Here is a 56,842-nt window from a genome sequence, read left to right as displayed (position 1 = left end):
CGTCGGACAAGTCGAGCTCCTCGTCGTCCAGCTCATCGGACAAGTCGACCTCGTCGGACAAGTCGAGCTCGTCGAGCAGCTCCCCCGCACCGGCAGCCGCAGCGTCCAACTGACGTTATCCACAGCCGACCAGCCGCAGGCTGACGGAAGCGTTCCAGCTGTCCTAGCGTTGGCCGCATGGGGGATTCGCTCAACCCGACGCCGCTGAATCGGCTCCGACAGGCCGTACGCCCCGACTGGTTGCATACCGCGGCCGCCCGCCGGTCGCTCGCCGGCCTGCTGGTTGTTCTCGCCGCGGTCGCAGCCTGGCGCGACGATCCGCGCGCCGATCACACCGATGTCGTCGTCACCACCCGCGACCTGTCGCCGGGCATCGAACTCACCGCAGACGATGTTGCGCTCGAAACCCGCACGGCATCAACCATTCCCGATGGTTCGCGCATCGACATCGATTCGGTGGTCGGCACCACCTTGGCCGGGCCGGCACGGCGCGGCGAGGTCATCACCGACGTACGACTGCTGGGTCCACGACTGGCCGAGTCCGCCGCCGGGCCCGACGCACGAATCGTGCCACTTCCCCTGGCCGACCCCGCACTGGTGGATCTTGTCAGACCCGGAGACGTCGTCGATATCGTCGCCGCGCCCGTATCCACCGATGCGGCAACCGAAGCCCGGCTGATCGCCACCGACGCGGTCGTGGTGGTGGTATCCGCGAAAGACAACGGGGTCACCGCTGGCGGCGGCCGAGTCGTCCTCGTAGCACTACCCGCTGCAGCCGCCAAGACAGTCGCGGGCGCTGCACTGGTGCAGACGGTCACGCTCACGCTGCATTAGAAAGTACCGCAACACAATTCCGCCCCCGGCTGGTCGCCGGGGGCGGAATTGTGACGATGTGTTGCGGTCAGAAGCCGCTTGCGCTGCCCGGGCCGCACTGCGGACCGGTGCTGGTATTCCGCGGGTCGAAGGCGCCACCCCACGGGTCGGAGGGCGAGATGCCCACTGCCTGCCAGCCGCGGGATCCGACCCACTCCGGCCCGGACTCTTCAGCCTTCTGCGTGGGAGTCCCGATGTCGCTGGTGATGGTCGATGCCGTGCTGAGCGTTCCGGGGCTCGCCGTGCAGTAGTCCCCACCCGCGATGGCAGCCGACTGCCGCGAGTTGACGACTCCGTCTCCGCCGACCTCGACCATCGAAGGGTCATTGGGGTCCGCACCGGCGGTTCCCGCACCGAAGGTCAGAGCACCCACGCTGACGGCAAGTGCACCGAAGCCGACAACAGCCAGCTTCTTGGAATTCTGGAGGAGAGCGGCCATCGGCCTGCCCCTTTCTGTGGCGAGATCGCGAGCGTTACGAGGGTCGAAAATGTGAAGTCCAAGCAGAAGACTATCAGGCCGAACCCCACCGCGCATCGCATCGCCGAGCAAAGCGAATTCCTTCAGGATCCGCTTAGATTCAGGGGCTCGGCGCGCCGAATCCCGTCCCTCCTGGTTTGCCGCGAAAGAGCAGGGGACAACGGGTGATCCGGCGTGATCGGAAGGTCGTTCGCAGAGCCCGTTCACCGGTGGCCCCCCGGCCAGTTCGGCAAAGACACCGGCAACACATTCGCCATAGATGGCGGCACGCCGGAAACCGCATCGGTCGACCCGGGCGCGACCTGCGGGGTTACGGTTCACTCGACCTGGTATCAGCCATACGAAAGGACTCGGGCAATGCTGAAGGGGTTCAAGGACTTCATATCTCGAGGCAACGTGATCGACCTGGCCGTCGCAGTCGTGATCGGGGCGGCGTTCACCGGCCTCGTCACGGCCTTCACACAAAGTGTCATTCAACCCCTCATCGATCGCATCGGTGCCGGGCCCGACGCCGAGTACGGCATCCTGCGGATTCCGCTGGGGGGCGACCAGTTCGTCGATCTCAACGCGGTGCTGTCGGCCGGCATCAACTTCCTCATCGTGGCCGCGGTCATCTACTTCGTGATCGTCGTGCCGTTCAAGAAGCTCAAGGAGCGCGACGCCAAGGTGGAATCAGAAGAGACCGAGCTCACGCTGTTGACCGAGATCCGCGATCTCTTGCGTGCTGAGGCCAGCGGTGGTTCCGCCGGCAGGCACGGCAGTCCGGCCGGCGATCACACGGAGTGACTGACGCCCACGCATAGTCGTTGCGCGACAGACGAAATCGGCCCCCGGCAATGCCGAGGGCCGATACTCGTTCAGAGCCAGATCAGTTCATGTTCCACGGTTCGCCGTAGGTGGTGACGCTGTCACCGGTCGACGAGACCAACCGGGCGAACGGACGCAGCAGCACACCGCCGGCCGCGCCGGTCACCGTGCCGTGCGCATTGGACACCGCCACCGAACCACCGGGGCCGGCCACGTCCACACTGAAGGTCGCCACTTCCTGGATACCCGGACCGTTGCCCAGGTCAGCCGAGATCGACACACCCGGGAACAGCGGCGGAGTCACGATGCCACCAAAGCCGCCGAAGGGGCCCAGTTCGTTAAAGCCCTCCAGACCGTCGAACGCGATGTTGGGCGTGGTGTAGCTGAAGTTGATCCCCACACCCAGCGACCACGGGAAGCCCACCTGGTAGCCGAGCTCCAACGTGCCCTCGAACTCGTCCGCACCCTCACCGGCCACGATGTAGGAGGCCTTGCCCGAGTGGAACCACTCACGGGTCAGCCGGTTGCGGTCCAACGGAAAAACACCGTTGAGGAATGTGTCCCACTGCTGGATCGTCAGAGTCCGACCCTGGCCATCGACCAAGCTCAGCTCATTGTCCAGACCTGCGTGAGAGGTGCCAGTGCTCACGAACAAAGCCGCGATGGACGCCACCATCGCGATCAGCACCCGACTGATTGCCTTCATGTTCTCCCTTAGATATGTAGTCGGAACCCCGGGCGGGAGTACCGAATTGTCCGTGCCTGGCTGAACACTTCGCGAGAGCTTCATGTGAAGTGCCTGAGAGGATTCCACATGTCGTTCTAACGATTCGCTCATTGTTGACATGAGGAACATAACGGGGAGACTGCGAACCGGCAACACAGACGGCGCGGTCCGCGTCAGAACTTTTGTCGCATCCATGGCATTCGGGTTTGCGATCGGATCCCGTTCACCTGATGTTCACGAAGATCGAGGTGGCCCAACGCAAAGCGTTCGGTTCGTCGACGTCCGGTACGTGGTTGCGGGACAGACGAAATCGGCCCCCGGCAATGCCGGGGGCCGATACTCGTTCAGAGCCAGATCAGTTCATGTTCCACGGTTCGCCGTAGGTGGTGACGCTGTCACCGGTCGACGAGACCAACCGGGCGAACGGACGCAGCAGCACACCGCCGGCCGCGCCGGTCACCGTGCCGTGCGCATTGGACACCGCCACCGAACCACCGGGGCCGGCCACGTCCACACTGAAGGTCGCCACTTCCTGGATACCCGGACCGTTGCCCAGGTCAGCCGAGATCGACACACCCGGGAACAGCGGCGGAGTCACGATGCCACCAAAGCCGCCGAGCGGGCCCAGTTCGTTAAAGCCCTCCAGACCGTCGAACGCGATGTTGGGCGTGGTGTAGCTGAAGTTGATCCCCACACCCAGCGACCACGGGAAGCCCACCTGGTAGCCGAGCTCCAACGTGCCCTCGAACTCGTCCGCACCCTCACCGGCCACGATGTAGGAGGCCTTGCCCGAGTGGAACCACTCACGGGTCAGCCGGTTGCGGTCCAACGGAAAAACACCGTTCAGGAATGTGTCCCACTGCTGGATCGTCAGAGTCCGACCCTGGCCATCGACCAAGCTCAGCTCATTGTCCAGACCTGCGTGAGAGGTGCCAGTGCTCACGAACAAAGCCGCGATGGACGCCACCATCGCGATCAGCACCCGACTGATTGCCTTCATGTTCTCCCTTAGATATGTAGTCGGAACCCCGGGCGGGAGTACCGAATTGTCCGTGCCTGGCCTAACCGCTACACCACACACCTCGCAAGAGCTTCATGTGACTGGAATTAGAAAGCCCACATGTTCTTCTTACGATTAGCTCATCGTTGACAGGAGGAACATAACGGGGGGACTACGGACCGGCAATGCGGACTCGCGGCGTCGACGATGTCGACGCAGAGGTGCGCGTAGTTTGCTGGACCATCCCCGTCGCCCTCGACCCCCTGCCCGCGACGACGGGGTGCCTCACATGGAACACGTCGCAGTATCTGGCCCCGCATCAGGATCTTCGCTGCGGAGGTCCTTACTGTTACCTGTGCGTTCCCTGAGGTAATTGCGCCATCAAATTTCACTCATGATGAGGGGGAACGTTGTCCCGCAGCCAACGCTCACGGTCGGCGTCGTCATCGGGCGACGACTCCTCGGAGTCGTTCACGGACATCTCCGACAGATCGTCACCGAAGACGTTGTTAACTGCGTCCCGCGAACGGCGCGAGTGGGGGGTCACCGCGCGGCCTCCAAGTGACCAAGATCACACTTCGGACGGCGTCGATGTTCACCTGGTCGTAACGCAGCACTCCGCGGGGCGGACCGGCCGACACCGGCACTACAGCCCGGCGATGCCGACAGGCCGCTGTGCAGACAACCGGCCGGTGCGACCAATTCGTCAGATCTCCAGGCTGGATAGCTGGGCGATGATCTGCGCAGCCAGCGGTCCGAGCGTGGCCATGCCGTCCCGTACCGCCGCTCGCGATCCGGCGAGGTTCACGACCAGCGTGCTGCCGGAGATACCGGCCAACCCGCGCGACAGTCCCGCGTCGGGGATGCCGGCTTGCAGCCCGGACGCCCGTAGGGCTTCGGCGATGCCCAGCAGCTCCCGGTCGAGAAGGTCGAGAGTCGATTCGGGGGTGACGTCGCGCGGGGTGACACCGGTTCCGCCGACGGACACCACGAGGTCGACACCGCCGATGACCGCGGTGTTCAGCGCGTTGCGGATCTCGACCTCGTCGGAGGACACCACGACCACACCGTCGACGACAAATCCCGCCTCCCCGAGGAGCTCGGTGACCAGTGGACCGCTGTGATCCTCTTCGTCACCGTGGGCGGTGCGATCATCGACGACTACGACGAGCGCCCGGCCGACCAACGCAAGAGGCTGTTCCATGCGCTCAACCGTATATCTCGGCACGGACGTCAGCGCAGCCACACGCAGGTCTGGGCCGACCTGGCCGGCGATCAGCTTCACTGGTCCGCCTTACCGAGCGTGACCTCCACTGTCTGCGCGTTGCCCGACCCGTCCTGATAGGTCAGCGTCACCTTGTCCCCCGGCGCCTTCGACCGCACCGCCGCGACCAGGGCATCGGCGCTGCCGATCATCCGGTCGTCGAGCTTGGTGACGAGGGCACCGCTCGGTAACCCTGCCGCAGCTGCGGCACCGCCGGCGGTGACCTCGACGATCTTCGCGCCATCAGCCCCGGCATCGTTACCGACCTGCACACCGAGAGACGCCCGGGACGCGGTCCCGGTCGCGATCAACTCATCGGCGATCCGCTTGGCCTGATCCACCGGGATCGCGAAACCCAACCCGATGGAGCCGCCCTGCGCTGCACCCGAGTCGGCGCCCATGGTGGCGATCGCGGAGTTGATGCCGACGAGCTCACCGTTCATGTTCACCAGCGCGCCACCGGAGTTACCGGGGTTGATCGCCGCGTCGGTCTGGATGGCGTCGAGCACGGTGTTCTGGTTCTGCGCATCTCCGCCAGCAGCCACCGGGCGATTCAGGGAGCTGATGATGCCCGTCGTCACCGTGCCCTCGAGACCGAGGGGCGATCCGATGGCCACCACGTCCTGACCGACCACCAGGTCGGCGGACGAACCGATCGCAATCGGTGTCAGGCCGGAGACGTTCTCGGCGCGAACCACCGCAATGTCGCTCCCGGGGTCGGTGCCGACCACCCGGAACGTCGTCGTGTTGCCATTGGCGAACACCACCTTCGTCTCGGCGCCCGGACCGTCTGCTGCCCCGGCCACCACGTGGTTGTTGGTGAGGATCAACCCGTCCGCGGACAGGATCACACCGGAACCCTCTTCAGAACTACGCCCCTGGTTCACCTCCAGCTTCACCACGCTGGGGACGACCTTGGCGGCGACCTGCTCGACGGAGCCGGCCGGCACGCTGGCGGCGGGCCTGCTCGGAGCGGCACCCGTGGCACTGATGCCGGGCAGGCCGTGATCGGGGTGCGCCAGCACCGCGACGCCGCCACCGATACCCGCGGAGACAATGGCTATGGCGGCCGCACCGGCCGTCAAAGCCCCTGCGCGGGAACGCTTCCGAGGCTGCGGCTGCGACGGACCGGGCATCCCGGGGCGCGGGTACTGCCCCGGGGCGGCGGGCATCGGGGCGCCGCGATAGGGGTCATACTGAGCCCGAAACGCCTGTCGCTGTTGCTCAGTCGCGTAGCGCCAGTCGTAAGGCTGCTGCTGCTCGTAGGCGCCAGGCTGCTGCGGTCCGGTATGGCCTTGCGGCGCCTGCCCATGAAGACCGGGCTGACGACCCGGGGGCGGGGTCGGCGAGTACCTCGGGTGGTTGGTCATGTCGCTGCGATGCTCTTCCTGGAGTAGGTTCCGTCGCCTGGAACAACGAAGGGTGCTCCCTCAGGGTGCCCAAATGTGCTGAGAATCCCCTTAGAGATCCATTGACCAGCGATAACGATTTGGGGCGCCCTCAGGTGTCCGCCCACCATCTTCGCTTGTCTTTGTGCTCACCGCTGCGAGCACTCACTGCGTGTCGCGGCTTGTCACACCGTCTCGGCGTCGACCGTCTGACTGGCAGACAGGCGCCCGGGTAGCACCACGTGCATCGACGTACCCGGGGGCTGACCACCCGGGTTGGTTTCGCGGACGAGCAACGTGCCGCCGTGCTTGAGCACCACCTGCTTGACGATCGCCAGGCCGAGACCTGAACCCGGCATGGCCCTGGCAGCAGTCGAGCGGAAGAACCGTTCGAACACGAGAGTTCGTTCCTGTGGCGGGATTCCGGGACCCTCGTCGGACACCACCAGCTCCGCGTGCAGGGCATCGACCTGAGTGAGCCTGACGCCGACCCGGCCATCGGGTGGGCTCCACTTCGCCGCGTTGTCCAACAGGTTGAGCACGGCGCGCGCCAGCCCCGCCCCGTCGCCGTACACCTGCCACGGCGTGACCGATATGTCGAACTCGATGTCGTTGCGGCGCCTGCGAACCCGTTCCAGCGACCGTTCGATCACGTCGGCCAGCTCGACGGTCTCGTGGATCGCGCCGCCAGCCTCTTCCCGCGTCAGATCCACCAGATCGCCGACGAGCGTGGACAATTCCTCGATCTGAGCTATGACATCGGTGCGCAGCCCGGTCATCTCCTCCTCAGGGAGGCGTGGAGCCCCTGGCGCCATGGAGGCCATCAGAAGCTCCACATTGGTGCGCAGTGAGGTCAACGGGGTGCGCAATTCGTGGCCGGCATCGGTCACGAGCCGTGCCTGGCGCTCGCGCGATTCGGCCAACGCGCGCAACATCATGTTGAAGGCTTCGGTGAGGCGCGCGAGTTCGTCACTGCCGTAGACCGGTATCGGACGCAGGTCGTCGGTGCGGGCGACCCGTTCGGCTGCTTCAGTGAGCCGGGCCACGGGGCGCAGCCCGGCACGCGCCACCATTCCACCCGCGATGGCCGCCACGGCCACCCCTATCCCGCCCACGATGAGCAGGACCGAGCCGAGGCGTTTGAGGACCTGCCCCGTCGGCGCCAAGCTCTTGGAAATCAACAGCGCGCTCCCGTTGTCCAGATACAGGGCCAGGACCCGCTGGTGGCTGACCGTCCGCAGGGACATCAGCAGCTTGCCCTGGATGACGTCCTTCTCCGGGCCACCGAGCGGGAGCGTCTGCCCCTTCTGGTTGGCCGTGTAGATCGCCCGGGGGGTGAACAGCATGGCGTTCACGTCGGAATAGGCCGTGCCCTCGATCGCCTTGGCGGGATCGGCCTGCAGCGACCCACTCTCGACCAACAACTGGGCCCGGCTGCGCAGTTGGGTGTCGATGTCGTCGTAGAGCGCACGGGACACGACCGCGTACACCGCGACGCCCATCAGGACCACGACCATCGCCACCATCGACATCGCCAGCAGCATGACGCGCCACCGAAGCGACACCGAGCTCGCTGTCGGCGGGGCCGGCGCGACATTCGTCGACCACGGTTCGGGCGGCTGCGCGGCCATCGGTGCCCTCTCGCCTTCTCGCGTGGCCATCAGGACGTTCCCTTCTTCGCGCAAGCGCTCATCAGGGCGGAGTCTCGCGCAGCACATACCCCACCCCGCGCACCGTATGGATCAGCCGCGGTTCCCCTTCGGCCTCGGTCTTGCGCCGCAGGTAGCCGACGTAGACCTCGAGCGCGTTTCCCGATGTCGGAAAGTCGAACCCCCACACCTCCTCGAGAATGCGACTGCGGGTCAGCACCCGGCGAGGATTGGCGATCAGCATCTCCAGCAGCGAGAACTCGGTTCTGGTGAGGCTGATCGGGCGATCGCCGCGGGTGACCTCACGGGTGATCGGGTCCAGCGACAGGTCCGAGAACGTCATCGCCGCCGATTCGCTGCCGTCTTCGGGATTCGTGCGTCGCAGAAGTGCGCGCATCCGCGCCAGTAGCTCCTCCAGCGCGAACGGCTTGGGAAGATAGTCGTCGGCCCCGGCGTCCAGGCCTGCGACCCGCTCCGACACGGAATCGCGCGCGGTGAGCACCAGGATGGGGAGGTCGTCGCCGGTGCTTCGCAGCAGCCGGCACACCTCGAGACCGTCCAGCCTCGGCATCATGACGTCCAGCACCAGGGCGTCGGGCCGGTGGCTGGCAATCAGTTCGAGGGCTTCCCGACCGTCCTGGGCCAACTCGACCGAGTAGCCGTTGAAGGAAAGGGATCGTCGCAGGGATTCGCGCACCGCGCGATCGTCATCAACGACAAGTATGCGCACTGGCACAGTGTCGACCCCGTGTCTGAGATAGACCTGAGAGGCGCGCCGCCGAAGCGGCGTGTCGGTCGGCTAGCGGCGGTCGAGGTCGATCAGACCGAGCCGGGCGGCCTTGAGCAGGCGACGCGGGACCTTGTGCTGCTGACCTGCGACAGTCACGCCGACGAGGCCGGTCGCGGTGGCCTTCCACTGCGCGCGCCGGCTACGGGTGTTCGCGCGCGACATCCTGCGCTTGGGCACAGCCATGATCGAGCTCTCCATCTATCGGGTGGTGTCTGGGTGACGCTGCCGACGTGCTGGAACCAGCCGACGTCGGTTAGTGGTAGCCAGGATAACCGCTGGGCAGCGCGCGCTCCAAACTCCGGCCCGGCCTCGACGCTGAGACTGCAGCCTTGGAGAAGATGGTCGAGAGGCCGTCGCCGCCACCGCAGTCTCGAGATCTCCCGTAGGGCTGATGACGTCGAAGTCCGAAGGGGTTGACGCGGTACCGACGGTACCCAGTAACCTACCGGTTGGTTGGTCGCGTGTTCGACGGCAGGAGTGCGGGTGATATCTGCGGAGGGTCGCGGCAAAGGCGTCGCCCCGGTCCGTATCGGGAACTGCTCGGGTTTCTACGGCGACCGACTCGCCGCGATGCGGGAGATGCTCACCGGCGGCGAGCTCGACTATCTGACCGGCGATTACCTTGCCGAGCTGACCATGCTGATCCTCGGCCGCGACCGGATCAAGAATCCCGACAGGGGCTACGTCAAGACCTTCCTGCGCCAGCTCGAGGAGTGCCTGGGCATCGCCAGGGACCGCGGCGTCCGCATCGTCACCAACGCCGGCGGCCTGAACCCCGCGGGCCTGGCTGAGGCGATCCGCGCACTGGCGGACCGACTCGGCCTCGCGGTCTCGGTGGCCCACGTCGAAGGTGATGACCTGCTCCCCCGTGCCGAACGGCTGGGCCTCGGCAGTCCGCTGACCGCCAACGCCTACCTCGGTGCCTGGGGCATCGTCGACTGCCTCGATTCGGGTGCCGACGTCGTCGTGACCGGACGGGTGACCGACGCCTCGGTCATCGTGGGTCCTGCCGCCGCACATTTCGGCTGGCGACGGACCGACCACGACCAGATCGCAGGCGCGGTCGCAGCCGGACACGTGATCGAGTGCGGCACCCAGGCCACCGGTGGCAATTTCTCGTTCTTCGCTCGCGATTTTCCCGATCTGAGCTCCCTGATACATCCGGGCTTCCCGATCGCCGAGATTTACGAAGACGGCTCCTCGGTGATCACCAAGCATCCGGGAACCGATGGCGCGGTGACAGTCGACACCGTGACCGCCCAACTGCTCTACGAGATCACCGGCCCGCGCTACGCCAATCCTGATGCAACCCTGCGGATCGACTCGATCGAGCTGACCGCCGACGGCCCCGACCGGGTCCGGGTCAGCGGGGTCGTCGGCGAGCCGCCGCCACCCACGCTGAAGGTGTCGCTCAACAGCATCGGTGGTTTCCGCAACGAGATGACGTTGATCCTCACCGGCCTCGACATCGAGGCCAAGGCCGAACTGGTGCGCCGGCAACTCGAGACGAGCCTGGCCGTGAAGCCCGCTGAGCTGGAATGGACGCTGGCGCGCACCGATCATCCGGACGCCGACACCGAGCAGACGGCGAGCGCGCTGTTGCGCTGCGTGGTGCGCGACGCCGATCCCGCCACTGTCGGCCGGCAGTTCTCCTCGGCCGCAGTCGAACTCGCGCTGGCCAGCTATCCGGGGTTCACCAGCACCACCCCGCCCGGCGACGGTCAGGTGTACGGCGTGTTCACCGCGGCCTACGTGCCCGCCGACGAGGTCGACCACGTCGCGGTGCATTCCGACGGCTCCCGGGTCGACATCGCGCCTGCCTCCGAGACGCTGGATCTCGATACGGCGCCGCCGAGTCCGCTGCCCACGCCGCTGCCGGCCGGGCCGACAAGGCGGGTCCCGCTGGGCTCTGTCGCCGGAGCGCGCAGCGGGGACAAGGGCGGCAGCGCGAACATCGGCGTCTGGGTCCAGACACACGATCAATGGCGTTGGCTTGCACACACTCTGACGGTAGAGAAGTTGCGTGAGCTGTTACCGGAGACGGCCGACCTCCCCGTCACCCGACACGTGCTCGGCAATCTGCGGGCCGTCAACTTCGTGATCGACGACATCCTCGGCAAGGGTGTCGCCTACCAGGCGAGGTTCGATCCGCAAGCCAAGGGGCTGGGCGAATGGCTGCGCAGCCGCAGTATCGACATACCGGAGGAGTTCCTGACGTGAGCATCTGGACCACACCCGAGCGCGACGACCTACGAAAGACCGTGCGCGCCTTCGCCGAGCGCGAAGTGCTGCCGCATGTCGACGAGTGGGAGCGTATCGGCGAGCTGCCGCGCGACCTGCACACCAAGGCGGCCGCGGCCGGACTGCTCGGCGCCGGATTCCCCGAGGCGGTCGGCGGCGACGGCGGGGACGGCGCGGACGCGGTCGTCATCTGCGAGGAGATGCACCAGTCCGGGGCGCCCGGCGGCGTGTTCGCCTCATTGTTCACCTGCGGCATCGCGGTGCCGCACATGATCGCCTCCGGCGACGGACGTCTCATCGACACCTACGTGCGACCCACCCTGAGTGGCGAGAAGATCGGCTCGCTGGCGATCACCGAGCCCGGCGGGGGCTCCGACGTCGGGCACCTGACAACCCGCGCCGTCCGGGATGGAGACGACTACATCCTCAATGGCGCCAAGACCTACATCACCTCGGGGGTACGGGCCGACTACGTCGTCACCGCGGCCCGCACCGGAGGCGCGGGTGCCGCAGGGGTTTCGCTCATCGTCGTCGACAAGGGCACGCCGGGATTCGAGGTCAGCCGCAAGCTGGACAAGATGGGCTGGCGTTCGTCGGACACCGCGGAGTTGTCCTACACAGACGTGCGGGTACCCGTCGCCAACCTCATCGGCGTCGAGAACACCGGCTTCCTGCAGATCGCCGGCGCATTCGTCTCCGAACGTGTCGGCCTTGCCGCACAGGCGTATTCGAGCGCGCAGCGGTGCCTGGACCTGACCGTCGACTGGTGCCGCAACCGCGAGACCTTCGGCAAGCCGCTGATCGCGCGGCAGTCGGTCCAGAACACGCTCGCCGAGATGGCGCGGCGCATCGACGTGGCCAGGGTCTACACCCGGCACCTCGTCGAACGGCAACTCGATGGTGAGGCGAACCTGATCACCGAGGTCTGCTTTGCCAAGAACACCGCCGTCGAAGCCGGCGAGTGGGTGGCCAACCAGGCGGTGCAGTTGTTCGGCGGCATGGGCTACATGGCCGAGTCGGAGATCGAGCGTCAGTACCGCGACATGCGCATCCTCGGCATCGGCGGCGGCACCACCGAGATCCTGACCTCACTGGCCGCCAAATCACTCGGCTTTCAGGCATGACACTCAAGTCCGTCCTCGACACCCGCTCCCCCGGCTACGCCGAGGCCGCCGAAGCGATGTCGGCCAAGCTCGCCGAGTTGGAGGCGGAGCACTCCAAGGCGCTGGCCGGTGGTGGGGAGAAGTACGTGGCACGCCACCACGCCCGCGGCAAGATGACTGCCCGCGAACGTGTGGAGGCACTGCTCGACCCCGACTCACCCTTTCTGGAGTTGAGCCCGCTTGCCGCCTGGGGCACGAACTTCACCGTCGGCGCCAGCGTCGTGATCGGTATCGGTGCGGTCAGCGGAGTGGAATGCCTGATCGTTTCCAACGACCCCACCGTCAAAGGCGGCACCAGCAACCCGTGGACACTGCGGAAGATCCTGCGGGCCAACCAGATCGCGCGGCAGAATCGGCTGCCGGTGATCTCCCTGGTGGAATCCGGCGGTGCCGACCTACCCACACAGAAAGAGATCTTCATCCCCGGCGGCCAGATGTTCCGCGACCTGACCCGGCTGTCGGCCGCCGGCATCCCGACCATCGCGTTGGTGTTCGGCAACTCGACCGCCGGTGGCGCCTACATCCCCGGCATGTCCGATCACGTGGTGATGATCAAGGAACGCTCGAAGGTCTTCCTGGCCGGGCCGCCGCTGGTGAAGATGGCCACCGGCGAGGAATCCGACGACGAATCGCTCGGCGGCGCCGAGATGCACGCCCGCACGTCGGGTCTGGCGGACTACTTCGCCGTCGACGAACTCGACGCGATCCGGATCGGACGCCGAATCGTGTCGCGGCTGAACTGGCGCAAGCAGGGTCCGCAGCCGGCACCGGTGCGGGCGGCGCTGTTCGACGAGAACGAGCTGATCGGCATCGTTCCGCCGGACCTGCGCATTCCGTTCGACCCGCGGGAGGTGATCGCCCGCGTCGTCGACGGTTCGGAGTTCGACGAGTTCAAGCCGCTCTACGGTGGCTCACTGGTGACCGGTTGGGCCACGCTGCACGGCTACCCGCTGGGCATCCTGGCCAACGCACGAGGTGTGCTGTTCAGCGAGGAGTCCCAGAAGGCCACCCAGTTCATCCAGCTGGCCAACCGGTCGAACACCCCACTGTTGTTCCTGCACAACACCACCGGCTACATGGTGGGCAAGGACTACGAGGAAGGCGGGATGATCAAGCACGGGTCGATGATGATCAACGCGGTGTCGAACTCGACGGTGCCGCACATCTCGCTGCTGATCGGCTCCTCCTACGGCGCCGGGCACTACGGCATGTGCGGGCGCGCCTACGACCCGCGGTTCCTGTTCGCCTGGCCCAGCGCCAAGTCCGCCGTGATGGGCGGGGCGCAACTGGCAGGCGTGCTGTCCATCGTGAACCGCGCCGCCACCGAGGCCCGCGGTCAGGTGGTCGACGAGGAGGCCGATGCCGCGATGCGCGCGGCCGTGGAGGGGCAGATCGAGGCCGAGTCACTGCCGATGGTGCTCTCCGGCATGCTCTACGACGACGGCGTCATCGATCCACGGGACACCCGGACCGTGTTGGGAATGTGCCTGTCCGCCATCGCCAACGGCCCGATCGAGGGGACGTCGAACTTCGGCGTCTTCCGGATGTGAGTCCGATGAGCGCTTGCGCGAAGAGCGAAGGACGCAGCCGTGATTCGTAATGTTCTTGTTGCCAACCGCGGCGAGATCGCCCGCCGGGTGTTCGCCACCTGCCGCCGCCTGGGTATCGGCACGGTTGCCGTGTACACCGATCCCGACGCCGCCGCACCCCATGTGCGTGAGGCCGACGCCCGGGTGCGCCTAGAGGGCACCCGGGGTTACCTCGATCCGGCTCAGCTGATCGCCGCAGCCCTGGCCACCGACGCCGACGCGATCCACCCGGGCTACGGATTCCTCTCGGAGAACGCAGAATTCGCGGCAGCGGTGCAGGATGCGGGTCTGACCTGGATCGGGCCACCGGTGGCCGCCGTCGCGGCGATGGGGTCGAAGATCGAGGCGAAGAAGATGATGGCCGCCGCGGGCGTGCCGGTGCTCGAGGAACTCGACCCGGACACCGTCACCGCTGACATGCTGCCGGTGCTGATCAAGGCGTCCGCGGGCGGTGGCGGTCGTGGCATGCGGGTGGTCCGCGACCTCGCCGAACTACCGGAGCAGGTGCGGGCCGCCGGCCGAGAGGCCCAGTCGGCGTTCGGCGATCCGACGGTCTTCTGCGAGCGTTACCTGGAGGCAGGCCATCACGTCGAGGTCCAGGTGATGGCCGACGCACACGGCGCGGTCTGGGCGGTCGGCGAACGCGAGTGCTCCATCCAGCGCCGCCACCAGAAGATCATCGAAGAGGCGCCCTCACCACTGGTCGAGCGCATTGCGGGGATGCGCGACAAGCTCTTCGAAGCCGCGCGGCTGGCCGCGACGGCCATCGGCTACACCGGCGCGGGCACCGTCGAGTTCATGGCCTCAGGCAGTGACGAAACGGCCGGCGAGTTCTTCTTCCTCGAGATGAACACCCGCCTACAGGTCGAGCACCCGGTCACCGAGCTCACCTCGGGCCTGGACCTCGTCGAACTGCAACTGTCGGTCGCCGAGGGCACACCGCTGGGTGCCGCACCCCCGCCGTCACAGGGTTCCTCGATCGAAGCGAGGCTCTACGCCGAGAATCCGGCGGAGAACTGGCAACCGCAGGCCGGAACCGTGCATCGATTCGCCGTACCCACTGCGACAACAGAGTTCGGCCCCCTCGACGGCTCTGGGGTCCGTCTCGACTCGGGAATCGTCGACGGGTCGGTGATCTCGGTGTTCTACGACCCGATGATCGCGAAGGTCATCTCCTACGCCCCGACACGCGGGCGGGCTGCAGCGCTACTCGCCGACGCCCTCGGCAGGACCCGGATCCACGGCGTTCGCACCAACCGCGACCTGCTCGTCAACGTGCTGCGCCACCCGGCGTTCCTCGACGGGGCCACCGACACCGCCTTCTTCGACACCCACGGCCTCGCCGCGCTCGCCGCGCCCACTGTCGACAGCCAGCTCACCGCGATGTCCGCGGTCGCGGCAGCCCTGTCCGATGCCGCTCACAACCGTTCCAGTGCAACGGTTTTTGCTGCCGCACCCAGTGGGTGGCGCAACCTCGCGTCCGGTCACCAGACGAAGGTCTACGAGGACGCCGACGGGGTCACCCACGACGTCCGGTACCGCTTCACCCGCAGCGGTCTGCACCTCGCCGACCACGATGACGTCGTGCTGGTCTCGGCGACCGCCGACCACGTCGTGCTCACCGTCGACGGGGTGGATCGGCCGTTCGACGTCACCCGCTACGGGGACGACGTCCACGTCGATTCACCCGGCGGGTCGGTGCATCTGGTCGCACTGCCCCGCTTCCCCGACCCCGACGACGCCCTGGCCCACGGTTCGCTGCTGGCCCCGATGCCGGGATCCGTGCTGCGCGTGGGAGCCGCGATCGGTGACCCGGTGACCGCAGGGCAGGCGCTGATCTGGCTGGAGGCGATGAAGATGGAGCACACCATCACCGCACCCGCAGACGGCGTGCTCGTCGAACTCAACGTCGAACCCGGCCAGCAGGTCGAGGTCGGTGCCGTCCTCGCCCGGGTGGACAACCCGGCGCCCGCAGACAACCCAGGAGGAACCCCATGACCAACGGCTTCGTCGAAACCGAGGAACAGCAGGCACTGCGCAAGGCGGTGGCCGCGATGGCCGCCAACTACGGGCAGGACTACTACCTGGAGAAGGCCCGGGCGGGTCAGCACACCGACGAGTTGTGGAGCGAGGCAGGCAAACTCGGATTCATCGGGGTGAACCTTCCGGAGCAGTACGGCGGCGGCGGCGCCGGCATGTACGAGTTGGCCCTGGTGATGGAGGAGATGGCCGCAGCGGGCGCGGCGCTGTTGATGATGGTGGTCTCGCCCGCGATCAACGGCACCATCATCTCCAAGTTCGGCACCGACGAGCAGAAGAAGCGCTGGATCCCCGGGATCGCCGACGGGTCGATCACGATGGCGTTCGCCATCACCGAACCCGACGCCGGGTCCAACTCCCACAAGATCACGACGACCGCGCGACGCGACGGCAGCGACTGGATCCTGTCCGGCCAGAAGGTCTACATCTCCGGCGTGGACCAGGCCCAGGCGGTGCTGGTGGTCGGCCGGACAGAAGAAGCCAAGACGGGGAACCTGAAACCGGCGCTGTTCGTGGTGCCCACCGACACCCCGGGGTTCACGTTCACCAAGATCCCGATGGAGATCGTCAGCCCTGAGTTCCAGTTCCAGGTGTTCCTCGACGAGGTGCGACTGCCGGCCGATGCGCTCGTCGGGTCGGAGGATGCGGCGATCGCGCAACTGTTCGCCGGGCTGAACCCCGAGCGCATCATGGGCGCCGCCAGCGCCGTCGGCATGGGCCGCTTCGCGATCGACAAGGCGGTCGACTACGTCAAGACCCGCCAGGTGTGGAAGACCCCGATCGGCGCTCACCAGGGGCTGTCCCATCCGCTGGCCCAGAACCACATCGAGATCGAGCTGGCGAAGCTGATGATGCAGAAGGCCGCAGCCCTCTACGACAGTGGCGACGACGTGGGCGCAGCCGAAGCGGCCAACATGGCCAAGTACGCCGCCGGTGAGGCATCGGTGCGTGCTGTCGACCAGGCGGTGCAGTCGCTGGGCGGTAACGGCCTGACGAAGGAGTACGGCATCGCCTCGGTGCTGACCGCTTCGAGGTTGGCCCGCATCGCGCCGGTCAGTCGCGAGATGATCCTCAACTTCGTGGCGCAGACGTCGCTCGGCCTGCCCCGGTCCTACTGATGGACGCACCACTGGTCCGGTACGACGCCGACGGTCCGGTCGCGCGGCTGACGCTGGATTCCCCGCACAACCGCAATGCGCTGTCCACGGCGTTGGTCGAGCAACTCCACGACGGGTTGACGCGGGCATCGGCCGAGAAGGGTGTGCGGGCGGTGGTGCTCGGACACACCGGACGGACCTTCTGCGCCGGCGCCGATCTGAGCGAGACATCGGCAGCGGGAGCCGACCCCGGCGAGGTCGCGGTCGGGCGGGCCCACGAGCTCACCCGGTTGTTGCGCAGGATCCTGGAGTCCCCGCTGCCCGTCATCGCGGCGATCGACGGACACGTGCGGGCTGGCGGGCTCGGCCTGGTCGGTGCGTGCGACATCGTGGTCGCGGGCCGCGCGAGCACATTTGCACTCACCGAGGCGCGCATCGGGGTTGCCCCGTCGATCATCTCGCTGACGCTGCTGCCCAGGATGACGGCACGGGCCGCCGGACGCTACTTCGTGACCGGCGAGAAGTTCGATGCCGATGCCGCCGCAGACATGGGCCTGGTCACCGTCGCCACCGACGACGTGGCGGCGACGGTCGCCGAGTTGGCGTCGGCGATAGCGCTGGGTTCGCCACAAGGCCTGGCCGCATCGAAGGCGTTGACCACCGCATCGGTCATCGAAGACTTCGATCGTCGCGCAGAGAAATTGACCCGGCAGTCAGCAGAATTGTTCGTTTCCGACCAGGCGCGGGAGGGAATGTTGGCCTTCCTCCAGAAGCGGTCACCCGATTGGGTCGGCTGAGCTGCTTACAGTTTCGTCAAGGCTCTTGCATGTACCCACGTTCGTCGTAGGCTCGTGGGCGATGTGCGCACGCGCGAAGTACAGCGAGTCCCGATGAGCCCGTCTCCGGCGCGGAACGGGTCGATGCGTGCTGCCGACACCGACCGGATCCAGGTGGCTCAGCTGCTGACCGATGCCGCGGCGTCGGGCACGCTCGGCGTCACCGAGTACGAAGACCGCTTGACCAAGGCTTACGCTGCGCAGACCTACGCCGAACTCGACCGGTTGTCCGCCGATCTCCCGGGCGCCGTCACTCGGGGTCGCGGCGGTCCGTGCCACCCCGCGCCGTCGACCCTGCTGCTGGCCATCCTCACCGGCTTCGAACGCCGCGGACGGTGGAACGTCCCGAAGCGGATGACCACCTTCGCGCTGTGGGGTGGCGGGGTCGTCGACCTGCGCTACGCCGACTTCACCTCTCACGACGTCGACATCCGGTCCTACTCGATCATGGGCGGGCAGACGATCCTGGTGCCACCCGAGATCAACGTCGACCTGCGTGGTGTGGCGGTGATGGGCAGCTTCGAACAGAAGGTCAGCGGCGAGGGATCTCCAGGTGCGCCGTGCGTCCGCATCCGCGGCTTCTCGCTGTGGGGCAGCGTCGGCGTCAAGCGCAAGAACCGCAAGGACGCCAGCTGACACAGACTGACCCCGCCTACCGCCGCCGTTTCGCCCCGAGATAGTCGCCGACCACCGCGGCACCCAGGCCGTCGAGGTCGGGCACCACCACCCGGCCGCCCACCCGACGCGCGACCTGATCGATGAACCTGGCCAGACCCGGATCGCTGCCGAGCCGGAAGATCGTCACCTGCGCGCCCATCTTGGCGACCTCGTCGAATCCCCTCACCGTGTGAGCGATCGTCCGCGGGTGCGGCGGGTAATCGAAAAAGACGGAAGAACTTCCGTTGCCGTCGAAGTCCTCGAGATGCGCTGTCGGCTCACCATCGGTGACGATCAGCACGACCGGCTGCGCATTCGGATGCCGGCGCAGGTGCCGGGTGGCCAACGCGAGCGCGTGGTGCAGGTTGGTGCCCTGCTCGTAGACACCCTCGAGCCCGGTCAACTCGGCGGCCGTCACGGTGCGGGCGTACCGGCCGAACGAGACGATCTGCAGTGCGTCCGAACGGAACCGGGTGCTGACGAGGTGGTTGAGCGCCAACGCCGTCTGCTTCATCGGCAGCCACCGGTTCTCCATCACCATCGAGAACGACGTGTCGACCAGCAACGCCACCGCGGCCTGCGTGCGGGTCTCGGTCTCGGAGATCTCGACGTCCTCGACCGTCAATCTGATCGGACCCGCCTGATCGCCGGTTCCCGCTTCACGCAGCACCGCGTTGGTGAGGGTGCGGGTGACGTTCCACGGCTCGGTGTCCCCGAACTGCCACGGCCTGGTGGCACCCGTCAACTCGCCCGCAGCGCCGGCGCGGCGGGTGTCACGCTCGCCGTGCCGACCCGAGAGTTGCTGCGCCACATCACGTAACGCCGCCTGCCCGAGCTGACGCATCGCCTTCGGCGACAGTCGCCACTGCCCGTCGGCGCCACGGTCCAGGAAGCCCTGGTTCACCAGCGCGCGTTCCAGCTCGGCCAAAGTGCGCGCGTTCACGGCGGCCTCGTCACCGAGTTGGCGCGCCAGCATGTCGAGGTCGACGTCGTCCATGGTCGCCCCGGCGTAACTCTGCGAGAGCTGCTCGGCGAGCTGTTCGAGTTCGGCGATGTCGGCCAGCGCCTGCGCGCCCTCCCCCATGCCCAGCGGGTCGCCGCCGGAGAACCGCTGCGAGCCGTCCCAGTCCTCGCCCGGTCGAGCGGCCTGCAGATGCCCGTCGAGGCGGTTGAGTGCGTTCATCAGCGATGGTGACCCGAATGCCTGCTGCGACAACGCATCGAGCTCGGCCCGTTGCTGTTCGGAGAGGCTGTTGCGGAACCGCTGAGCGGCGGCCGCCCGGTTGGCGAGCGAGTCCAGCAGCTCGTCCATGTTCTTCGGATTCTCGGGGAAGAACTCCCCGTGCTTGGCCATGAAGTCCTCGAAATCCTGTTGCGAGTCTTCACCTTTGGCGTGCTTGTCAAGCAGATCGTTGAGATCGTCGAGCATGTCGTTGACACGCTGACGGTCCTCGTCGGTCGCGTTCTCCAGCGCCTGCTTCATCCCGGCGAACCGCTGGTCGAGCATCTCGCGGCCGAGCAGATCCCGGATCTGTTCGTACTTCTCGCGGGCCTCCTGCGAACGCCAGTCGTAGTCGGCGAGCTCCTGGACGGCTTTGGCCGGAGACGGCGACAGCGACTCCATCTGCAATTCCCCGAACCGGGCATCGTCGTCGAGCGCACGCGCCAGTTCCTTGCGCTCCGCGAGCACCGCCTCATCGAGCAGCTTCTTGATGTCGGCCAACGTGCCGTCGAGGTTGTTGCGCTGCAATAGTTCCCGCCTACGACGGTTGGCCTCGGCGGCCAGCTTGTCGGCACCCGGCATGTTCGCCGACCCGCGCCGGAGCAGTTCCGACAGCGCCCGTCGCGGGGAGGTGCCCTCCATGACGTCCTGCCCGATCGCCTCGAGTGCCTCACGAAGGTCGACCGGCGGAGCCAGCGGATCGGGGCCGCCGGTATAGGTGGAGTACCGGGTCGTACGCCGGGACGCTTTAGCCATATACGGTTTCGCCTTCGTCGGAGACCTTGTCGATTCGCTTCGCGAGGTAGAGCGCCTCGAGCGCCAACTCGATCGCCGCTGCCCGCTGGCCGTCGGTCTGGGCCTCGAGCCGCTGCTGGATCTCGGCGACGGCGGACACCTCGGGAAGCGCGGCGAGCACCTCTCGGGCCGACACCCGTGCCCCGGTGGTGACCGGCGAGCCGTGCTCGATGGCGGTGACGATCGGGCCGACGTCGATCCCCCCGAGCAGCCGCTGCGCGGTGTCGGCGGTGGCCCGGCGCAGCAGGTGCTCGAGGACGGCCTGCTCGCGTCCCTCCTCGCCGGACTCGAACTCCAGCTTGCCGCGCAGCACGTCGATCACCGTGCCGAGGTCCACCACCCGTGCCACGGGCTCCTGTTCGCCGAGCACCGCTGCCCGGTGCCGCGCGGATGCTGCCACGGTCTCGGCGGCCGCGATCGCAAACCGTGCGGACACCCCGGATCGCTGGTCGATCGAGTTCGATTCGCGCAGGCTTCGGGCGAACCTCGCCAGGATCTGCAACAGGTACTCGGGCACCTCGGCGGCCAGGTGGGCCTCCTGGTTGATGACGCCGATCTCGGCCTCCAACTCCAGCGGGTAGTGCGTGCGGATCTCGGCGCCGAACCGGTCCTTGAGCGGGGTGATGATGCGGCCGCGGTTGGTGTAGTCCTCGGGGTTGGCGCTGGCCACGACGAGCACATCGAGGGGTAGCCGCAGCGTGTAGCCGCGCACCTGGATGTCGCGCTCCTCCATCACGTTGAGCATCGCCACCTGGATGCGCTCGGCGAGGTCGGGCAGCTCGTTGACCGCGACGATGCCGCGATGCGCGCGGGGGATCAGGCCGTAGGCGATGGTCTCCGGGTCACCGAGGCTGCGGCCCTCGGCGACCTTGATCGGGTCGATGTCGCCGACCAGGTCCGCCACGCTGGTGTCCGGGGTGGCGAGCTTCTCGGTGTAGCGCTCGCTGCGGTGTCGCCAGGCGATCGGCAGATCCTCACCGGAGTCCGCCGCCCGGCGGATCGACTCCGGGGTGATCGGGCTGTACGGATGCTCGGCCAGTTCCGCTCCGGCGATGACGGGGGTCCACTCGTCCATCAGACCGGTCAGCGCGCGCAGCAGCCGGGTCTTGCCCTGACCGCGTTCGCCGAGCAGCACGACGTCGTGCCCGGCGATCAGCGCGCGTTCCAGCTGAGGGATGACGGTGTCCTCGAAACCGAGGATGCCCGTCCAGACGTCACGCCCTTCCGCGAGCGCGACCAGCAGATTCTCCCGCATCTCGGCCTTGACGCCGCGTTCCTGATGTCCGGATGCGCGCAGCTCGCCGACGGTGCGTGGGAGGTCGTTAGGTGAAGTCACCACTCCACGCTACGACTGCTGTCGAGTTGCGGCACGGCTGGCCATCCCGGCAGGGCTCGTCAGACGGCCTTGGTGACGCCGTAGTAGGCGACGATGTCGTCGGTGTCCGTGGTCGAACTGGTCAAAATGGCGTACGAACGCAGGAACGACTGGCCGGCGCATCCGTCGATCATGATGTGGACGTCTTTGACGGTGACTCGTGTCGACGTGCCGCTGAACTCCTTCTCCAGCACCCTGACCTGCTCCACCCGGCCGGGCAGGAGGACGACCTCGACCGACCCGCCGATGCCGATACCGATGTCGTCGTCCAACGCCAACGACAGCGAGTCCACACCGATATCCCCACTCAGCGAGACCTTGTCGAGGTTGATGCCGCAGCCGATCTGATAACCGACCTCCAGAGTTCCGCCGCCCAGTTCGGTGCTGCCCGAACCCTCGATGACACCCGAGAAGGTGCCCGCCGTCAGATACTCCCGCGACGAGAGCGCGGTGGTCAGCGGCGGCACCGCCACCTGGGATTCGTTCGTCGCGGCCAGCGTCAGCGTCCAGCCGTCGGGGGTCGTGACGACCTGCGGCGGAGCGGACTGGACGAGACCGGGGTCCGGGGGCGGGGCCGGGGCCGGATTGGCGACCGGCTCCGCAGGCGGAGCCGGTGGCGGGGTGGGTGGTTGCGCCGACGCGAGTGGTGCCGTCCCGGCGGGGAGCAGCACACACACCACCGTCAGCGCGATGAGTCGAAGAACCATGGTTGCCTGGAGCCCTTTCGCCATGACGATCAGACGACCTTCGTCACGCCGAGATAGGTGACGACGTCTTCGGTGTCCTCGGTCGAGACGGCCAACGTCGCGTACGAGCGGATGAACGACTGACCGGCACACCGATCGAAGTTGACGCGCAAACCGGTTACGGTGACTCGTGTTTCGGTGCCCTCGAATCTCTTCGCGGCGACTTCGACGATATTCACTTCCCCCGGGAGGAGATCTATCCCGCCGCCGAGTTCGATGTCGGCGTCGAGGACGTCGAAGGGGACGTTCACATCAAAGCCGCCCCCGGCCTCGATTCCGATTTCGTCCGCCAGGATCCCGCAGCCGATCTGATACCCGGCCTCCAGGGTTCCCCCGGTGAGCTCCGTGGAGCCCTCCCCCGTGACGTTCCCGATGAAGGTGCCGCTGACCAGGTACTCACGCGACGAGACCGCGGTTGTCAGCGGCGCCACAGGTACCTGGGATTCACCGACCCCCTGCACCTCGACGTGCCAGCCGTCGGGAGTGTCCAAGATCCCCGGGGCTCCGGAAAGTACGGCACCGGAAGGCGGAGCCGATAGAGGATCGGCGACCGGCTCGGCAGGTGGCACCGGAGGCGGCGGGACCGGCTGCCCTGCAGCGAGTGGCGCGAACCCGGCCGCGATCAGCAGGCAGGCCGCAGTCAGGGTGACCGATCGAAGCAACATCATGGTGTCGCGCCGTCCCGTCATCGCGGCCTCCCCTCGTCGCGCAGTCGCGGGAATCGCACGGTGAGAATCATCAGGCGCCCGGTGACACCAACTATAAACGGAGCGTCCGCACCGTCCGCCGACTCTTGCATCGTCCGTTGCTCGGTATTTGCGGGCGCGTTGCGGAATCCGGGCCATGACCCGAATGCGCTTGCAATACGGTGATAGTCGTGAGATCGGGGTCGTCACACGTGGTTCGGCAAGCGCGGGCCGCTGCGCTCGTGGTGCTCGGTCTCTCGCTGAGCGGAGCTGCCATCGCCTCTGCGGAACCCGGTCAGCCGCCCGCCCCCGCGTCGGCGGTCGCGTGTGAACGATTCGCCGGGGCATGGCGTGTCTCGTCGGCCTACTACAACGCGTTCGCCTACTCGATCGCCGGTACCGGTGCGTACGTGGACTATCAGGACCCGACAGTCAGGGGCAACAACGTGGACGGTCGAACCGCGCTGCGCAAAGCCGCCGCCGAGGCGCTGAGCGCATCGGGGACGCCCGGTCTGGCACCGGAGATCGCGGCTCCGATGCGGTCGTGGTCACTGCGCGCGACGAAGCTGCTGCTCGCCATGGGACTCCACGGGAACGGCGACACTCTCAACGCTGCGGCCACCGAACTCAACATGGACGCCACCGATACCAAGATGGCCTGCGCCCAAGCCGGAGCGCGCACCTGAGGCCACCTCGCTGACGGGTCTACGGAACGGTCGTGCCGCCGGCGCCGGGCGCGAGGCCGGGTGTGTCGGTGACGTCCTGCTCGAACCACTGTTGGCCGAGGTCGCCGGGGGAAGGACTCGGCGTGAACAACGCCGCGCAGGCGTTGGTGATGGGATCCAACTGTTCGCCGTGCGGGCATTGCGCCATCGGGGTGCCTGTTGCCCGGTTCGAACCGTCGAGGACGACGATCGTCGGCGCGACGGCGAACGCGGCAGCAACTCCGGCCACCGCAACCAACCGACGCGGAGAAATCGCCGCCATAGCATGCTCCCCTGTCTCTGACACTGCCGGGAGTCTATCGAAATGGGCCCTCAATACTGCGGATTCGGACGGATCGTCCCTGCCTGCAGGGTTGGTCAGTGCGCGAAGTGACGCGCTCCGGTGAGGTAGAGCGTGACGCCTGCTGCCTCGGCGGCGGCGGTCACCTCGTCGTCGCGTACCGAACCTCCGGGATGTACGACGGCCTTCACCCCGGCCCGCATCAGGGTCTCGAGGCCATCGGGGAACGGGAAGAATGCATCGGAGGACGCCACCGCCCCCCGGGTTCGGTCGCCGGCCCGCTCGACCGCGAGTCGGGCCGCGTCCACCCGGTTGACCTGACCCATGCCGACACCGACGGTGGCGCCGTCCCTGGCGACGACGATCGCGTTGGACTTGACCGCCCGGCATGTCCGCCAGGCGAACACCAGATCCGCAAGCGTCTGCGGATCAGCCGGAGAGCCGGTCGCCAACGTCCAGTTGGCGGGATCATCGCCGTCGGCGTCCACCGCATCCCGCTGCTGGAGCAGAAGGCCGCCGCTGATCTGCCGGAACTCGGCGCCTCCCGACTGCGGCTCTGAGGCGACGAGCACGCGGATGTTCTTCTTGCGGGCAAGCACTTCCACCGCGCCGGGCTCGTAGGCGGGCGCGATGATCACCTCGGTGAAGATGCCCGCGACGGTTTCGGCCATCTCGACGGTGACCTCGGTGTTGGCCGCGATCACCCCGCCGAATGCCGACAGCGGGTCACATTCGTGCGCCTTGTGATGGGCATCGGCCACCGAAACCGAGGACACTGCGATGCCACACGGGTTGGCGTGCTTGATGATCGCCACGCAGATGTCCTCGTGGTCGAACGCCGCACGCCACGCCGCATCGGCGTCGGTGTAGTTGTTGTAGGACATCTCTTTACCGTGAAGCTGCTCGGCCTGCGCCAGTCCCGGCCACGCACCGTCGTCGCCGTAGAGCGCGGCCTGCTGGTGCGGATTCTCGCCGTAGCGCAACACCGCGGTGCGCCGGTACGTCGCGCCCAGCCATGGGGGTAGCGACGCCGGCGCCTCCCCGCCTTCGGGAGCCAGTACCGACTCCATCCAGGACGCCACCGCCACGTCATAGTCCGCGGTGTGCCGGAATGCCAACGACGCCAGCTTCTTTCGCTCATCGAGGGTGAATCCGCCGGCCCGCACCGCGGCCAGGACCCCGTCGTAACCGAGCGGATCGACAACCACCGCGACGCTCGGATGATTCTTCGCGGCCGCGCGCACCATCGAGGGACCGCCGATGTCGATCTGTTCCACACACTCGTCGACGCCCGCCCCTGAGTTGACGGTCTCAGTGAACGGGTACAGGTTCACCACCACGAGTTCGAATGCGGCCACACCGAGCTCGGCGAGCGCCGCGACGTGCTCGGACTTGCGCTGATCGGCGAGCAGTCCGGCGTGCACATGGGGATGCAGGGTCTTGACCCGGCCGTCGAGCACCTCGGGGAAACCGGTGACATCCTCGACCGGGGTCACCGGAATCCCGGAATCGGCAATGGTTTTTGCGGTCGAACCGGTGGACACGATGTCCACGCCCGCCGCGTGCAGACCCTCCGCGAGCGCGACGAGACCCGTCTTGTCGTAGACGCTGATCAGTGCACGGCGGATCCGCCGCCGGCCCTCGTTCTCGCTCATCCTATGGTCGCCTTTCGTCCCGTCCACGTCACGCCGCCAAATGCCAACGCCGCCAGTACATCCACCAGCAGGTCTCTCTCGATCACCTTGATCCGTTCGTGCAGAGTCGCCTCGTCGTCGCCGTCGAGCACAGGGACAGCCTGCTGGGCGAGGATCGGCCCGGTATCGGTGCCCGCGTCGACCAGGTGCACCGTGCAGCCGGTGACCCTGACCCCGTAGGCCAGCGCGTCACGGACCGCGTGCGCGCCGGGGAATGCGGGCAGCAGCGCAGGGTGGGTATTGACCACCCGCGCGGGAAATCTCGAAAGAAAGCTGGGCCCAAGGATTTTCATGAATCCGGCTGACACCACCAGGTCAGGCTGGTGCGCAGCCGTCGCCTCGGTCATGGCAGCGTCCCAGGCGGCCCGGTCCGGATGGTCGCCGAGCGGCACCGTGAACGTCGGCACCGACGCGGCGGCGGCGATGTCCAGAGCGGCGCACGTGCGATCGGTTCCGAGCGCCACCACCCGCGCGGGATAGTCGCCGACGGCGGATCGCAGCAGTGACGCGAGCAGCGAACCGGCGCCGGATGCGAGCACCACCACCCGCGCCGGCGCACTCGGGGGCACTCGGACCGCTGGCTGCACGCCTGAGAGCCTAATGGGTGGCTAACCGGCGGTTCCTCCGCGGTGGCCGCCTTCGGAAGAGTCCGCGTCGTCTACGACGAAGTGCTCCTCGGGGTCCAGCTCATCCAGCGGTGGCACGTCATCGAGCACCGGCGGCGGCACGGGCTCGGCGTCGACCACCGGCGCGCGTTCGGACTCGTCGTCGACGACCATCTCGACGGTCACCGGGTCGATGTCGGCCGGGTCGATCTCGGAGGTGCCCGGGTCGGACTCGTCGAACTCGTTCTCGGAGCCGTCCGCCGGTGCATCGACGTCGGCGGCGACCTTCGGACGGCGCACCCGCGGCCGGAATCCCCCCGACATCGCCACCGTCAGCGCGCCGATGCCGGCGAACCATACGAAGACCCCGGGTGCGAACGTCGTCTGATCGACGCCCACGTCGCCGAAGTTCCCCAGCTCTCCCCCGCCGGCCACTGCCAGCAGCGCCATCGCCGCGGCCGCAACGGCCGCCGCGACGACCACCTTCGCCAGCGCGGACAGCACGGGCAGCGGATGTCGGGCGCACTGCTGCCCGACGGCGACTCCGGACACCGCAGCGACGATCAGCAGACCGACCCACGCCGGCCCGAGCGGCGGGGTCGGCACGGCGGCCAGCACCGGCAGCGCCGGGATGTCGCCGCCGAAGACAGTGAACGAGCTGAACGTCGCAAGCCCCACATGAGCGCTGGAGCCGACCGCCACCGCTGCCGCGCCGACCATCACGTTGGGCAGATAGAGCACCGACAGCACGGTCAGGCTGAACTGGCCGAACATGGAGTCGGTGATCGAGTACAGCTCGTGCATGGTCGACCAGTGGACGATCAGCGATCCCGCGACGATCGCGCCGGAAAGCCCCATCAGCGTGATCACGCCCACCGCAGCTGCCCGGAAGGCGTCGGGCACCCAGCGCGGGAGCGGGGACGCGAGCAGAAGCGGCCGGCCCACCCGGGAGCCCACGCCTAGCAGCGCCCCGATCACGTGCACGGTCAACACACTTCCGAATGCGACCAGCGCGTCCGGAGTCTGCAGTTCGGTCAGCACCGATGCGGCGTCGTGGATCACCGCCAGGCAGATCGCGGCGATCAGCATCGGCCCGCCCACCGCGGAGGCCACCACCCAGCGGGTGACGAACCACGAGGTGCTGGTGGTGGCGGCCGCCGTGGTGCGTGCGGTGCCGTAGACCATGAGCAGCACCGGGAACAGCGGCATCACGCCCAGCGCACTGCCGCCGATCGAGATCGGCACCTGGTGCACCCCCAGCCACATGCTGGCGATGGCGCCGAGCGCGCCGGTCATGTCGCTGTTGGCGATCAGCAGCTGCAGCAGCACCACCGCGGCGATGACGACCAGTGCGACCACGGACGGCCCGAACGCCACCCTGAGCAGGTCACGCGCCTGGCGTGTCCCGACTGGTTGGTTCTGCACGGGCTGGGCCGCTCCTCGCACACGCTCAGGCGCGCGACGTTCGCGCACGCGCGGCTCAGACTACGACGAGGACTGATCCGACTGGGAGGAAGAAGGCGCCTGGTGTTGCGTGGGCACCTGCGTCGTCGGGGTGTTGCTCGCCGGCGGCTGGCCGTACGTGGGGAACCCGGTCGGCGGGGTCGGCGGTCCGGACTGTCCGCCCTGTCCGCCCTGGGACACGGCGGGGAACCCACCCGTCGAGGGGCCGGTACCGGGGTAGCCGCTGCCGCCGTACTGCGAGGGGTAGCCCGGACGCTGCTGCGGAGGCCCCTGCTGGTGCGGGGGTCCACCGTGCTGAGGCTGTCCCTGCGGCTGACCGTAGTAGCCGGGGTACTGGCCGTACTGCTGGTGCTGGTCGTACTTGGGCCGTGACACCGGCGCGGTGATGACTCCGGCGTCGAGCAGCAGTGCACCGACGCCGACGATCGCCTGGATCGCGGTGAAGGCGATGAGCAGATACATGCCCCAGTCGATGGTGACGCCGCTCGGAGCGGTCAGCACGATCGAGATGACCAGCAGGAAGCCCAACAGCGACAGCACCCCGACGACCGCAGGGCGCGCCTTCTGCTTCGGCATCAGGCCGACACCGGCGATGAGTGCAGCCAGGATTGCGGCGGTCACCGCGATGTCGATACGGAACGGCGTGATGAAGAACTCGGTGCCCGCGCTGAACTGGGGGCCGAGACCTCCGACAAAAACGAAGAGGCCCAGCACCGCGACGGCCGCGGCGAGGTACATGGGCAGCTTGGTCGGGTCCGTGCCGGCCGAGTCGGACTCAGGGACCTTGCTGAACTGCTGCGTGGGTGCGGAGAACTGGGCGTTCGGCTGCTGCGCGGGCGGGTAACCCGAGCCTCCGGGCGCGCCTTGTGGGTACGACATGACCTCTCCCTGTGCTGTGCGGGCATCGGATGGACGGTGACGACGTGGTCTGACTTCCAGCCACGGACCGCCTGAGCGATTCGATGATCCACGCTAGCGCACCCGTGGGCACCGCCGTCACGCCTCGGCACCTCGGCGCGGCACTCACAGGCACCCCTCAGGGAACCGATGCGGACACGAGCGCCGGTGAGTCGGTCGCCTCCCTGTCCGAATGCTCGATTTCGCGAACGAGCGGCAGCACCCGCGAGCCGAAGTACTCGATCTCCTCCTGGAAATGCAGGAAGCCGCCGAGAATCAGGTCGACTCCGCGCCTGCGGTAGGCCGCGATGCGTTCTGCGATCTGTTCGGGGGTGCCGATCAGCTGAGTCCGGAAACCGTCGTTGTACTGCACCAGATCCTCGAATGACGAGTCGGCCCACATGCCCTTCCTGTCCCCGGTGGAGTTGCCGGCCTGCTGAACAGCGGAACGGAATCCGTCCACGGCGGGCCGGTTGGCCTTCTCGATGATCTCCCGCAACGTGTCCTTGGCTTCCTGCTCTGTGTCCCGGGCGATGATGAAGCCGTTGAGCCCGAACTTCACCTCGCGGCCCGCGGTGCGGGCGTGATCGCGGACATCGACCAACTGCTCGGTGACGCCGTCGAAATCCTTGCCATTGGAGAAGTACCAGTCCGAGTGGAGCCCGCCGTTACGGCGGGCCGCGGTGGAATTGCCGCCCTGGAAGATCTCCGGGTTCGGTCGTTCGGGCGTGTTGAGAGGCTTCGGCTTCAGGGTGAAGTCGTGGATCCGGTAGAAGTCACCGCGGTAGTCGACGTCGTCCTCGGTCCAGATCTTGCGAAGAACCTGGAGGAATTCGGCGCTGCGACGGTAGCGCTCGTCGTGCTCCAGCCACGGCTCGCCCAGGTGGGTGAACTCGTCCTTGAACCACCCCGACACCACGTTGACCGCGAAGCGGCCACCCGACAGGTGGTCGGCGGTGGCGCCGAGCTTTGCCAGCACCGCGGGCTGCCACAGACCCGGGTGGACGGCGGCGATGACCTTGAGTCGTCGGGTGGCGAGCAGCAGCGCCAGGCTGAAGCTCGTCGATTCGTGCTGGTACTCGGCCCCGTAGCTGGCCTCGTAGCGGACCTGCGACAGCGCGTACTCGAAGCCGTTGTTCTCCGCTGTCTGCGCCAACTTGGCGTTGTACTCGTAGTTCCAGTCGGTCCGCTGCTCGATGTCGCTGGTCACCAGGCCGCCGCTGACGTTGGGCACCCAGTAGGCGAACTTGATCTGGTCGGAGATGCGTTCGGTCGTCATGGTGGCCATCGAATCAACGGTGAGAGCTGCCGTCGCGGGTATCACTCGCGCTGACGAAAACCGCCCAACGACAACGGAATCGTCTTCCGGCAGGAACCCGCCTTGCGCCGGCGGATTGGAACACGTTCTAATTCTGGGTATGGACTTTGGTTTGGTGTTGTTCACCTCTGATCGTGGGATCACCCCGGCCGCGGCGGCCACACTGGCCGACGAGCACGGCTTCACCACGTTCTACGTCCCCGAACACACCCACATCCCCATCAAACGCGACGCCGCCCACCCCACCACCGGCGACGAGACCCTGCCCGATGACCGCTACATGCGCACCCTGGACCCCTGGGTCTCCCTGGGCACCGCCGCCGCGGTCACCACCCGCGTGCGACTGTCCACCGCGGTGGCCCTGCCCGTCGAACACGACCCCATCACCCTGGCCAAATCCATCGCCACCCTCGACCACCTCTCCGGCGGACGGGTCTCACTGGGCGTGGGCTACGGCTGGAACACCGACGAACTCGCCGACCACAACGTGCCCCCCGCCCGGCGGCGCACCATGCTGCGCGAATACCTCGAAGCCATGCGCGCCCTGTGGACCCACGAAGAAGCCGAATACCACGGCGAGTTCGTCGACTTCGGCCCCTCCTGGGCCTGGCCCAAACCCATCCAGACCCACATCCCGGTCCTCGTCGGCGCCGCCGGCACCGAAAAGAACTTCAAGTGGATCGCCAAATCCGCCGACGGCTGGATCACCACCCCCCGCGACATCACCATCGACGAACCCGTCAAACTCCTGCAGGACACCTGGGCCGCCGCCGACCGCGACGGCACCCCCACCATCGTCGCGCTCGACTTCAAACCCGACCCCGACAAACTGCTCAGCTGGAAAGACCTCGGCGTCACCGAAGTCCTCTTCGGCCTACCCGACCGCAACCCCGACGACGTCGCCCGCTACGTCGAACGACTCGCAGGAAAACTCGACGGCCTGGGGTGAGCTAGCGCAGGACCGCGCGGTTGCCGTTATCTGTGCTGTTGACAACAACTTTCGCGCCCAAGGGGTCACCGTCGGACATCAACGACACCAACTCGGGGTTCTCGGTGGTCGCCATGAAACGGGATCCGTCGGCGTCCAGGCGGCCGACGATGATGCCTGTCCGCACCGGCCAGTCGTAGCGCACCGAGTAGGTCTCGATGGTTCCTGGGCCGTCCACGGTCTTCGTCACCGGCACCGTCGGAAGGGCGGCGATCTGCCCGGTCAGTTCGGCACTGCGGGAGGTGCGCCATTCGACCGGTTCGGTCGAGTACACACCGACCGAATACTTGCTCATGATCCCGCCGTTGGCACCGACGAAACCGAATCGCCCCGGGTGGTCGCGCATCTGCTCGACGGTCTCGGCGATGCCGTGCAGTGCATAGCTGTTGCCGGGGCCGCCGAAGTACGGGAGACCACCGGTGAGGGTCAGCCCGCGAGGGTCGTTCGCGGCCAACCCGAGTGCCTCACAGATCACGAACACCGGGAAGGGAAAACAACTGTAGAGATCGAAGGTGGCGATGTCGTCGACACCGACCCCTGCGACCCGCAGCGCCTCATGGGCGGCCGCTACCGAAGCCGGACCCGCTCCGAGGTCGGCCCGCGACAGCAGGCCCTGTTCGATCAGGTCCGAATGCCCGTGCAGGTACACCCACTTCTCCTCGGGCACACCGAGTCTGCGCGCAGCCGCCACGGACATCAGCACCGCGGCAGCACCCTGGTTCACGGTGTCGCGGGCGACCAGTAGCCGGGGATAGGGGTCACAGATCATCCGGTTCTCGTCTGTGACCGTCTCGATCTCCTCGACCGAGCGCTCCACCGGGGACGACGAGAACGGGTTCTTGGCAGCAACTCTCGACATCGGCGCGAACAGTTCGGCCATCTGGTGTCGGTATTCGCTGACACTCAGCCCCAGACGGGACCGTCGGGCGTTGTCGAGAAGACCGTACTGCACCGGCGCACCGGTGAGCCCGTGCTGGACGGTGTACTCGTCGATGTAGCTGAATATCTGGTGACCACGATCCTCGAGCTGGCCGGCGACATCTTCGGTGAAGTCGGGCTTGTCGGCTCTGCCGGCGAAATACTTTGCGGTAGAGCCAGGCTCGGAGCCCATGATCATGACGACGTCCGCGTCCCCCGCGACGATCGTGTTGCCGGCCTCGGTGACGAGCTTCTGCGGACTCTGTCCGCCCACTGGTTCCAGGACGACACGGGCCGGATCACCGCCGAGGCGGTTCATCACCGATCGCGGGTAGTTGTTCGACTTGCCCAAGGTCGCCGGCATGGGTCCGGAGATCTCGAACTGCCGCAGGCCGAAGACGGTGTCGACAGCCTCGGCGACCAGCGCCTCGTCGGCGCCGGTGTCCGCCAGCGCCGCCCGAGCCGCCGCCGTGGCGAGGTCCACCGCAGACATCCCGCGGTAGGCAGGGTCGTCGATCCGCTCGGTGAACTGCCCGACACCGACGATGACCGGGGTGCGTGGATCAACCGCCATGCTGTGTGTCCTCTCGACTGTCCGCTCTTCGCCCGAGCGGCTCATCGCAGTTACTTCGAAAGGCTAATAGAACACGTTATCGTTTGGCGAACTCACAGATACACGACATCGACGACGTACAACTGAGTAGATGTACGTCCGAATTGACGTATTCTTGTCCGATGAACTGGCAACCGCGCCCGATGTCCCTTGTCGTCGGTGGTGTCGTCCCCACCGAAGACGTGGTCGGTCGCGTCCGCGAGTCGAACGACGTCCTCGCGGCCCTGGTGCATTCGGGGGCGGTCCTGGTCGGAGACCGGCGGCATGGCAAGACCTCGTTGTCGCGCCTGGTGCAGCGGATGGCCGCCGAGCAGGGCGCCGTCGTCGTGGCCGTCAGCGCCGAACGGGAGAGTTACACCGAGTTCGTGTCGGCGCTGATCTCCGAGTTGGCCCGACTCGACCCGTCCTGGTCGAAGGAACTCGCCAAGATCCGACTCACCCTCACCGCAGGGCCGGTCCGCCTGGAACGCGACGCCCGCGCCGCCGCGACACTGGACGAGTTGCTCGACAATGCGATCCGCCGGGCCCGCGGCCACACGCTGGCGCTGTTCATCGACGAGGTGAGCGTGCTGGCCCGCAACCTGGAGCGTGCGGACCCCGGGTCCGGCGACACCTTCCTGCACCTGCTCCGCCGGGTCCGCCAGGAGAATCCGGGAAAGGTCGCGACGGTGCTGTCCGGATCGATCGGATTCCATCATGTGTCCGACGACGCCCCCGCCACCGTCAACGACATCCCGAAGATCGCCGTGGGCCCCATCCGCTCCGACCACGCGACCTACCTCGCCGAATGCCTACTCCTGGGCAGTGCCACACCGACCACCGACCAGCACGCCGTCGCGGCCGCGATCGCCTCGGCCGCCGAGAACGTGCCGTATTACATCCAGCACCTGGTGGCCGCCGCCAGGAAGTCGTCGTACGACACCCAGGTCGCGGCCTACCCCGAACTCGTCGACCTGCTGGTGCTGGACGCGATCGAGAGTCCCTACGACCCTTGGGATCTGCGGCACTACCGAGATCGGCTCCCCCACTACTACGGTGCGGACGCACCCGCCATCGGCCGCCTGCTCGACATCTACGCACACACGAACCGACCACTGGACGTCGACACCGTACTGATGCGACTCCGCAGCGAAGGCAACCCGATCACCGACAGGGCGCAACTGGTGTCGTTCATCGAACGGCTGACGCTCGACCATTATCTGGTGCGCGCCGGGGATGCCGACCAGTTCTCCTCACCGCTGCTGCAGCGTGCGTGGAAAGCCATGCGCCGGTGACCATCCCCGCACTGTTCACACCGTCGGCGATGTCGTTGACCGAACTCGAGGCGTTGACGGTGGGCCGCTCCGACCTCCTGCAGGCCCTGACACAGCGCATCATCTCCTCGGCACGCGACGGTTCACGACCCCACACCCTGCTGGTCGGGCCGCGCGGGTCGGGAAAGACACACACCCTGCACGTCACTCTCGGTCGGGCGCTGTCCGACACCTCGACGGCGAAACATGTTCTGCCCGTGCTCATTGCCGAGGACTCACTGGCCATCGGCTCGTATGCCGACCTGCTCGTCGAGATAGCCCGCGCCATCAGTTCAGAACTGGGCGAGGAGGCCAGGACGCTGCGACGCGGGAGGGACCCGGTCGGAATCGAGGGCGCCGTGATGCAGGCGGCGGCAGGTAGGACGATCCTGCTGGCCATCGAGAACCTCGACCGGGTGTTCGACGGCATCGGGGAAGCGGGCCAGGGCAGCCTGCGCGCCTGGGTCGAGACAACCACGGCTGTCCTGGTATTCGCCACCGCGCCAACACTGTTCACCGGTGTCTCGTCGCGCGAATACCCCTGGTACGGATCATTCATGATCGAGCGGATCGCCGGGTTGAGTGTCGACGACGCCGTCGTCCTGCTGGACCGGGCGGCGCAGCGGCGCGGGGACACCGACCTCGTCGCGTTCCTGCAGTCGGCCCGAGGCCGCGACCGCGTCGCGGCAATCCGCGACATCGTCGGAGGGACGCCACGGACGTGGCATCTGCTGGCCCAGTGCGCCGACGCCGGCAGCCTCGACGCGCTCACCCCGGCCGTCGAGGCGCTACTGGACCGACTGGCCCCGCACTACCAGCAGCAACTGTGGCAACTCCCCGCGGGCGAGCAGCGCCTTGTCGTCGAACTGGCCCGCGGCCCCGGCGCACGGACCGTCTCCGATCTAGCTGCCGCCGTGGGCGTGTCGAATCAGTCGGCGTCCGCCGCGCTCGGACGCCTTGCCGCCGACCAGTGGGTCACCTCGTCGAAGGCCGACGAGGACCGCCGCACCTCGTGGTACGACCTCACCGACCCGCTGCTGCGCAACTACCTGCACTACCGCGGTAGCTGACCCGCGCGACGAGCGCGCGCATTTGTACGCCTGCGACGGTGTGTCGCCGCACAAACGCGCGCGCTCGCGGTGCAAGACGCAAGGTGCACCTAGCTCAGGTTTTCGAAGATCTCCCGGGCGAGCTTCGCGGTCTCCGACGGCGTCTTGCCGACCTTGACGCCTGCGGCCTCCAGGGCCTCCTGCTTGGCGGCGGCGGTGCCCGACGAACCGGACACGATGGCGCCGGCGTGGCCCATCGTCTTGCCTTCCGGCGCGGTGAAGCCCGCGACGTAGCCGACGACCGGCTTGGAGACGTTGGCCTTGATGTAGTCGGCCGCCCGCTCCTCGGCGTCGCCGCCGATCTCACCGATCATCACGATGACCTTGGTCTCGGGATCCTTCTCGAACGCCTCGATGGCGTCGATGTGGGTGGTGCCGATGACCGGGTCGCCGCCGATGCCGATGGCGGTCGAGAAGCCGAGATCGCGCAATTCGTACATCATCTGGTAGGTCAGGGTGCCCGACTTCGACACCAGCCCGATCGGGCCCTTGCCGGTGATGTTGTTCGGCGTGATGCCGACGAGCGACTCACCGGGGGTGATGATGCCCGGGCAGTTCGGGCCGATGATCCGGGTCTTCTGACCCTTCTCCACGTTGTAGGCCCACGCATAGGCGCTGTCCTGCACCGGGATTCCCTCGGTGATGACGACCAGCAGCGGGATCTCGGCGTCGATGGCCTCGATGATCGCGTCCTTGGAGAAGGCAGGTGGGACGAACGCGATCGACACGTCGGCGCCCGTCTCCTTCATCGCTTCGGCGACGCTCGCGAACACCGGAAGCTCGACGTCCTTGCCGTCCTTGTCCTGGTGCGTGACGGTCGTGCCCGCCTTGCGCGCGTTCACGCCGCCCACGATCTGCGTGCCGGCCTTGAGCATCAGCTTGGTGTGCTTGGTGCCCTCCCCGCCTGTGATGCCCTGGACGATGACCTTGGAGTCCTTGTTCAGAAAAATAGACATGGCAAGTGCCCCTTACTTGTTGGCCAGCTCGGCGGCCTTGTCGGCGCCGGCGTCCATGGTCTCGGCCTGGATCACCAGGGGATGGTTGGCCTCGGCGAGAATCCGCCGGCCCTCCTCGACGTTGTTGCCGTCGAGCCGCACGACGAGTGGCTTGTTGGCCTCGTCGCCGAGGATCTTCAGTGCGCTGACGATGCCGTTGGCCACCGCGTCACAGGCGGTGATGCCGCCGAACACGTTGACGAACACGCTCTTGACCTGATCGTCGCCCAGGATGACGTCCAGGCCCGCGGCCATCACCTCGGCCGAGGCGCCACCGCCGATGTCGAGGAAGTTGGCGGGCTTCACGCCGCCGTGCTTCTCGCCGGCGTACGCGACGACGTCGAGGGTCGACATGACCAGGCCCGCGCCGTTGCCGATGATGCCGACCGCGCCGTCGAGCTTGACGTAGTTGAGGTCGTTCTCCTTCGCCTTGAGCTCCAGCGGGTCGGTGGCGTCCTTGTCCTCGAACTCCTCGTGACCGGGCTGCCGGAAGTCGGCGTTGGCGTCGAGAGTGACCTTGCCGTCCAGCGCCAGGATCTGATCGTCCGGCGTCCGCACCAACGGGTTCACCTCCACCAGCGTGGCGTCCTCGCCGACGAAGACGTCCCAGAGCTTGGCGATGGTCACGGCCGCGGCGTCGAGCACCTCGGCGGGCAGGTGGCCCTGCTCGGCGATCGACCGGGCGAAGGCCTCGTCGACACCCTTGACGGCGTCGACGGACACCCTGGCGAGCCGCTCAGGCTTGGTGGCGGCGACCTCTTCGATCTCCACGCCGCCCTCGACCGAGCACATGGCCAGGTAGGTCCGGTTGGAGCGATCGAGCAGGAAGGAGATGTAGTACTCCTCGGCGATGTCGCTGGCCTCGGCGACCAGCAGCTTCTTCACCACGTGGCCCTTGATGTCCAGACCCAGGATGTTCTGGGCGTGGGTGAACGCGTCATCCGGCGTCGCGGCGTACTTGACGCCGCCGGCCTTCCCGCGGCCGCCGACCTTGACCTGCGCCTTCACCATGACCGGCTTGCCGATCTCCTCGGCGATGGCCTTCGCGTCCTCGGCGGAGTCGGTGACCCGGCCGGGCGTCGTCGGGACGTTGTGTTTGGCGAACAGTTCCTTCGCCTGGTACTCGAAGAGATCCATGGACCCACTGTCTGTCTGTTGTTGTTATCCGCAGTCGCTGCGACTCTCCCGCCCGCCGGAATTCACCTAGGTGTTTGGTCCCGCCGGGCTCGGGGAAACTTTATCGACACGAACGCAGACCCTTGTCACCGCCCACCGCTCATGTGGTGGATCTCACCGCCGGCCCATTCGTGATTCAAGTCACAATCTCCGGCGCAATAAGCGCTCGGGTTGCCACTTTGATTGGAATTTGGTTAACGTCCTCTGGTCTAAGTAACGGTGTGATCACGACGACAAGGACTTTTCAGGTTGCCTCAGCATCGTTCGCCTCGGCCCTATGAGGGATTGTCAGCGAACGCCCGCTCCGTAAGGGTCGCTACCCGATTCACCGTCGCAGCTCCAGAGGCCGCCGAAGTCACCGACATCATCCCCTTCAACGAGTTCGGCGATCTGGCCGAACTCGACTTCCTGCCGCACGCCGCGTTCGACCGCGAAGCGCAGGTCATCCACGCTCCCGAACTCGACGACCTGCACGACACCGACGACCTCGTGCCGTTGCGTCTGGCCGTGCCCTCGGAGTTCCGCACCCAACCGCGTGCCGACCGTCGCGGGACCACCCGGGCGTACCGCGAGAGCCACACCGACGTCAGCGACGGGGCCGCGGCCACCGACGTGATCGACATGCGCGCGGGCAAGGGCAAGGGACAGCACCGCAAGACCGAGGTGCCCGTCCGGGGTCGCCTGATGGTGGCGGCGATGGCCGTCGGAGCCACCGCGGCCGGCGCCTACACCGTGACCAACGGTGCACCGAAGGCTCCCGCGGAGACCGTGCTTGCCGCCGATCAGACCGCGATGGGCGGCGGCGCCGTCATCACCGGGTCGGTGGACGGCATGCAGGTCGTGACTGTCACCCCGGCGGCGAACTCGGCCGTCCACGCCGAGGAGATCACCAAGGCCGCCGCGTTCGCCCAGGAGCGCGCCGAGCGGGAAGCCCGCCTGGTGCGGCCCCAGTTCGCGATGCCCACCCGCGGCGTGTGGACGTCGGGGTTCGGCTACCGCTGGGGTGTTCTGCACGGCGGCATCGACATCGCGAACTCGATCGGCACACCGATCCTGGCTGCCGCCGACGGCGTGGTCATCGAAGTCGGCCCGACCGCCGGATACGGCGCATACGTCAAGCTCAAGCACTCCGACGGCACCGTGACCCTCTACGGCCACATCAACACGTGGCTGGTCAGCGTCGGCGAGCGGGTCATGGCCGGCGATCAGATCGCCACGATGGGCAACCGGGGCAACTCGACCGGGCCGCACCTGCACTTCGAGGTCATGGTCAACGGCTCCGACCGGATCGATCCCGTCGGGTGGCTGTCCAAGCGGGGGCTGACCCCCGGCGGCTACGTTGGCTGAGTGGCCAGCGACGACAATCAGGCTTCAGACACACACTCTTTGCGCGAGCGCTCATCGGAACCAGAAACCCGGATCCTCCGTCGCGCTCCGCTGAGCGCGCCTTCTCAGCCGATCCCTTCTTCCCCGGAACACCCGACGGGCATCATCCGGCGGCACCCGACCGGTGAAATCCCCGCGCCGGTCGTCGACCCCCCGACGAGTGTCGTGCCCGAACTCCCGACATCCCTCATTCCCGCGGCCGATGGGCGCGACGACGTCCCCCGCGCCAAGCCCGTCGTCGTGGGACGGTCCCGAACCCCTTCGGCAGACCCGAAACCGGCCATCGCCACGGCGGTCGTGAGCATCCTGTCCGGGTGGGCGACCGCGGTGATCGCCACGGACCTCATCACCGGGTGGTGGGGAACGGACCTGTTGTTCTGCATAGCGATCGGCTTCCTGTCGGCGGTCTCCGCTGCGGGCACCATCGGCGGGGTGATCGCGTTGTTGCTGCGGCGACGGATCGGCCGACTGCTGATCGTGGTCGGATCGGTGGTCGCGATCCTGATCTTCGCCAGCCTGTTCGTCGCCGGCGCCAAGCTACCGGCGGTGGTTTATGCGATGCCGCTGCTGCCGTTGGCGTCCATCGGGCTGGCGATGCTGCCCGAGACCGCCCTCTGGGGCCGCACGGGCTCCTAGAGCTTGGCCACCGGGGCGTGGTTGTGCATCAGCTTCACCCGACCGGCACTGCCGAAGTCGATCAGCGACATGGCGGATTCGCCGACGCCGGACACCTCTTCGACCCTGCCGAGCCCGTACTTGTCGTGAGTGACCCGGTCGCCGGGTTCCAGCACCAGCAGCGGACGCTTGCCGGCCGACGACCGCGCCGGCGAGGGCCGGGGGGTGCCGAACCGACCCGCACCGCTGACCGGCGCGGAGAACGACGACGACTGCTCCGTGCGGCGCCAGTCGATCAGCTCCTGCGGGATCTCCCGCAGGAAACGTGATTCCGGGTTCAGCATCGGCTGACCCCACGACGAGCGGATCTTGGCGCGACTGAGGTAGAGCCGCTGCCGTGCGCGGGTGATGCCGACGTAGGCCAGCCGACGTTCCTCCGACAGCTCGAGTGGATCGCCCAGCGCCCGCATGTGGGGGAACATGCCGTCCTCCCACCCGGTGACGAAGACGACAGGGAACTCCAGCCCCTTGGCGGTGTGCAGCGTCATCATCGTCACCACGCCCGAGCCGTGCTCGGGGATGTCGTCGGCGTCGGCGACCAGCGACACCCGCTCGAGGAAAGCCGCCAGCACACCCGTGTCGGGGATGTCCTCGTCCTCGGGCTCGGTTTCCGCCAGCGCTTTGGCATTGGCCAGGTCGATGCTGAATTCGTGTGCGACGCTGACCAATTCGTTGAGGTTGTCGAGCCGGGCGAGGTCCTGCGGATCACTCGACGATTCCAGTTCGACCCGGTAGCCGGTGCGGTCGAGCACGGCCTCCACCAGCTCACCGAGGCCCTCGTCGAGTTTGCCCCGAAGCTCGTCGAGCAGTCCGACGAATCCGGCGATCGCCTTCTCAGCACGGGTGTTGAGCATCGGCACCCTGCCTTCGGCGGCCGCCACCAGGGCGTCGTTGAAGGTGGCGCCGGTGCTCTCGGCGTACACCGCCACACAGGCTTCGGCACGGTCACCGATGCCGCGGCGCGGAGTGTTGAGGATGCGCCGCATGCTGACCGCATCCCCCGGGTTGTCCAGCACACGTAGGTAAGCGACGATGTCGCGGATCTCCCGGCGCTCGTAGAAACGCACTCCCCCAACGACTTTGTACGGTATGCCGGCCCGGATGAAGACCTCTTCGATGGCCCGGGACGAATTGTTGGTGCGGTAGAAGACCGCGACGTCGTTGTAGGAGAAGTCGGTCACCGAGTCGGAGAGCGCGTCGATCTCCTGCGCGACGAACCTGGCCTCGTCGTGCTCGTTGTCGGCGACATAACCGACGATCAGGTCGCCGTCACCGGCGTCGGTCCACAGCCGCTTCTCGCGCCGCCCGGCGTTGCGGGCGATCACCGAGTTGGCGGCGTTCAGGATCGTCTGGGTCGACCGGTAGTTCTGCTCCAGCAGAATCGTTGTGGCGTTGGGGAAGTCGCGTTCAAAATCCTCGATGTTGCGGATCGTCGCGCCGCGGAACGCATAGATCGACTGATCGGCGTCACCCACCACGCACAACTCGGCCAGCGGCACCGTGTCGGTATCGGCGGCCCCCACGCCGACGAGTTCGCGCACCAACATGTACTGCGCGTGGTTGGTGTCCTGGTACTCGTCGACGAGGATGTGCCGGAACCGGCGTCGGTAGTACTGGGCGATCTGCGGAAAGGCCTGCAGCACAGCGACTGTCTCGCCGATCAGGTCGTCGAAGTCCAGAGCGTTGGCGGCACGCAGCCGCCGCTGGTACTCCCCGTACACGTCGGCGGTGATGCGCGCCAGATCGTCTGCGGCCTCCGACGCCTCAGCCGCCGCCTGCTCGGGCCCGATCAGTTCGTTCTTCAGGTTCGAGATGCCGTTGGACAGCACCCGCGGTGAATGCCGTTTGGTGTCCAGACCCATGTCCTTGCCGATCATCAGCAGCAGGCGTCGCGAGTCGTCGGCGTCGTAGATGGAGAAGTTGGAGTTGAGCCCAGGCAGCAGCGAGGCCTGGTTGCGCAGGATCCGCACGCACGTCGAGTGGAACGTCGACACCCACATGCTGCGCGCCCGGGGGCCGATCAGCGCGACGATGCGTTCACGCATCTCCGCGGCGGCCTTGTTGGTGAACGTGATGGCCAGCACCTGGCCCACACCCACGTCACGGGCGGCCAGCAGATAGGCGATGCGGCGGGTCAGAACCGCGGTCTTTCCCGACCCGGCGCCTGCCACGATCAGCAGCGGCGCACCCTCGTGCAGCACGGCCAGGCGCTGCTGCGGGTTGAGCCCTTCCAGGAGCTGCTGCTGATCGGTGTCGCTCGTGACAGGAGAAGCGGTCATATCCGCTCAAACCTACCGCCGCGCGGCGACACTCTTTGCGCTGGCACGGCCGGTAGTGGCACACTCATTGGGTGCTTACTGCGCAGCAGCGATTTTTTTACGGGTACCGGCCTGCGGTGCCCGTGGTGTAGCTGCTTCCCAGAGCCCCGCGGTCCGCTTCCGGATCCGGGGCTCGTTTCTTGTGGGAGGCCCGAAATCGGATGAGGCCAGGCTCTTCAGACAACGAGAGTTCGGAGACCCACGACATGACGACGACGGAAACTTCTCAGGCGCCCGCCGGCCCCGACATCGATGACCTGCGCCAGGAGATCGATCGCCTCGACGCGACGATCCTGGAGGCGGTTCAGCGCCGCACCGAGGTGTCGCAGCTGATCGGCAAGGCACGGATGGCCTCCGGCGGCACCCGTCTGGTGCACAGCCGGGAGATGAAGGTCATCGAGCGCTACAGCGTGCTGGGCGCCGAGGGGAAGAACCTGGCGATGCTGCTGCTGCGCATGGGCCGCGGCCGCCTCGGCCACTGACCGGACCCCGTCGCGGTTCCCGCGAAATAGCACTCCCGGTTGTGATTGTGGGCTGATGTACAGCCCGGAACGCTATTTCGCGGCAACCTGCGACCCGGGCCGCAGCGCCTCGGTGAGCCACGGAGTCAGCCATTCGACGGCCTCGGGTGTCGGGTGCACACCGTCGCTGCGCATCCGGATGCCGTCGACCTTCACCTGGTAGTAGCCGTTGGGGCTCAGCTTCCGGTTCAGGTCGAGCACCGTGGCGTTGTCCCGCTCGGAGACCACGCTGCGCAACAACGTGTTCCAGCGTTCGACGCGCTTCGGTTGGTCCTCCGGGTAGAGGCTGCCGTCCGGCTTCTCCGCCCTGCGGTTGTAGGGCTCGGTGGTCACGACGACCCGCGCTCCGGTCGAGCCCAGGATGTCCAGTGCGCGGTTGAGTTCACTGCGCAGGTAAGCGTCATATCCGGACTCACCGATATGCGTCCAGCGGCCTTCGTTCATCCGGTCGACGACCTCCCAGCGCCCGACGATCAGCAGCACCACGTCCGGGCGCTCGTGGGTGATCCGCTGGGCCCATCGACCGGGCCAGGCGTCGCACTCGGGCTTCTGGTCGAGTTGCTGACCGACGTACTCGTAGGGTCCGCCGCGTGCGATGCCGCACCCGATCGTGGTGTAGTCGGCGAAATTCAGCCCCGGCGTCTGCGGCAGGTAACGCATCAGGGTCCACGCGATGGAGTCGCCGAACACCGCGACCGTGGTTTCTCCGGGCACCCGCGGCCGTGCCGGTACCGACACTCCCACGGGGATCTCGGGCGCGATCAGCGCGGCGGTGTCGACCTCGGGCCCGGGCGCCGGCTTGCCGGTCGGCACACCCACCGGCATGACGGTCATCGTCAGCACCGCCGCGGTCGCAGCCGTTGCAGCGGCCAGCGGCAGCATCGGCACGGACACGGGTCGCCATCGAAGGATGGGCTGTTCGATGGCCCACCACACCACGGTGGCCACCGCGATGGTCGCCGCGCACCGCAGCGCGAACAGTTCCCATCCCGTCGTGCCGGTGCGCTCGCCGTTGATCACCAGGAAGATCGGCCAGTGCCACAGGTAGACCCCGTAGGAGATGGCGCCGAGGCCCACCAGCGGTGGCAGCGCCAGCAGGCGGGCGACGGGCCCGTCCTGTTCGAGCGCCACCGACGCGACGACGAGGACCGCCGCGACGGCGACGACGATCAGCAGGCCGTGCCGGAACTCCGCGGCGCTGCCCGTGGCGAGGTGGGCTGCCAGTCCCAGCACTGCCAGACCGACGACCGGTACGACGCGCGCCAGCCATCGGGCCCACCGCGAGCGCAGGATCACCATGCCGGCGGCCAGTCCGCGCCAGTCGCGCACCAGCAGGGCCGCCGCGGCCGCTCCCACGAGCAGCGCCTGCATCCGGGTGTCGGTGCCGAAGTAGACGCGGTTGAGGTTCTCCTCGGAGGTCACGAGCATGGTCGCACCCGCGGACGCGATCACCCCCGCCGACGCGATGACAAAGACCGCGATGCGAATCGCGCGCACGGTCAGTGGCACACCGCGGCGATAGGCCACCGCGGCCAGACCCGCGACGACGGCGGCCAGCAGCAATGGCCAGAGCAGGTAGTACTGCTCCTCGACGCCCAGCGACCACGTGTGCTGCAGCGGGGACGGCGGCGCGCCCGCAGCGAAGTAGTCGGTCCGCTCGGCGACGAACATCCAGTTGGACATCCAGAAGAAGGTCGCGACGGCGTGGTCGCGAAGGTTGGTGGTGGATTCCTCGGCGAACAGGTCGCGCGCCGCCACGACCGCGAGCACCATCACGATCAGCGCGGGCAACAGTCTGCGGGCGCGGCGAATCCAGAAGTCCTTCAAGCCGATCTGGCCGCTGCGGCCGATCTCGTCGATGAGCAGCGACGTGATGAGGAAACCGCTGAGGACGAAGAAGACGTCGACGCCGAGGAACCCGCCCGACAGCCCGGGAACACCGCCATGATCGGCCAGCACCAGCGCGACGGCGACCGCCCTGACACCGTCGAGTGCGGCGATTCCCCGGCCCGCGCTCACATATCGGCGTGGGCCCAGACGGATCGGCGCCGCACTCACGGCAGTCACGGTCCCGGGCCCTCCTGATCATTCGCAGCCACGTGCGAATCAGGAATTTTATGGGCTCCGCGACGCCGGATCGGGAAGGCGCGCGGCCGTGCTGTGCGCTAGTTGGTCAGCGCGATGTATTTGGTGTCGAGGTACTCCTCGATGCCTTCGGATCCGCCCTCACGGCCGAAGCCGGATTCCTTGATCCCGCCGAATGGTGCGGCGGCATCGGAGATCACGCCGCGGTTGACGCCGACCATGCCGGACTCGATTCCTTCGGCCACCTTCAGCGCGCGGTCCAGGGACTGCGTGTAGATGTAGGCGGCCAACCCGTACTCGGTGTTGTTGGCGGCCGCGATGCCCTCCTCCACAGTGTCGAAGCCGGTGATGGGGGCGACGGGTCCGAACACCTCCTCCTTGAGGATCCGGGCGTCGGCGGGCACGTCGGCCAGCACCGTGGCCGGGTAGAAGTTGCCGGGCCCGCCGGGAGCGACGCCGCCGATCGCCACGGAGGCACCACGCGACACCGCGTCGGAGACGAGATCGGCGACGGTGTTGACCTGCTTGGAGTTGATCAGCGGGCCCAGCGTCGACGCCGGGTCCAGGCCCTTGCCGAGGGTGAACTCGCTCATCCGCTTGACCATCTTCTCGGTGAACTCGTCCCGCACCGAGTTGGCGACGTGGAACCGGTTGGCCGCGGTGCACGCCTCGCCGCCGTTGCGCATCTTGGCCAGGATCGCGCCGTCGACGGCAGCGTCGATGTCTGCGTCGTCGAACACGATGAACGGTGCGTTGCCGCCGAGCTCCATCGACGTGCGCAACAGCTTGTCCGCCGACTGCTTCACCAGGGCCTTGCCCACCCCGGTGGACCCGGTGAACGTCAGCTTGCGCAGCCGGCCGTCGTTGATCAGCGCCTCGGTCACCGGCCCCGGGCTGCTGGTCGGCAGCACCGACAGCACCCCCTTGGGCAGGCCGGCCTCGTCCATCAACTTGGCCAGCAGCAGCATCGTCAGCGGCGTCTCCTGGGCGGGCTTGACGATCATCGTGCACCCTGCGGCGAAGGCCGGCCCCATCTTGCGGGTGCCCATCGCCAGCGGGAAGTTCCACGGCGTGATCGCGTAGCAGGGCCCGACGGCCTGCTTGGTGACGATGATGCGTCCGTTACCCGCGGGGCTGGGCGTGTAGCGGCCACCGATGCGGACCGCTTCTTCGGCGAACCAGCGGAAGAACTCGGCGCCGTAGGTCACCTCACCCTTGCTCTCGGCGACCACCTTGCCCATCTCCAGGGTCATCAGCGCGGCGATCTCATCGGCCCGCTCGGTGATGGCCTCGAAGACCGCGCGCAGAATCTCGCCCCGCTTACGCGGCGCGGTCCCGGCCCAATCCGCCTGAACCGCGCAGGCCGCGTCGAGCGCGGCGCGCGCATCGTCGGGCGTCGCGTCGGCGACCGTGGTCAGCACCTGGTCGTCGCTGGGGTCCAGCACATTGAAAGTCGACTTGCCCTCGCGTTCTTCACCACCGATCCAGAGTCCGGTGGGTACCGAGTTCAGAAGCGCGGAAGTATCCATACCCCCATCATTTACTCCCTCGGCCGCCTGGCCGCACTAGGGTTCTTCACATGGGTGCCGAGACCTCTGCCAACACCTCCACGATCCCCGACATCACCGCAACGCCCGCCTGGCGGGCGCTGTCCGAGCATCACGGCGAGATCGGCGGCCAGCAGCTTCGTGAGCTGTTCGCCCAGGATCCCACCCGAGGCACCGAACTGGCGCTGACGGTGGGCGACCTCTACATCGACTACAGCAAGCACCGTGTCACCCGGCAGACCCTGACGCTGCTGCTCGATCTTGCGCGGGCGGCCAAGCTCACCGAGCGTCGCGACGCGATGTTCTCCGGCGTCCACATCAACACCTCAGAGGACCGGGCAGTACTGCACACCGCGCTGCGTCTGCCCCGCGGAGTCGACATGACGGTGGACGGCCAGGACATCGCCGCCGACGTGCACGACGTGCTCGACCGGATGGGCGAGTTCACCGACCGGTTGCGCAGCGGCGAGTGGCGCGGCGCGACCGGCGAGCGCATCACCACGGTGGTCAACATCGGCATCGGCGGGTCTGATCTGGGGCCGGTGATGGTGTACGACGCGCTGCGCCACTATGCCGACGCGGGCATCTCGGCACGGTTCGTCTCCAACGTCGACCCGGCCGACCTCGTCGCCAAACTCGACGGATTGGACCCTGCCGCAACACTTTTTGTCATCGCCTCGAAGACGTTCACCACCCTGGAGACTCTGACCAACGCAACGGCGGCGCGCCGTTGGCTGACCGACACGCTCGGCGACGAGGCGGTGTCGAAGCATTTTGTCGCCGTGTCGACCAACAGCAAGCTGGTCGGTGAGTTCGGTATCAACACCGACAACATGTTCGGCTTCTGGGACTGGGTCGGCGGGCGCTACTCGGTGGATTCGGCGATCGGCCTGTCGGTGATGGCGGCGATCGGCCGGGAGCGGTTCGCGGAGTTCCTCGCCGGGTTCCACCTCGTCGACGAGCACTTCCGGACAGCCCCACTGGAGGCCAACGCCCCGGTCCTGCTCGGCATGATCGGGCTCTGGTACAACAACTTTTTCGGCGCGGGAACCCGTGCGGTGCTGCCGTATTCGAACGACCTGTCCCGGTTCGCGGCGTACCTGCAGCAGCTGACGATGGAGTCCAACGGCAAGTCGGTGCGCTCCGATGGCAGCCCCGTCACCTCCGACACCGGCGAGATCTTCTGGGGCGAACCGGGCACCAACGGCCAGCACGCTTTTTACCAGCTGCTGCATCAGGGCACCCGCATGGTGCCCGCCGACTTCATCGGTTTCAGCGAGCCCACCGACGATCTGCCCACCGCCGACGGCACCGGCAGCATGCACGACCTGCTGATGAGCAACTTCTTCGCCCAGACCCAGGTGCTGGCGTTCGGTAAGACCGCCGAGGAGATTGCCGCAGAAGGCACCGCCGCTGACGTCGTGCCGCACAAGGTGATGCCCGGGAGCCGGCCGACCACCTCGATCCTGGGGACCAAGCTGACCCCGTCGGCGGTCGGTCAGTTGATCGCGCTCTACGAACACCAGGTTTTCGTCGAAGGCGTGATCTGGGGTATCGACTCGTTCGACCAGTGGGGAGTGGAGCTGGGCAAGACCCAGGCCAAGGCCCTGCTGCCGGTGATCACCGCCGACGAGGCGCCTGCCGAGCAGTCGGATTCCTCCACCGACACCCTGGTGCGTCGCTACCGATCCGAGCGCGGCCGCACCGCCTGATCTCAGGCCTCGGGGTCGGGGCGGGTCCAGCCGAGGATCATCGCCGGGGTGCAGCCACCGACCAGCAGCACGGTCAACGCCATCAGCCCGCCGGCGTAGGCCATGTCCGTGTCGGCACCCCGGGTGATCACCGAGCCGAAGATCAGATACGCGATCGGGATCATCATCAGGTTCTGTGTCACGGTCAGCCCGATCGACCTGGCGCTGTTGCGCTGCGCCAACTCGAATTCGTCCAGCGTGGCCAGCGGTGCGTCACCCTGGCGGCCCGACACGATCTGAAGGACCAGCCACAGCGGGAAGAAGACCAGGCACGCCGGTAGCCACAGCAGCGGTGCCCACTGGATGCCGAATGCGCACATCAGGCTCACCACGAACATGAAGGCGAACGTCAGCGCCAGCCCGGTGACCAGCGCCCGGCGGCGACGCTGGGTTCGCCACGTTGGCAGCGAATTGGCATACGTGCGTTCATTTTTGAGGAAGCGTCGGGTCCGGTAGTTCTGGTACCGATCGATCAGGGTCGCGTCAGGCATGTGCAGTACCTCCTTGCGGTCGTCCGTCTTTCCGGTAGAACTCGGTCGACAACGGGGTGAAGGGCTCTCGGGAGAACACCGCCTCGACGGGCAGGTCGAAGACTTCACAGATGCGGAACGCCAGATCGAGGCTGGGATAGTGGTCCCCTCGCTCCAGTGCACCGACGGTCTGCGGGTTGACGTCGATCAACTCCGCGAGCTGCGCCCGTGTCAGTCGCCGCTCGGCGCGCAGCACGCCGATGCGGTTGTGGATGGGGAACGTGTCCCCACGTCGTACCGGACTCACCTAACCGATTGTTAGGAAAACCCAACGAACTGTCAAGGTGTTCGGTTGACGACGCAGCAGCCCCGCGGACTGTGACGGGTGCCGCGAGGTTGACTGCCGGTCAGGCGAAGCGATTGGTGAAGCGAGGCGGCAGCACCTTCATCAGCTCGACCAGGGGCCACCAGGGCCACCCCGGCACAACCGCGCGCCCCTTCTCCTTCTCGATCGCATCGACCATCGCCTTGACGCCGGTCTTGTTGTCGACCATCAACATCGTCGTGTTGGATTTGGCCGTCATCTCCGACTCGATGTAGCCGGGCTCGAGCACCGTGATCTTGATCGGGCCGGAGGGGTACTCGGCCCGCAGCGACTGCCCCAGAGACGTGACGCCGGCCTTGCTCGCCGAATAGGCAGCCTTGTGGCCGGGCACGCCGACGTTGCCGAGCACCGACGACACCAGGACCAGATGGCCCTTGTTCGCGGCCTTGAACATCTCCATCGCGGTCTCGATCTGGACAAGGGCCGCAACAAGATTGGTCTCGATGGTGGCCTTGTTCGCCCACGGCTTGCCGCCGCCGAGCGGGTACCCCTTGCCGATGCCTGCGTTGACGATGACGCAGTCGATGCCGCCGAGTTCGTCGGACAGCTCACCGAACACCTTCGGCACCTGCTCGTGGTCGTTGACGTCGAGCGCGGCGACGGCGACGGCGACGTTCGGGTGGCGCGTGGTGAGCTCGGTCCTCAACTCGTCGAGGTTGTCTAGTCGACGCGCGCACAGCGCGAGGTCACGGCCCTTGGCGGCGAACTCGCGGGCCATACCGGCGCCGAGGCCCGAGCTCGCACCGGTGATCAGGATCTTCTGCCGAGTCATTGCGGCAGGATAACCGAGTTAGACAAGTGGCAACCAATCGCCGGGCCTCGAGCGACTGAGTCGGCGTCAACTCGGATCAGCTTGTTCAGCGCCCAACGCGTGCCGTGCGACCGTGGCCTCCATGGTTTCATGTAATGCAGGGATGGATTTGAGCAGGCGGGCGAGATCATCGCGTTCGATTCGCAACACCTCGGCCGCCCCGACCGTTGTCACGGTCGCCGAACGTAGCTTTCCCCGGCGAAGCGCCGATTCGCCGATCACCTCACCCGGACCGACCACAGCAAGGCGATCTCGGCCGGCATACACACCTGCCTCGCCACTGAGCAAGATGTAGCAGGCGTCCGAGGGCGTCTGCTCGTAGATCAGCGGCCTCGGCACGGACGTCGAGAAGTGATGTGCTGCTTTGACGAGAAGTTTCAACTCGTCATCCGAGAAATTGTTGAAGGCGGCGAATTCCCGCAGTCGTCGTGCGGCTTCTTCGTGTTCCTTGGCATGCACGCTCATAGTGGGCTCCTGTTTCACACTGAGGTGGGTATCGGGAGCCTAGCGAGAGATCGTCCTCGGCGATTCCGAACGGTGCGAGAGGTCGCAGAACTACTTCAGCAGCCGCGACATCCGCCGGTCGGCGAGCACCTTGCCGCCGGTCTGACACGTCGCGCAGTATTGAAACGACTTGTCGGCGAAGGACACTTCGCGCACGGTGTCGCCGCAGACGGGACACGGCAGCCCGGTGCGGGCATGCACCCGCAGGCCGGAACGCTTCTCCCCCTTCAGCGTTGCCGCCTGTTGCCCCACCGACCTCGTCACGGCGTCGGTGAGCAGGGAGATCATCGCGTCGTGCAGCGCGCTCAGTTGCGCTTCGGTCAGCTTGTTCGCCGTCGCGAACGGGGACAGCTTCGCGACGTGCAGAATCTCGTCGCTGTAGGCGTTCCCGATGCCCGCGATCACCTTCTGATCGGTGATCACGGTCTTCACACGTCCTGACTGCCCGCGCAGCGCTTCGTCGAGTCCCTCGCGGCTCAGCGTCAGCGCGTCGGGTCCGAGAGCGGCGATCTGCGGAACCGCCATCGGGTCGGTCACCAGCCACACCGCCAGCCGCTTCTGGGTTCCGGCCTCGGTCAGGTCGAAACCCACCGTGTGGTCCGGAGTGCTCGGATCCCTCAAGTGCACCCGCAGCGCGATGGGCCCCTTCCCCGGCTTGAGCGGCGCCGCGGCGAGCTTGTCCGACCAGCGCAACCAGCCCGCCCGCGAGAGGTGGGCGATCAGGTACAGATCGCCCGCCTGAATCCCGAGGTACTTGCCCCACCGATGCGCGTCGACCACCTGCTGCCCGGTCAGCGCAGACACCGGCGGGTCGAACGTCTTGAGCACCGACAGCGCCGACACATCGACGCGGCCGACGCTCAACCCGACGGCGTGCCGGCGCAGATGATCGGCGAGCGCTTCGACCTCCGGCAGTTCGGGCATGACACTCAGTCTGCCTTCACTATCAGCGAGAGCAGCCAACTCACGATCGACAACACGATGCCCGCCCAGACCGCCGTCCACCAGAAGTCGTCGATGAACAGCCCCCAGCCGGTGGTGTGCTCGGTGATCCACGAGGTGATCCACAGCATGAAGGCGTTGATGACGATGTGGATCAGGCCCAGGGTGAGGACGTACAGCGGTATGGAGATCAGCTGGACCACCGGTTTGATGATCGCGTTGACCACCCCGAAGATCACCGCGACGACGAAGATGATGCCGACCCTGGCCAGGGTGGTGTCGCCGCCGACGAACTCGATGCCAGGCACGAGCAACGTCACCAACCACAGTGCGAGCCCGGTCAGTCCAGCGCGAATGAGGAACTGCGCCATGCGTCAGATCCTCCCACAACTGCCCTCGCAGCCGCCCGATCTGCCACCGCGCGCCTCGTCAGGCGGCCGACAGCACCGTCATCCCGTCCAGCCCGCCGCCGCCGATCGGCCCGACGACGGTCGCCACTCCGGTGCCGACGTCGATGCGGTAGAGCGTGGACCCGAAGGCGCCGTAGGCATTGCCGACGGCGTCGATGTCGAAAGCCGACGGGGCGTCGGCAGGAACGCCGAGCGGACCGATGGTGTTCAAGATGCCCGCATTCGGCGGGTTCTGCAGCACCACAACGCCTGCGGCGGTGTCGACGACGAACAGTTTGGTTGTCGTGGTGCCGGCGACGTTGTCGCTGTAGGCGGCCGCAGTGGCCCGCGGCAACTTCCCGGCGTTGACGTCCGGAGCGGTCACCGGGGTGGGCGGGGACATGGCGTCGGCAGGATCACCGGGGGCGGCGTACTTCAACGCGCCGTCGTAGAACGTGGTGCCCGCCTTCGCGCCGGGAGCCGCTGTCGCGGTCGACGGGCGGTCGGCCACGACGATGCGGAGGTCCTGGCCGGTGTCGGACACGACCCGCAGCAGGTCGGCGGCCGGATTGAAATCGACACCGAAGGCGGCGCCGACCGGTATCACCGCGCTGCCGTCGGTGTTGAGCGTCAGCCGCGGTCCCGGCGCGGCCATCGCCGTGGTGCCCCCGTTGCCCACGGTGACGGTGTACAGCGTCCCGGACGCGCCGACTCCCCACACTGTGTTGTCCACGGGCCGCAGGTCGATGCCGAGCAGTCGGTCGCCGGGTTGCAGCCCGACCACGGGCGCGGCGACCGCGGCACCGGGGTTCGAGGGTGAGAACGTCACCAGCGTCGCGCCGTCGCGCACCCCGTAGACGACGCCGTCGGGGTAGGCGCCAGCAGGAGGCGCCACCAGCAAGGCGGCGCCGACGAGGGCACCTGCCAGCAGCGGTGCGGTCAGTCGGACGGTCTTCGGCATGGTTTCCCTCAGCTTGGCGATTTTCCGGGTCTGAACCACCGACCCTAGCAAAATGCGAACATTCCGCTGTCCCGTGCGGCCGAGAAGACCTCCTGTTCACAGACAAGTCACAATTGGCTCATCAACGGCATCAGTCGCCGGGTGACGAACCCTCCGACGCCAGTCGAATGCGAGGTCAGCGCCGAGTGTCAGCAAATCGTGACCCAAAGTATCCGGTACCCGGGGTATTGACAGCTTCCGACCAACGCCGTTAGGTTGCCTAGCATTCGCGCCACTTCGTCTATCGGAGGGATGTCAACGGTGACAGCTTCGATCAGGGCCGCAGGCCCGACCACCCGCGAGCAGTTCGCCGAACGCCTCCTCAAGGGCTCGGTGAAGAAGTCCTACGCCCCGGTCGTGGACATCGACTGGAATGCGCCCCTGGACCCCGACAAGTTTTTCCTGCCGCCCAAGACCGTGTCGCTGTACGGCACCCCGTTGTGGGACAGCATGACCCGCGAGCAGCAGATCGAACTGTCCCGGCAGGAATTGGTCAACACCCTGTCGGCGGGAATCTGGTTCGAGAACATCCTCAACCAGGCGCTGCTGCGCAAGATCATGCACCAGGATCCGACCGCCCGCGCCACGCACTACGAGCTGACCGAACTCGGTGACGAGACCCGGCACATGGTGATGTTCGGCAAGGCGATCGACCGGGTGGGCGCCAAGCCGGTGCGGCCCAGGCGGTATCAGCGGATCATCATCAACGCGCTGCCGTTCGCCTTCCAGGGCTCGATGCTCTGGGTGGCCGCGCTGATCGGCGAGGAGATCTTCGACTCCCTGCAGCGTCAGATGATGGACGATCCCGAGCTCCAGCCGGTGGTGTCGCGGCTGATGCGGATCCACGTCGCCGAGGAGGCGCGCCACATCCAGTTCGCCCGCGACGGCCTGCGCAAGCGTGCACCCCATCTGCGTCGCGTCCCGAAGTTGTTCATCGCCAACATCAATGGCGTGGGTGGTGTGTTCTTCCAGCGACTGTTCAGCAATCCCGTGCAGTACCGGCGCGCCGGGCTGGACCCGCGGGAGGCCCGGCGTGCAGCACGCACCAGCGCGCACCGCCACGAAGTTCAGGTGCTCGGGTTCGCCCCACTGGCGGCGTTCCTCGACGAGGTCGGGTTGATGGGACCGATCGCCCGCAGGATGTGGAAGCGCAGCCGCTTCCTGTGACCGACGTCGACACTGTGGCGTACGTGGGTCGACGCGAGACCGAACAGGCCGCCTTCGACGAGGCGACCCACACCTGGACCGTCGACGGGCGCCGCGCGCGGGTGCTCATCGCGACCGACGGGACGCTTCCCGCGGCCTTCGCGTGCCGTGCGGACGGCCTCGAGCCCTACCTCGGGGTGGCGGTGCACGGTGTGCCGAACTACTTTCTGATCACCGGTCCGGACAATGCGGCGCAGAAGGGCTATATCGCCAAATGTATTGCGCACCTTGGCCGCACCGGCAGTACCCGGATCGAGGTGCGCGCCAGCACCCAGCGGTTCTATGACGAACACTCACGGGGTCCCGTGCATCGCCGCGGACTCTACTGGCGCCGGGTGGGTCGACGGATCCCGTCGGCGTTCGAGGTCCGCGGGCATGGGGACGACGCCGACGACGACGCCGTCTACGACGGGCCCGCCTCGGTTGTCATCGGCGACCGCACCCACCAGACCCAGGCACGGCTGACCGGGTGGGTCGACCCGATCGACGGCCGGTACCACTGGCAGGGAACGATATTCGATGCGGGATTCAAGGTGCGGTTGCCGCAGGAGGTGACCGTGGCGGTGGACGGCCACGCCGCCGAGGCCCGGCTGACCGAGCGCACCCCGTGGTCGACGTACCTGGTGGTCGGCGTGGGCGCGCCGCCGTTCGCACTGGCGGACATCGAGGTCGACGTTCCGCTGCTCTGACCTCTCCGGCACCGGCATACTAGAACGTGTTCTAGTATGCGGTCACTGACGAGCAGGAGACGATGTGCGATTCACGTTCGCGGAAGCGATGACCGATCCGACGTTCTACATTCCGCTGGCGAAGGCGGCCGAGGAGGCCGGCTACCACGCCATGACGATCCCGGACAGCGTCGCCTACCCGTTCGAATCGGATTCGAAGTACCCCTACACCCCCGACGGCAATCGCGAGTTCCTCGACGGAAAGGCGTTCATCGAGTCGTTCGTGCTCACCGCCGCACTGTGCGCCGTCACCACGACGTTGCACTTCAACCACTTCGTGCTCAAGTTGCCCATCCGCCCGCCGGCCCTGGTCGCCAAACAGGCGGGCTCGCTGGCGGCGATGTTCGACAACCGGCTGGGACTCGGTGTCGGCACCAGCCCGTGGCCGGAGGACTACGAGCTGATGAACGTCCCCTACGCCAAACGCGGCAAGCGGATGGACGAGTGCATCGACATCATCAAGGGGCTCACGTCGGGTGACTACTTCGAGTATCACGGCGAGTTCTACGACATCCCGAAGACCAAGATGACACCCGCGCCGTCCAAACCGGTGCCGATCCTCATCGGCGGGCACGCCGACGCCGCGCTGCGACGGGCCGCCCGCAACGACGGCTGGATGCACGGTGGTGGTGATCCCGAGGAACTCGACGCACTTCTGGCGAAGCTCAACCGATTTCGTGAGGAGGCAAGGACGAAAGCTCCTGCTCGAGATTTCCAGATCCACGTCATCTCGATCGACGCCTACACACCCGACGGCATCAAGCGGCTCGAGGACAAGGGCGTCACCGACGTCATCGTCGGCTTCCGGATCCCGTACATCTCGGGCCAGGACACCGAGCCTCTCGATACCAAGATCCGCAATCTGGAGATGTTCGCCGAGAACGTCATCGCCAAGGTGTGACGGCCCGTGTCGCACACGGGCCACCGCGGCACCGATCGCCTCGGGTGACGGTGTCGCCGGATTCGCCAGTACCGGTGGACGGCCTTGCCCGGACCGTGTGGAATCAGGTGATGACCGATACGCACGTCCTCGATGCGGGGTGCGTGGGTGTGGGCGCGGATATCACGAACCGGCAAGTCGCGGCCGCCGAGGTCGGTAGCGTGGTCTGGATCGAGCACATGATCGACCGACGTGGCCCCCGGACGGTGTCGCCACGATGATGGGTTCGGAGTTGGACGCCGCCGGGGTGCGGGATCGGGCGCTGCGCGAGGCCTACCGGAGTTGCCGCGCCATCAACGCCCAGCACGGCAAGACGTTCTTTCTGGCCACCAGACTTCTTTCGCCTGCTCAACGACCCGCGGTGCATGCGCTCTACGGCTTCGCGCGAAGCGCCGACGACATCCTCGACGGGTTCGATTCACGCTCCGCGGTTCAGCGCGCCGACGAACTCCACGACATGGCGAGCGCGCTGTCCGACCGCCTCGTGGACGGCAAGCCGAGTGACGGCAACCCGATTCTGGACGCTGTCGTGGACACCGCCCAGACCTACGACCTGGACTGGCAGCTGTTCGATGATTTCCTCGGCGCCATGCGAATGGACCTCACGGTCACCGACTATCCCGATCGCGCCGCGCTGGATCGGTACATGCACGGCTCCGCCGAGGTGATCGGGCTGCAGCTACTTCCGGTGCTGGGCACCGTCGGCCCGCGGGAGGAGGCGGCACCGTATGCGGCCGCGCTCGGCAAGGCGTTCCAGCTCACCAACTTCCTTCGTGACATCGACGAAGACCTGACACGCGGTCGGGTGTACCTGCCCGCCGACGAGTTGGCGGCCCACGGCGTCGATCGTGAGGTGTTGACCCGGTGCCAGCAGCGTCGCGTCACCGAGCCTCGGGTCCGCGCGGCGCTGATCGAGCAGCTCGCCCTGACCCGGAAGATCTACAGGGACGCCGAGCGAGGCGTCGCGTTACTGCATCCGCGGTCGCGGCCGTGTGTCAACGTCGCACTGACGTTGTACTCGGAGATACTGGACTGCATCGAGGAGACGGACTTCGCGGTGTTCGTCCGTCGGGCGACCGTCTCGACGACGCGCCGCCTGCAGGTCGCCACTGCGGGACTCACCAGAGCATGGCGGGTCCGTGCCCGCCGACAGGAGGTATGAGCTGTATGAGCACACGACGCTATGACGTTCCCGAGGCGTTCGACGCCGGAGCCGATTCCTACGACGGTCTCGTCGGCGCCAATCCCGGTTATCACCAACACTTGCGACTGTCGGCACAACGAATGCAGTTGCCCGACGGCGGCCGCGGACTCCGACTGCTGGACATCGGCTGCGGCACAGGCGCATCCACCGCGGCACTACTGAGCGCGGCGCCGTACGCCGAGATCGTGGCCGTCGACGGCTCCGCCGGCATGCTGGCCTGCGCCCGGGCCAAGGACTGGCCGGCGTCGGTCACCTTCGTCCACAGCCGCGCCGAAGACCTCGCGGACGCGGGCGTGACCGGACCGTTCGACGGTGTCCTCGCCGCCTATCTGGTCCGCAATCTCAGCGATCCGGACACCGTGCTGAAATCGCTGCGCTCGTTGATGTCTCCGGGGGCGGTGTTCGCCGCCCACGAGTATTCGGTGCGCGATTCCCGGGTGGCCACCGCCATATGGAACGCGGTGAGTTGGGCGATCATCATCC

Annotated in this window: 55 protein-coding genes and 1 pseudogene (2 of these 56 only partly in view); 24 read left to right on the top strand and 32 right to left on the bottom strand. The window is 67.1% G+C overall.

The genetic code is table 11. The features are described from left to right. Positions 1-113, top strand: partial view of an FmdB family zinc ribbon protein gene (locus ABDC78_RS22915; protein WP_178360465.1) — the 3' end only. Its footprint begins 253 nt before the window's first position; only the last 113 of its 366 coding nucleotides appear in the window; its start codon lies off the left edge, out of view; the stop codon is at positions 111-113. A 64-nt stretch (positions 114-177) separates the two neighbouring features. Further along, on the top strand, positions 178-834 hold the full coding sequence (locus ABDC78_RS22910) for an SAF domain-containing protein (RefSeq protein ID WP_178360466.1): 657 nt from the start codon (positions 178-180) through the stop codon (positions 832-834). A 67-nt stretch (positions 835-901) separates the two neighbouring features. On the opposite strand, the gene ABDC78_RS22905 is transcribed toward ABDC78_RS22910, so the two are convergent. Then, the gene (locus ABDC78_RS22905) at positions 902-1,312 is read right to left on the bottom strand and encodes a hypothetical protein (RefSeq protein ID WP_178360467.1); all 411 of its coding nucleotides are present in this window, start codon (positions 1,310-1,312) and stop codon (positions 902-904) included. A gap of 396 nt (positions 1,313-1,708) precedes the next feature. Here ABDC78_RS22905 and mscL point away from each other — a divergent pair, with 396 nt between their 5' ends. Next, positions 1,709-2,137 (top strand): large-conductance mechanosensitive channel protein MscL, encoded by a 429-nt coding sequence (mscL, locus tag ABDC78_RS22900; protein ID WP_178360468.1) that lies wholly within the window; start codon positions 1,709-1,711, stop codon positions 2,135-2,137. 82 nt (positions 2,138-2,219) lie between these two features. On the opposite strand, the gene ABDC78_RS22895 is transcribed toward mscL, so the two are convergent. The 7 genes from ABDC78_RS22895 to rpmF form a co-directional block, all read right to left on the bottom strand. Further along, entirely contained in the window at positions 2,220-2,864 is a 645-nt protein-coding gene (locus ABDC78_RS22895; protein WP_178360469.1) for an MspA family porin, read from the bottom strand. Positions 2,865-3,240: 376 nt separating this feature from the next. Beyond that, complete coding sequence (locus tag ABDC78_RS22890; RefSeq protein WP_178360470.1) at positions 3,241-3,885, bottom strand: MspA family porin; 645 nt, start codon at positions 3,883-3,885, stop codon at positions 3,241-3,243. 706 nt (positions 3,886-4,591) lie between these two features. Continuing rightward, a complete protein-coding gene (locus tag ABDC78_RS22885; RefSeq protein ID WP_178360488.1) occupies positions 4,592-5,137 on the bottom strand; it encodes a MogA/MoaB family molybdenum cofactor biosynthesis protein in 546 nt (181 codons plus the stop codon). Positions 5,138-5,166: 29 nt separating this feature from the next. Next, entirely contained in the window at positions 5,167-6,519 is a 1,353-nt protein-coding gene (locus tag ABDC78_RS22880) for a trypsin-like peptidase domain-containing protein (RefSeq protein ID WP_178360472.1), read from the bottom strand. Between the two features lie 203 nt (positions 6,520-6,722). Further along, the gene (locus ABDC78_RS22875) at positions 6,723-8,168 is read right to left on the bottom strand and encodes a HAMP domain-containing sensor histidine kinase (RefSeq protein WP_178360489.1); all 1,446 of its coding nucleotides are present in this window, start codon (positions 8,166-8,168) and stop codon (positions 6,723-6,725) included. Positions 8,169-8,229: 61 nt separating this feature from the next. Continuing rightward, entirely contained in the window at positions 8,230-8,916 is a 687-nt protein-coding gene (locus ABDC78_RS22870) for a response regulator transcription factor (protein WP_178360473.1), read from the bottom strand. A gap of 69 nt (positions 8,917-8,985) precedes the next feature. Beyond that, complete coding sequence (gene rpmF / locus ABDC78_RS22865) at positions 8,986-9,159, bottom strand: 50S ribosomal protein L32 (RefSeq protein WP_178360474.1); 174 nt, start codon at positions 9,157-9,159, stop codon at positions 8,986-8,988. 387 nt (positions 9,160-9,546) lie between these two features. On the opposite strand from rpmF, the gene ABDC78_RS22860 reads away from it, so the two are divergent. From ABDC78_RS22860 to ABDC78_RS22830, 7 genes are all read left to right on the top strand, one after another. Then, positions 9,547-11,196, top strand: coding sequence for an acyclic terpene utilization AtuA family protein (locus ABDC78_RS22860; protein WP_178360490.1), 1,650 nt, complete (start codon positions 9,547-9,549; stop codon positions 11,194-11,196). Further along, positions 11,193-12,341 (top strand): acyl-CoA dehydrogenase family protein, encoded by a 1,149-nt coding sequence (locus tag ABDC78_RS22855; protein ID WP_178360475.1) that lies wholly within the window; start codon positions 11,193-11,195, stop codon positions 12,339-12,341. The genes ABDC78_RS22860 and ABDC78_RS22855 overlap by 4 nt, the downstream gene beginning before the upstream one ends. Next, positions 12,338-13,930, top strand: a complete 1,593-nt coding sequence (locus tag ABDC78_RS22850) for an acyl-CoA carboxylase subunit beta (RefSeq protein ID WP_178360476.1) — start codon at positions 12,338-12,340, stop codon at positions 13,928-13,930. Before ABDC78_RS22855 ends, ABDC78_RS22850 begins: the two co-directional genes overlap by 4 nt. 39 nt (positions 13,931-13,969) lie before the next feature. After that, positions 13,970-15,967: a biotin carboxylase N-terminal domain-containing protein gene (locus ABDC78_RS22845; RefSeq protein ID WP_178360477.1), complete on the top strand. Its 1,998-nt coding sequence runs from the start codon at positions 13,970-13,972 to the stop codon at positions 15,965-15,967. Beyond that, positions 15,964-17,127: an acyl-CoA dehydrogenase gene (locus tag ABDC78_RS22840; RefSeq protein WP_178360478.1), complete on the top strand. Its 1,164-nt coding sequence runs from the start codon at positions 15,964-15,966 to the stop codon at positions 17,125-17,127. The genes ABDC78_RS22845 and ABDC78_RS22840 overlap by 4 nt, the downstream gene beginning before the upstream one ends. Continuing rightward, on the top strand, positions 17,127-17,903 hold the full coding sequence (locus tag ABDC78_RS22835) for an enoyl-CoA hydratase family protein (RefSeq protein ID WP_178360479.1): 777 nt from the start codon (positions 17,127-17,129) through the stop codon (positions 17,901-17,903). The genes ABDC78_RS22840 and ABDC78_RS22835 overlap by 1 nt, the downstream gene beginning before the upstream one ends. A 93-nt stretch (positions 17,904-17,996) precedes the next feature. After that, positions 17,997-18,578: a DUF1707 domain-containing protein gene (locus ABDC78_RS22830; protein ID WP_178360480.1), complete on the top strand. Its 582-nt coding sequence runs from the start codon at positions 17,997-17,999 to the stop codon at positions 18,576-18,578. Positions 18,579-18,594: 16 nt separating this feature from the next. On the opposite strand, the gene ABDC78_RS22825 is transcribed toward ABDC78_RS22830, so the two are convergent. From ABDC78_RS22825 to ABDC78_RS22810, 4 genes are read right to left on the bottom strand one after another with little or no spacing between them, the layout of a single operon-like run. Beyond that, positions 18,595-20,577 (bottom strand): VWA domain-containing protein, encoded by a 1,983-nt coding sequence (locus ABDC78_RS22825; RefSeq protein WP_178360481.1) that lies wholly within the window; start codon positions 20,575-20,577, stop codon positions 18,595-18,597. Continuing rightward, positions 20,570-21,952 (bottom strand): sigma 54-interacting transcriptional regulator, encoded by a 1,383-nt coding sequence (locus ABDC78_RS22820; RefSeq protein WP_178360482.1) that lies wholly within the window; start codon positions 21,950-21,952, stop codon positions 20,570-20,572. The genes ABDC78_RS22825 and ABDC78_RS22820 overlap by 8 nt, the downstream gene beginning before the upstream one ends. A gap of 59 nt (positions 21,953-22,011) precedes the next feature. Further along, on the bottom strand, positions 22,012-22,698 hold the full coding sequence (locus tag ABDC78_RS22815) for an MspA family porin (protein WP_347133532.1): 687 nt from the start codon (positions 22,696-22,698) through the stop codon (positions 22,012-22,014). A gap of 29 nt (positions 22,699-22,727) precedes the next feature. Next, on the bottom strand, positions 22,728-23,402 hold the full coding sequence (locus ABDC78_RS22810) for an MspA family porin (protein WP_178360616.1): 675 nt from the start codon (positions 23,400-23,402) through the stop codon (positions 22,728-22,730). A 233-nt stretch (positions 23,403-23,635) separates the two neighbouring features. Here ABDC78_RS22810 and ABDC78_RS22805 point away from each other — a divergent pair, with 233 nt between their 5' ends. Continuing rightward, the gene (locus tag ABDC78_RS22805; RefSeq protein WP_178360608.1) at positions 23,636-24,109 is read left to right on the top strand and encodes a hypothetical protein; all 474 of its coding nucleotides are present in this window, start codon (positions 23,636-23,638) and stop codon (positions 24,107-24,109) included. Positions 24,110-24,128: 19 nt separating this feature from the next. Here ABDC78_RS22805 and ABDC78_RS22800 read toward each other — a convergent pair whose 3' ends face one another. The 6 genes from ABDC78_RS22800 to sfnG all read right to left on the bottom strand — a co-directional run bounded on the left by ABDC78_RS22800 (position 24,129) and on the right by sfnG (position 30,367). Beyond that, positions 24,129-24,410 carry a hypothetical protein gene (locus ABDC78_RS22800; protein WP_178360607.1) on the bottom strand — a complete coding sequence of 94 codons (282 nt, stop codon included), beginning with the start codon at positions 24,408-24,410 and terminating at the stop codon, positions 24,129-24,131. A 95-nt stretch (positions 24,411-24,505) separates the two neighbouring features. Further along, on the bottom strand, positions 24,506-26,083 hold the full coding sequence (gene purH, locus ABDC78_RS22795; RefSeq protein ID WP_178360606.1) for a bifunctional phosphoribosylaminoimidazolecarboxamide formyltransferase/IMP cyclohydrolase: 1,578 nt from the start codon (positions 26,081-26,083) through the stop codon (positions 24,506-24,508). Then, the gene (purN, locus tag ABDC78_RS22790) at positions 26,080-26,709 is read right to left on the bottom strand and encodes a phosphoribosylglycinamide formyltransferase (RefSeq protein ID WP_178360605.1); all 630 of its coding nucleotides are present in this window, start codon (positions 26,707-26,709) and stop codon (positions 26,080-26,082) included. The genes purH and purN overlap by 4 nt, the downstream gene beginning before the upstream one ends. 21 nt (positions 26,710-26,730) lie before the next feature. Then, positions 26,731-28,152 carry a DUF6350 family protein gene (locus ABDC78_RS22785; protein WP_178360604.1) on the bottom strand — a complete coding sequence of 474 codons (1,422 nt, stop codon included), beginning with the start codon at positions 28,150-28,152 and terminating at the stop codon, positions 26,731-26,733. 60 nt (positions 28,153-28,212) lie between these two features. After that, entirely contained in the window at positions 28,213-29,070 is an 858-nt protein-coding gene (locus tag ABDC78_RS22780) for a DUF5336 domain-containing protein (RefSeq protein ID WP_178360603.1), read from the bottom strand. Positions 29,071-29,227: 157 nt separating this feature from the next. Further along, complete coding sequence (sfnG, locus tag ABDC78_RS22775) at positions 29,228-30,367, bottom strand: dimethylsulfone monooxygenase SfnG (protein WP_178360615.1); 1,140 nt, start codon at positions 30,365-30,367, stop codon at positions 29,228-29,230. 139 nt (positions 30,368-30,506) lie between these two features. On the opposite strand from sfnG, the gene ABDC78_RS22770 reads away from it, so the two are divergent. Continuing rightward, the gene (locus tag ABDC78_RS22770) at positions 30,507-31,355 is read left to right on the top strand and encodes an LLM class F420-dependent oxidoreductase (protein ID WP_178360602.1); all 849 of its coding nucleotides are present in this window, start codon (positions 30,507-30,509) and stop codon (positions 31,353-31,355) included. Position 31,356: 1 nt separating this feature from the next. Here ABDC78_RS22770 and ABDC78_RS22765 read toward each other — a convergent pair whose 3' ends face one another. After that, entirely contained in the window at positions 31,357-32,886 is a 1,530-nt protein-coding gene (locus ABDC78_RS22765) for an acetyl-CoA acetyltransferase (protein ID WP_178360601.1), read from the bottom strand. Positions 32,887-33,068: 182 nt separating this feature from the next. Here ABDC78_RS22765 and ABDC78_RS22760 point away from each other — a divergent pair, with 182 nt between their 5' ends. After that, positions 33,069-34,199 (top strand): ATP-binding protein, encoded by a 1,131-nt coding sequence (locus ABDC78_RS22760; protein ID WP_178360613.1) that lies wholly within the window; start codon positions 33,069-33,071, stop codon positions 34,197-34,199. After that, the gene (locus tag ABDC78_RS22755; RefSeq protein WP_347133201.1) at positions 34,196-35,287 is read left to right on the top strand and encodes a MarR family transcriptional regulator; all 1,092 of its coding nucleotides are present in this window, start codon (positions 34,196-34,198) and stop codon (positions 35,285-35,287) included. The genes ABDC78_RS22760 and ABDC78_RS22755 overlap by 4 nt, the downstream gene beginning before the upstream one ends. Positions 35,288-35,376: 89 nt before the next feature. Here the strand turns inward: ABDC78_RS22755 and sucD are convergent, their stop codons facing one another. Next, positions 35,377-36,282: a succinate--CoA ligase subunit alpha gene (gene sucD / locus ABDC78_RS22750; RefSeq protein WP_178360600.1), complete on the bottom strand. Its 906-nt coding sequence runs from the start codon at positions 36,280-36,282 to the stop codon at positions 35,377-35,379. 12 nt (positions 36,283-36,294) lie between these two features. Next, positions 36,295-37,458: an ADP-forming succinate--CoA ligase subunit beta gene (sucC, locus tag ABDC78_RS22745; protein ID WP_178360599.1), complete on the bottom strand. Its 1,164-nt coding sequence runs from the start codon at positions 37,456-37,458 to the stop codon at positions 36,295-36,297. 324 nt (positions 37,459-37,782) lie between these two features. Between sucC and ABDC78_RS22740 the strand changes: the two genes are divergently transcribed. Together ABDC78_RS22740 and ABDC78_RS22735 are read left to right on the top strand one after the other, a co-directional pair. Further along, the gene (locus ABDC78_RS22740; RefSeq protein ID WP_256736267.1) at positions 37,783-38,844 is read left to right on the top strand and encodes a M23 family metallopeptidase; all 1,062 of its coding nucleotides are present in this window, start codon (positions 37,783-37,785) and stop codon (positions 38,842-38,844) included. A 39-nt stretch (positions 38,845-38,883) separates the two neighbouring features. Continuing rightward, the gene (locus ABDC78_RS22735; protein WP_178360612.1) at positions 38,884-39,519 is read left to right on the top strand and encodes a hypothetical protein; all 636 of its coding nucleotides are present in this window, start codon (positions 38,884-38,886) and stop codon (positions 39,517-39,519) included. Here ABDC78_RS22735 and ABDC78_RS22730 read toward each other — a convergent pair. After that, complete coding sequence (locus ABDC78_RS22730; protein WP_178360597.1) at positions 39,516-41,837, bottom strand: UvrD-helicase domain-containing protein; 2,322 nt, start codon at positions 41,835-41,837, stop codon at positions 39,516-39,518. The genes ABDC78_RS22735 and ABDC78_RS22730 overlap by 4 nt on opposite strands. Before the next feature lie 245 nt (positions 41,838-42,082). Here ABDC78_RS22730 and ABDC78_RS22725 point away from each other — a divergent pair, with 245 nt between their 5' ends. Next, complete coding sequence (locus ABDC78_RS22725) at positions 42,083-42,358, top strand: chorismate mutase (RefSeq protein WP_347133200.1); 276 nt, start codon at positions 42,083-42,085, stop codon at positions 42,356-42,358. Positions 42,359-42,430: 72 nt separating this feature from the next. Here ABDC78_RS22725 and ABDC78_RS22720 read toward each other — a convergent pair whose 3' ends face one another. Then, positions 42,431-44,464 carry an acyltransferase family protein gene (locus tag ABDC78_RS22720; protein ID WP_178360595.1) on the bottom strand — a complete coding sequence of 678 codons (2,034 nt, stop codon included), beginning with the start codon at positions 44,462-44,464 and terminating at the stop codon, positions 42,431-42,433. A 98-nt stretch (positions 44,465-44,562) separates the two neighbouring features. Further along, the gene (locus tag ABDC78_RS22715) at positions 44,563-46,011 is read right to left on the bottom strand and encodes an NAD-dependent succinate-semialdehyde dehydrogenase (protein ID WP_178360594.1); all 1,449 of its coding nucleotides are present in this window, start codon (positions 46,009-46,011) and stop codon (positions 44,563-44,565) included. A 50-nt stretch (positions 46,012-46,061) separates the two neighbouring features. Between ABDC78_RS22715 and pgi the strand changes: the two genes are divergently transcribed. Then, entirely contained in the window at positions 46,062-47,741 is a 1,680-nt protein-coding gene (gene pgi, locus ABDC78_RS22710; RefSeq protein ID WP_178360593.1) for a glucose-6-phosphate isomerase, read from the top strand. A gap of 2 nt (positions 47,742-47,743) precedes the next feature. Here pgi and ABDC78_RS22705 read toward each other — a convergent pair whose 3' ends face one another. The 8 genes and pseudogenes from ABDC78_RS22705 to ABDC78_RS22670 form a co-directional block, all read right to left on the bottom strand. Then, a complete protein-coding gene (locus ABDC78_RS22705; protein ID WP_178360592.1) occupies positions 47,744-48,271 on the bottom strand; it encodes a hypothetical protein in 528 nt (175 codons plus the stop codon). Continuing rightward, on the bottom strand, positions 48,264-48,557 hold the full coding sequence (locus ABDC78_RS22700; protein WP_178360591.1) for a helix-turn-helix transcriptional regulator: 294 nt from the start codon (positions 48,555-48,557) through the stop codon (positions 48,264-48,266). The genes ABDC78_RS22705 and ABDC78_RS22700 overlap by 8 nt, the downstream gene beginning before the upstream one ends. Positions 48,558-48,657: 100 nt before the next feature. Continuing rightward, positions 48,658-49,407 carry an SDR family oxidoreductase gene (locus tag ABDC78_RS22695; RefSeq protein WP_178360590.1) on the bottom strand — a complete coding sequence of 250 codons (750 nt, stop codon included), beginning with the start codon at positions 49,405-49,407 and terminating at the stop codon, positions 48,658-48,660. A gap of 66 nt (positions 49,408-49,473) precedes the next feature. Continuing rightward, the gene (locus ABDC78_RS22690) at positions 49,474-49,911 is read right to left on the bottom strand and encodes a cyclic nucleotide-binding domain-containing protein (RefSeq protein ID WP_178360589.1); all 438 of its coding nucleotides are present in this window, start codon (positions 49,909-49,911) and stop codon (positions 49,474-49,476) included. Positions 49,912-50,001: 90 nt separating this feature from the next. After that, entirely contained in the window at positions 50,002-50,475 is a 474-nt protein-coding gene (locus ABDC78_RS22685) for a zinc finger domain-containing protein (RefSeq protein WP_347133531.1), read from the bottom strand. A 204-nt stretch (positions 50,476-50,679) separates the two neighbouring features. After that, a pseudogene (locus ABDC78_RS22680) lies at positions 50,680-50,874 on the bottom strand (DNA-formamidopyrimidine glycosylase family protein); the annotation flags it as partial. 5 nt (positions 50,875-50,879) lie between these two features. Further along, positions 50,880-51,263, bottom strand: a complete 384-nt coding sequence (locus tag ABDC78_RS22675) for a phage holin family protein (RefSeq protein WP_178360587.1) — start codon at positions 51,261-51,263, stop codon at positions 50,880-50,882. A 58-nt stretch (positions 51,264-51,321) separates the two neighbouring features. Then, entirely contained in the window at positions 51,322-52,242 is a 921-nt protein-coding gene (locus tag ABDC78_RS22670) for a DUF4394 domain-containing protein (protein WP_178360586.1), read from the bottom strand. Between the two features lie 300 nt (positions 52,243-52,542). Here ABDC78_RS22670 and ABDC78_RS22665 point away from each other — a divergent pair, with 300 nt between their 5' ends. The 6 genes from ABDC78_RS22665 to ABDC78_RS22640 all read left to right on the top strand — a co-directional run. Then, the gene (locus tag ABDC78_RS22665; RefSeq protein WP_347133199.1) at positions 52,543-53,448 is read left to right on the top strand and encodes a diiron oxygenase; all 906 of its coding nucleotides are present in this window, start codon (positions 52,543-52,545) and stop codon (positions 53,446-53,448) included. Next, positions 53,445-54,176 carry a DUF4873 domain-containing protein gene (locus tag ABDC78_RS22660; protein ID WP_178360584.1) on the top strand — a complete coding sequence of 244 codons (732 nt, stop codon included), beginning with the start codon at positions 53,445-53,447 and terminating at the stop codon, positions 54,174-54,176. The genes ABDC78_RS22665 and ABDC78_RS22660 overlap by 4 nt, the downstream gene beginning before the upstream one ends. A 64-nt stretch (positions 54,177-54,240) precedes the next feature. Beyond that, on the top strand, positions 54,241-55,116 hold the full coding sequence (locus tag ABDC78_RS22655) for an LLM class flavin-dependent oxidoreductase (protein WP_178360583.1): 876 nt from the start codon (positions 54,241-54,243) through the stop codon (positions 55,114-55,116). A 110-nt stretch (positions 55,117-55,226) separates the two neighbouring features. After that, on the top strand, positions 55,227-55,376 hold the full coding sequence (locus ABDC78_RS22650) for a hypothetical protein (RefSeq protein ID WP_178360582.1): 150 nt from the start codon (positions 55,227-55,229) through the stop codon (positions 55,374-55,376). Continuing rightward, positions 55,373-56,317, top strand: coding sequence for a phytoene/squalene synthase family protein (locus ABDC78_RS22645; RefSeq protein WP_178360581.1), 945 nt, complete (start codon positions 55,373-55,375; stop codon positions 56,315-56,317). Before ABDC78_RS22650 ends, ABDC78_RS22645 begins: the two co-directional genes overlap by 4 nt. Before the next feature lie 5 nt (positions 56,318-56,322). Then, positions 56,323-56,842, top strand: the 5' portion of a protein-coding gene (locus tag ABDC78_RS22640; protein WP_178360580.1) for a class I SAM-dependent methyltransferase. Its footprint extends 191 nt past the window's final position; only the first 520 of its 711 coding nucleotides appear in the window; it begins with the start codon at positions 56,323-56,325; its stop codon lies off the right edge, out of view.

This window comes from Mycobacterium sp. DL (assembly GCF_039729195.1).
GTDB classification, from domain to species: Bacteria; Actinomycetota; Actinomycetes; order Mycobacteriales; family Mycobacteriaceae; genus Mycobacterium; species Mycobacterium hippocampi_A.
Note: the sequence above shows the minus strand (reverse complement) of the source record. Positions and strands in the feature narration are given on the sequence as shown.

Coding starts and splice junctions, on each gene's coding strand:
- ABDC78_RS22910 (WP_178360466.1), top strand. CDS start 178: ATGGGGGATTCGCTCAACCCGACGCCGCTGAATCGGCTCCGACAGGCC.
- ABDC78_RS22905 (WP_178360467.1), bottom strand. CDS start 1,312: ATGGCCGCTCTCCTCCAGAATTCCAAGAAGCTGGCTGTTGTCGGCTTC.
- mscL (WP_178360468.1), top strand. CDS start 1,709: ATGCTGAAGGGGTTCAAGGACTTCATATCTCGAGGCAACGTGATCGAC.
- ABDC78_RS22895 (WP_178360469.1), bottom strand. CDS start 2,864: ATGAAGGCAATCAGTCGGGTGCTGATCGCGATGGTGGCGTCCATCGCG.
- ABDC78_RS22890 (WP_178360470.1), bottom strand. CDS start 3,885: ATGAAGGCAATCAGTCGGGTGCTGATCGCGATGGTGGCGTCCATCGCG.
- ABDC78_RS22880 (WP_178360472.1), bottom strand. CDS start 6,519: ATGACCAACCACCCGAGGTACTCGCCGACCCCGCCCCCGGGTCGTCAG.
- ABDC78_RS22875 (WP_178360489.1), bottom strand. CDS start 8,168: ATGGCCGCGCAGCCGCCCGAACCGTGGTCGACGAATGTCGCGCCGGCC.
- rpmF (WP_178360474.1), bottom strand. CDS start 9,159: ATGGCTGTGCCCAAGCGCAGGATGTCGCGCGCGAACACCCGTAGCCGG.
- ABDC78_RS22860 (WP_178360490.1), top strand. CDS start 9,547: ATGCGGGAGATGCTCACCGGCGGCGAGCTCGACTATCTGACCGGCGAT.
- ABDC78_RS22850 (WP_178360476.1), top strand. CDS start 12,338: ATGACACTCAAGTCCGTCCTCGACACCCGCTCCCCCGGCTACGCCGAG.
- ABDC78_RS22840 (WP_178360478.1), top strand. CDS start 15,964: ATGACCAACGGCTTCGTCGAAACCGAGGAACAGCAGGCACTGCGCAAG.
- ABDC78_RS22835 (WP_178360479.1), top strand. CDS start 17,127: ATGGACGCACCACTGGTCCGGTACGACGCCGACGGTCCGGTCGCGCGG.
- ABDC78_RS22830 (WP_178360480.1), top strand. CDS start 17,997: ATGAGCCCGTCTCCGGCGCGGAACGGGTCGATGCGTGCTGCCGACACC.
- ABDC78_RS22825 (WP_178360481.1), bottom strand. CDS start 20,577: ATGGCTAAAGCGTCCCGGCGTACGACCCGGTACTCCACCTATACCGGC.
- ABDC78_RS22815 (WP_347133532.1), bottom strand. CDS start 22,698: ATGGTTCTTCGACTCATCGCGCTGACGGTGGTGTGTGTGCTGCTCCCC.
- ABDC78_RS22810 (WP_178360616.1), bottom strand. CDS start 23,402: ATGTTGCTTCGATCGGTCACCCTGACTGCGGCCTGCCTGCTGATCGCG.
- ABDC78_RS22800 (WP_178360607.1), bottom strand. CDS start 24,410: ATGGCGGCGATTTCTCCGCGTCGGTTGGTTGCGGTGGCCGGAGTTGCT.
- purH (WP_178360606.1), bottom strand. CDS start 26,083: ATGAGCGAGAACGAGGGCCGGCGGCGGATCCGCCGTGCACTGATCAGC.
- ABDC78_RS22780 (WP_178360603.1), bottom strand. CDS start 29,070: ATGTCGTACCCACAAGGCGCGCCCGGAGGCTCGGGTTACCCGCCCGCG.
- sfnG (WP_178360615.1), bottom strand. CDS start 30,367: ATGACGACCGAACGCATCTCCGACCAGATCAAGTTCGCCTACTGGGTG.
- ABDC78_RS22770 (WP_178360602.1), top strand. CDS start 30,507: ATGGACTTTGGTTTGGTGTTGTTCACCTCTGATCGTGGGATCACCCCG.
- ABDC78_RS22765 (WP_178360601.1), bottom strand. CDS start 32,886: ATGGCGGTTGATCCACGCACCCCGGTCATCGTCGGTGTCGGGCAGTTC.
- ABDC78_RS22760 (WP_178360613.1), top strand. CDS start 33,069: ATGTCCCTTGTCGTCGGTGGTGTCGTCCCCACCGAAGACGTGGTCGGT.
- sucD (WP_178360600.1), bottom strand. CDS start 36,282: ATGTCTATTTTTCTGAACAAGGACTCCAAGGTCATCGTCCAGGGCATC.
- sucC (WP_178360599.1), bottom strand. CDS start 37,458: ATGGATCTCTTCGAGTACCAGGCGAAGGAACTGTTCGCCAAACACAAC.
- ABDC78_RS22730 (WP_178360597.1), bottom strand. CDS start 41,837: ATGACCGCTTCTCCTGTCACGAGCGACACCGATCAGCAGCAGCTCCTG.
- ABDC78_RS22725 (WP_347133200.1), top strand. CDS start 42,083: ATGACGACGACGGAAACTTCTCAGGCGCCCGCCGGCCCCGACATCGAT.
- ABDC78_RS22715 (WP_178360594.1), bottom strand. CDS start 46,011: ATGGATACTTCCGCGCTTCTGAACTCGGTACCCACCGGACTCTGGATC.
- pgi (WP_178360593.1), top strand. CDS start 46,062: ATGGGTGCCGAGACCTCTGCCAACACCTCCACGATCCCCGACATCACC.
- ABDC78_RS22705 (WP_178360592.1), bottom strand. CDS start 48,271: ATGCCTGACGCGACCCTGATCGATCGGTACCAGAACTACCGGACCCGA.
- ABDC78_RS22695 (WP_178360590.1), bottom strand. CDS start 49,407: ATGACTCGGCAGAAGATCCTGATCACCGGTGCGAGCTCGGGCCTCGGC.
- ABDC78_RS22690 (WP_178360589.1), bottom strand. CDS start 49,911: ATGAGCGTGCATGCCAAGGAACACGAAGAAGCCGCACGACGACTGCGG.
- ABDC78_RS22685 (WP_347133531.1), bottom strand. CDS start 50,475: ATGGCGGTTCCGCAGATCGCCGCTCTCGGACCCGACGCGCTGACGCTG.
- ABDC78_RS22675 (WP_178360587.1), bottom strand. CDS start 51,263: ATGGCGCAGTTCCTCATTCGCGCTGGACTGACCGGGCTCGCACTGTGG.
- ABDC78_RS22670 (WP_178360586.1), bottom strand. CDS start 52,242: ATGCCGAAGACCGTCCGACTGACCGCACCGCTGCTGGCAGGTGCCCTC.
- ABDC78_RS22650 (WP_178360582.1), top strand. CDS start 55,227: ATGACCGATACGCACGTCCTCGATGCGGGGTGCGTGGGTGTGGGCGCG.
- ABDC78_RS22645 (WP_178360581.1), top strand. CDS start 55,373: ATGATGGGTTCGGAGTTGGACGCCGCCGGGGTGCGGGATCGGGCGCTG.